General features: G+C 42.3%; 56 protein-coding genes (1 of these 56 cut by a window edge). 28 read left to right on the top strand and 28 right to left on the bottom strand.

Annotation, left to right across the window (positions count from 1 at the left end):
- Positions 1-76, top strand: partial view of a DUF4142 domain-containing protein gene (locus ABIE26_RS03725; protein ID WP_310139884.1) — the end only. 512 nt of this gene lie to the left of the window's left edge; 76 of the gene's 588 nt are visible here — the last part of the coding sequence; its start codon lies off the left edge, out of view; it ends in the stop codon at positions 74-76.
- 18 nt (positions 77-94) lie between these two features.
- Here ABIE26_RS03725 and ABIE26_RS03720 read toward each other — a convergent pair whose 3' ends face one another.
- The 5 genes from ABIE26_RS03720 to ABIE26_RS03700 all read right to left on the bottom strand — a co-directional run bounded on the left by ABIE26_RS03720 (position 95) and on the right by ABIE26_RS03700 (position 4,821).
- Positions 95-349, bottom strand: coding sequence for a DUF7660 family protein (locus tag ABIE26_RS03720; RefSeq protein ID WP_310139886.1), 255 nt, complete (start codon positions 347-349; stop codon positions 95-97).
- 459 nt (positions 350-808) lie between these two features.
- Positions 809-3,199: a phosphoenolpyruvate synthase gene (gene ppsA / locus ABIE26_RS03715; RefSeq protein ID WP_310139889.1), complete on the bottom strand. Its 2,391-nt coding sequence runs from the start codon at positions 3,197-3,199 to the stop codon at positions 809-811.
- A gap of 21 nt (positions 3,200-3,220) precedes the next feature.
- Positions 3,221-3,799: an HdeD family acid-resistance protein gene (locus ABIE26_RS03710; RefSeq protein ID WP_310139892.1), complete on the bottom strand. Its 579-nt coding sequence runs from the start codon at positions 3,797-3,799 to the stop codon at positions 3,221-3,223.
- A 28-nt stretch (positions 3,800-3,827) separates the two neighbouring features.
- Entirely contained in the window at positions 3,828-3,956 is a 129-nt protein-coding gene (locus ABIE26_RS03705; protein ID WP_310139893.1) for a universal stress protein, read from the bottom strand.
- 64 nt (positions 3,957-4,020) lie between these two features.
- Entirely contained in the window at positions 4,021-4,821 is an 801-nt protein-coding gene (locus ABIE26_RS03700) for a YoaK family protein (protein ID WP_310139895.1), read from the bottom strand.
- Between the two features lie 106 nt (positions 4,822-4,927).
- On the opposite strand from ABIE26_RS03700, the gene ABIE26_RS03695 reads away from it, so the two are divergent.
- On the top strand, positions 4,928-5,188 hold the full coding sequence (locus ABIE26_RS03695) for a hypothetical protein (protein ID WP_310139897.1): 261 nt from the start codon (positions 4,928-4,930) through the stop codon (positions 5,186-5,188).
- 41 nt (positions 5,189-5,229) lie between these two features.
- Positions 5,230-5,937, top strand: a complete 708-nt coding sequence (locus tag ABIE26_RS03690; protein ID WP_310139899.1) for a Crp/Fnr family transcriptional regulator — start codon at positions 5,230-5,232, stop codon at positions 5,935-5,937.
- Here the strand turns inward: ABIE26_RS03690 and ABIE26_RS03685 are convergent.
- Both ABIE26_RS03685 and ABIE26_RS03680 read right to left on the bottom strand, forming a co-directional pair.
- Positions 5,930-8,422 carry a cation-translocating P-type ATPase gene (locus ABIE26_RS03685; protein ID WP_310139902.1) on the bottom strand — a complete coding sequence of 831 codons (2,493 nt, stop codon included), beginning with the start codon at positions 8,420-8,422 and terminating at the stop codon, positions 5,930-5,932. The genes ABIE26_RS03690 and ABIE26_RS03685 overlap by 8 nt on opposite strands.
- Positions 8,423-8,478: 56 nt before the next feature.
- Complete coding sequence (locus tag ABIE26_RS03680; protein WP_310139905.1) at positions 8,479-9,483, bottom strand: XAC2610-related protein; 1,005 nt, start codon at positions 9,481-9,483, stop codon at positions 8,479-8,481.
- Positions 9,484-9,606: 123 nt separating this feature from the next.
- Here ABIE26_RS03680 and ABIE26_RS03675 point away from each other — a divergent pair, with 123 nt between their 5' ends.
- The 3 genes from ABIE26_RS03675 to ABIE26_RS03665 all read left to right on the top strand — a co-directional run bounded on the left by ABIE26_RS03675 (position 9,607) and on the right by ABIE26_RS03665 (position 13,876).
- Positions 9,607-11,595 carry a tetratricopeptide repeat-containing sensor histidine kinase gene (locus ABIE26_RS03675; RefSeq protein ID WP_354375042.1) on the top strand — a complete coding sequence of 663 codons (1,989 nt, stop codon included), beginning with the start codon at positions 9,607-9,609 and terminating at the stop codon, positions 11,593-11,595.
- A 180-nt stretch (positions 11,596-11,775) separates the two neighbouring features.
- The gene (locus tag ABIE26_RS03670) at positions 11,776-12,825 is read left to right on the top strand and encodes a response regulator (RefSeq protein WP_310139910.1); all 1,050 of its coding nucleotides are present in this window, start codon (positions 11,776-11,778) and stop codon (positions 12,823-12,825) included.
- A gap of 94 nt (positions 12,826-12,919) precedes the next feature.
- The gene (locus tag ABIE26_RS03665; RefSeq protein WP_310139913.1) at positions 12,920-13,876 is read left to right on the top strand and encodes a 2-hydroxyacid dehydrogenase; all 957 of its coding nucleotides are present in this window, start codon (positions 12,920-12,922) and stop codon (positions 13,874-13,876) included.
- Between the two features lie 4 nt (positions 13,877-13,880).
- Here the strand turns inward: ABIE26_RS03665 and ABIE26_RS03660 are convergent, their stop codons facing one another.
- Genes ABIE26_RS03660 through ABIE26_RS03645 form a run of 4 tightly spaced genes read right to left on the bottom strand, consistent with a single transcriptional unit; the run spans position 13,881 to position 18,014 of the window.
- Positions 13,881-14,720, bottom strand: coding sequence for a universal stress protein (locus ABIE26_RS03660; protein WP_310139915.1), 840 nt, complete (start codon positions 14,718-14,720; stop codon positions 13,881-13,883).
- Between the two features lie 20 nt (positions 14,721-14,740).
- Positions 14,741-15,607 carry a universal stress protein gene (locus ABIE26_RS03655; RefSeq protein ID WP_310139917.1) on the bottom strand — a complete coding sequence of 289 codons (867 nt, stop codon included), beginning with the start codon at positions 15,605-15,607 and terminating at the stop codon, positions 14,741-14,743.
- Positions 15,608-15,634: 27 nt separating this feature from the next.
- On the bottom strand, positions 15,635-16,519 hold the full coding sequence (locus tag ABIE26_RS03650) for a universal stress protein (RefSeq protein ID WP_310139919.1): 885 nt from the start codon (positions 16,517-16,519) through the stop codon (positions 15,635-15,637).
- 10 nt (positions 16,520-16,529) lie between these two features.
- Complete coding sequence (locus ABIE26_RS03645) at positions 16,530-18,014, bottom strand: L,D-transpeptidase family protein (protein WP_310139921.1); 1,485 nt, start codon at positions 18,012-18,014, stop codon at positions 16,530-16,532.
- A gap of 695 nt (positions 18,015-18,709) precedes the next feature.
- Here ABIE26_RS03645 and ABIE26_RS03640 point away from each other — a divergent pair.
- Positions 18,710-18,979 (top strand): hypothetical protein, encoded by a 270-nt coding sequence (locus ABIE26_RS03640; protein ID WP_354375038.1) that lies wholly within the window; start codon positions 18,710-18,712, stop codon positions 18,977-18,979.
- Between the two features lie 43 nt (positions 18,980-19,022).
- Here the strand turns inward: ABIE26_RS03640 and ABIE26_RS03635 are convergent, their stop codons facing one another.
- Positions 19,023-19,742, bottom strand: coding sequence for a TIGR00730 family Rossman fold protein (locus ABIE26_RS03635; protein WP_310139925.1), 720 nt, complete (start codon positions 19,740-19,742; stop codon positions 19,023-19,025).
- A 16-nt stretch (positions 19,743-19,758) separates the two neighbouring features.
- Entirely contained in the window at positions 19,759-21,138 is a 1,380-nt protein-coding gene (locus ABIE26_RS03630; RefSeq protein ID WP_310139927.1) for an MBL fold metallo-hydrolase, read from the bottom strand.
- A 158-nt stretch (positions 21,139-21,296) separates the two neighbouring features.
- Between ABIE26_RS03630 and ABIE26_RS03625 the strand changes: the two genes are divergently transcribed.
- The 5 genes from ABIE26_RS03625 (at position 21,297) to ABIE26_RS03605 (ending at position 25,848) form a co-directional block, all read left to right on the top strand.
- Positions 21,297-21,860: an RNA polymerase sigma factor gene (locus ABIE26_RS03625; protein ID WP_310139929.1), complete on the top strand. Its 564-nt coding sequence runs from the start codon at positions 21,297-21,299 to the stop codon at positions 21,858-21,860.
- A complete protein-coding gene (locus ABIE26_RS03620) occupies positions 21,826-22,794 on the top strand; it encodes a 1-phosphofructokinase family hexose kinase (protein WP_310139931.1) in 969 nt (322 codons plus the stop codon). The genes ABIE26_RS03625 and ABIE26_RS03620 overlap by 35 nt, the downstream gene beginning before the upstream one ends.
- Positions 22,775-23,323: a DUF1003 domain-containing protein gene (locus ABIE26_RS03615; protein WP_310139932.1), complete on the top strand. Its 549-nt coding sequence runs from the start codon at positions 22,775-22,777 to the stop codon at positions 23,321-23,323. Before ABIE26_RS03620 ends, ABIE26_RS03615 begins: the two co-directional genes overlap by 20 nt.
- Positions 23,324-23,407: 84 nt before the next feature.
- On the top strand, positions 23,408-23,818 hold the full coding sequence (locus tag ABIE26_RS03610) for a hypothetical protein (RefSeq protein ID WP_310139934.1): 411 nt from the start codon (positions 23,408-23,410) through the stop codon (positions 23,816-23,818).
- A gap of 218 nt (positions 23,819-24,036) precedes the next feature.
- On the top strand, positions 24,037-25,848 hold the full coding sequence (locus ABIE26_RS03605) for a PAS domain-containing sensor histidine kinase (RefSeq protein ID WP_310139935.1): 1,812 nt from the start codon (positions 24,037-24,039) through the stop codon (positions 25,846-25,848).
- Here the strand turns inward: ABIE26_RS03605 and ABIE26_RS03600 are convergent, their stop codons facing one another.
- The 5 genes from ABIE26_RS03600 to ABIE26_RS03580 form a co-directional block, all read right to left on the bottom strand.
- Positions 25,849-27,498, bottom strand: a complete 1,650-nt coding sequence (locus ABIE26_RS03600) for a sensor histidine kinase (RefSeq protein ID WP_310139937.1) — start codon at positions 27,496-27,498, stop codon at positions 25,849-25,851.
- Positions 27,499-27,621: 123 nt separating this feature from the next.
- Positions 27,622-28,386 (bottom strand): DUF72 domain-containing protein, encoded by a 765-nt coding sequence (locus ABIE26_RS03595; protein ID WP_310139938.1) that lies wholly within the window; start codon positions 28,384-28,386, stop codon positions 27,622-27,624.
- 16 nt (positions 28,387-28,402) lie between these two features.
- Positions 28,403-28,930, bottom strand: coding sequence for an RNA polymerase sigma factor (locus tag ABIE26_RS03590; protein WP_310139941.1), 528 nt, complete (start codon positions 28,928-28,930; stop codon positions 28,403-28,405).
- 207 nt (positions 28,931-29,137) lie between these two features.
- Entirely contained in the window at positions 29,138-29,788 is a 651-nt protein-coding gene (locus tag ABIE26_RS03585) for a response regulator transcription factor (RefSeq protein WP_310139942.1), read from the bottom strand.
- A 51-nt stretch (positions 29,789-29,839) separates the two neighbouring features.
- The gene (locus ABIE26_RS03580) at positions 29,840-30,286 is read right to left on the bottom strand and encodes a ferritin-like domain-containing protein (RefSeq protein WP_310139944.1); all 447 of its coding nucleotides are present in this window, start codon (positions 30,284-30,286) and stop codon (positions 29,840-29,842) included.
- A 97-nt stretch (positions 30,287-30,383) separates the two neighbouring features.
- Between ABIE26_RS03580 and ABIE26_RS03575 the strand changes: the two genes are divergently transcribed.
- On the top strand, positions 30,384-31,622 hold the full coding sequence (locus tag ABIE26_RS03575) for a thioredoxin family protein (RefSeq protein WP_310139946.1): 1,239 nt from the start codon (positions 30,384-30,386) through the stop codon (positions 31,620-31,622).
- Here the strand turns inward: ABIE26_RS03575 and ABIE26_RS03570 are convergent.
- From ABIE26_RS03570 to ABIE26_RS03555, 4 genes are read right to left on the bottom strand one after another with little or no spacing between them, the layout of a single operon-like run.
- Entirely contained in the window at positions 31,619-32,935 is a 1,317-nt protein-coding gene (locus tag ABIE26_RS03570) for a sensor histidine kinase (protein WP_310139947.1), read from the bottom strand. The genes ABIE26_RS03575 and ABIE26_RS03570 overlap by 4 nt on opposite strands.
- A 3-nt stretch (positions 32,936-32,938) precedes the next feature.
- Positions 32,939-33,613 carry a response regulator transcription factor gene (locus ABIE26_RS03565; RefSeq protein ID WP_310139949.1) on the bottom strand — a complete coding sequence of 225 codons (675 nt, stop codon included), beginning with the start codon at positions 33,611-33,613 and terminating at the stop codon, positions 32,939-32,941.
- A gap of 11 nt (positions 33,614-33,624) precedes the next feature.
- Entirely contained in the window at positions 33,625-34,467 is an 843-nt protein-coding gene (locus ABIE26_RS03560; RefSeq protein WP_310139951.1) for a hypothetical protein, read from the bottom strand.
- A gap of 10 nt (positions 34,468-34,477) precedes the next feature.
- Positions 34,478-34,762: a hypothetical protein gene (locus ABIE26_RS03555; protein WP_310139953.1), complete on the bottom strand. Its 285-nt coding sequence runs from the start codon at positions 34,760-34,762 to the stop codon at positions 34,478-34,480.
- Between the two features lie 153 nt (positions 34,763-34,915).
- On the opposite strand from ABIE26_RS03555, the gene ABIE26_RS03550 reads away from it, so the two are divergent.
- The 13 genes from ABIE26_RS03550 to ABIE26_RS03490 all read left to right on the top strand — a co-directional run bounded on the left by ABIE26_RS03550 (position 34,916) and on the right by ABIE26_RS03490 (position 46,367).
- Entirely contained in the window at positions 34,916-35,716 is an 801-nt protein-coding gene (locus ABIE26_RS03550) for a DUF4382 domain-containing protein (protein ID WP_310139955.1), read from the top strand.
- 23 nt (positions 35,717-35,739) lie between these two features.
- Positions 35,740-36,243 (top strand): hypothetical protein, encoded by a 504-nt coding sequence (locus tag ABIE26_RS03545; RefSeq protein ID WP_310139957.1) that lies wholly within the window; start codon positions 35,740-35,742, stop codon positions 36,241-36,243.
- Between the two features lie 70 nt (positions 36,244-36,313).
- A complete protein-coding gene (locus ABIE26_RS03540; protein WP_310139959.1) occupies positions 36,314-36,712 on the top strand; it encodes a hypothetical protein in 399 nt (132 codons plus the stop codon).
- A 53-nt stretch (positions 36,713-36,765) separates the two neighbouring features.
- Positions 36,766-36,966, top strand: coding sequence for a hypothetical protein (locus tag ABIE26_RS03535; protein WP_310139961.1), 201 nt, complete (start codon positions 36,766-36,768; stop codon positions 36,964-36,966).
- A 104-nt stretch (positions 36,967-37,070) separates the two neighbouring features.
- Positions 37,071-37,835 (top strand): ROK family protein, encoded by a 765-nt coding sequence (locus tag ABIE26_RS03530; RefSeq protein WP_310139963.1) that lies wholly within the window; start codon positions 37,071-37,073, stop codon positions 37,833-37,835.
- Between the two features lie 3 nt (positions 37,836-37,838).
- Entirely contained in the window at positions 37,839-39,254 is a 1,416-nt protein-coding gene (gene gndA / locus ABIE26_RS03525) for an NADP-dependent phosphogluconate dehydrogenase (RefSeq protein ID WP_310139964.1), read from the top strand.
- An 11-nt stretch (positions 39,255-39,265) separates the two neighbouring features.
- A complete protein-coding gene (gene zwf / locus ABIE26_RS03520; protein ID WP_310139965.1) occupies positions 39,266-40,777 on the top strand; it encodes a glucose-6-phosphate dehydrogenase in 1,512 nt (503 codons plus the stop codon).
- Positions 40,777-41,502 (top strand): 6-phosphogluconolactonase, encoded by a 726-nt coding sequence (pgl, locus tag ABIE26_RS03515; RefSeq protein ID WP_310139966.1) that lies wholly within the window; start codon positions 40,777-40,779, stop codon positions 41,500-41,502. Before zwf ends, pgl begins: the two co-directional genes overlap by 1 nt.
- A gap of 111 nt (positions 41,503-41,613) precedes the next feature.
- Positions 41,614-42,639 (top strand): sensor histidine kinase, encoded by a 1,026-nt coding sequence (locus ABIE26_RS03510; protein ID WP_310139967.1) that lies wholly within the window; start codon positions 41,614-41,616, stop codon positions 42,637-42,639.
- Positions 42,636-43,343, top strand: coding sequence for a LytR/AlgR family response regulator transcription factor (locus ABIE26_RS03505; RefSeq protein WP_310139969.1), 708 nt, complete (start codon positions 42,636-42,638; stop codon positions 43,341-43,343). The genes ABIE26_RS03510 and ABIE26_RS03505 overlap by 4 nt, the downstream gene beginning before the upstream one ends.
- A gap of 111 nt (positions 43,344-43,454) precedes the next feature.
- Positions 43,455-45,407, top strand: coding sequence for a TonB-dependent receptor plug domain-containing protein (locus ABIE26_RS03500; RefSeq protein WP_310139971.1), 1,953 nt, complete (start codon positions 43,455-43,457; stop codon positions 45,405-45,407).
- A 29-nt stretch (positions 45,408-45,436) separates the two neighbouring features.
- Entirely contained in the window at positions 45,437-46,093 is a 657-nt protein-coding gene (locus tag ABIE26_RS03495) for a hypothetical protein (protein WP_310139972.1), read from the top strand.
- 25 nt (positions 46,094-46,118) lie between these two features.
- Positions 46,119-46,367, top strand: a complete 249-nt coding sequence (locus ABIE26_RS03490) for a hypothetical protein (RefSeq protein ID WP_310139974.1) — start codon at positions 46,119-46,121, stop codon at positions 46,365-46,367.
- A 54-nt stretch (positions 46,368-46,421) separates the two neighbouring features.
- Here the strand turns inward: ABIE26_RS03490 and ABIE26_RS03485 are convergent, their stop codons facing one another.
- The 6 genes from ABIE26_RS03485 to ABIE26_RS03460 all read right to left on the bottom strand — a co-directional run bounded on the left by ABIE26_RS03485 (position 46,422) and on the right by ABIE26_RS03460 (position 55,219).
- Positions 46,422-47,315 (bottom strand): metallophosphoesterase, encoded by an 894-nt coding sequence (locus ABIE26_RS03485; RefSeq protein WP_310139976.1) that lies wholly within the window; start codon positions 47,313-47,315, stop codon positions 46,422-46,424.
- A gap of 20 nt (positions 47,316-47,335) precedes the next feature.
- Entirely contained in the window at positions 47,336-49,138 is a 1,803-nt protein-coding gene (locus ABIE26_RS03480; RefSeq protein WP_310139978.1) for a RagB/SusD family nutrient uptake outer membrane protein, read from the bottom strand.
- Positions 49,139-49,149: 11 nt separating this feature from the next.
- On the bottom strand, positions 49,150-52,554 hold the full coding sequence (locus ABIE26_RS03475; protein WP_310139979.1) for a TonB-dependent receptor: 3,405 nt from the start codon (positions 52,552-52,554) through the stop codon (positions 49,150-49,152).
- A gap of 269 nt (positions 52,555-52,823) precedes the next feature.
- Positions 52,824-53,975 carry a FecR family protein gene (locus ABIE26_RS03470; protein WP_310139981.1) on the bottom strand — a complete coding sequence of 384 codons (1,152 nt, stop codon included), beginning with the start codon at positions 53,973-53,975 and terminating at the stop codon, positions 52,824-52,826.
- Positions 53,976-54,029: 54 nt separating this feature from the next.
- On the bottom strand, positions 54,030-54,614 hold the full coding sequence (locus ABIE26_RS03465; RefSeq protein WP_310139983.1) for an RNA polymerase sigma factor: 585 nt from the start codon (positions 54,612-54,614) through the stop codon (positions 54,030-54,032).
- A gap of 155 nt (positions 54,615-54,769) precedes the next feature.
- Complete coding sequence (locus ABIE26_RS03460; RefSeq protein WP_310139984.1) at positions 54,770-55,219, bottom strand: DinB family protein; 450 nt, start codon at positions 55,217-55,219, stop codon at positions 54,770-54,772.
- A gap of 513 nt (positions 55,220-55,732) precedes the next feature.
- Between ABIE26_RS03460 and ABIE26_RS03455 the strand changes: the two genes are divergently transcribed.
- Positions 55,733-56,308 (top strand): RNA polymerase sigma factor, encoded by a 576-nt coding sequence (locus ABIE26_RS03455; RefSeq protein ID WP_310139985.1) that lies wholly within the window; start codon positions 55,733-55,735, stop codon positions 56,306-56,308.
- Between the two features lie 112 nt (positions 56,309-56,420).
- A complete protein-coding gene (locus ABIE26_RS03450) occupies positions 56,421-57,626 on the top strand; it encodes a FecR family protein (RefSeq protein ID WP_310139986.1) in 1,206 nt (401 codons plus the stop codon).
- Positions 57,627-57,671: the final 45 nt, after the last annotated feature.

The following is a 57,671-nucleotide window of genomic DNA, read 5'->3' as shown; positions in this document are numbered from 1 at the left end:
GGCAAAGTTCCTCTCCAAAAACCTTAAAAACGGTAAGCTCATACCCGACAGGCCGCCTAAAGCAGAAGTTCCATGAAAAATGGACTTCTACACACTACTCATACATTTTTGCCGCAACTAGAATAACCGCAAAAACCTTCCAGGGAACATTTTCGGGAACCGGAACATTTTGGTTCCTAAAATAACCATCCAGATCTTCGGTATAACGCTGAATAGCCTCCAGGTAGGTATCAACCGTTCTATTTTCCCATTCGCCTACGTTGTTTTGAAAATCCTGCATTAAAATTCCAACGAAAGCAGTAAAATCATCCTTTGATTTTATATTCTCTATTATTTTTTCAAAATTCATCTTAAAGCTTTTCTTCCAATAATCATATGACAAGGCACTTTGCTTAAATTTCGAAAAAATTCAGGCATCTAGCAAAAATATTTAGCCTGTTACTACAGCAACAGGCTAAACATAAGAAATTATAAATTACACATTATTCAATAGCAGCATATGATCATCCAATCACTGGCCAGCTATTCTCTAAACTAACTTAGCAATAGAACAATCTGAGTCAGCGTTTGTTCATCCTTCTATAAAATAAGGTAAGAAAGTACAGACTAAGGAGAATTAAGGATTCAGCAGCCAGCTGATTATCAGCTGCTCAATACCTCCTGCTTACCCTGTTCGTAAAAAGTACCTGTTTTATGCAGGAGGTATTGAGCAGGTACGAGGAAAGTGTGCAGGAACTCGAAGAACAACCTTAATTTCACCTTATATTAAAGCAGGAACTGCCATTTTAACGTACCGGACTGGAGGCCATCACTTTAAACTACAGCCTAAGGGCTGACCCAGCCTTAAATTTGTTATTCCTTTTATCAGGGCATCAGGGTTAAACGAGATGCTGTCTATTCCCGTATCTACCAGCAGGCGCGTAAAGGAAGCTGAATCGCTCGGGGCCTGCCCGCACAACCCTACTTTTTTTCCCAATGCATTTGCTTTTTGGATCATTTGTACGATCAATTGTTTGCTGGCGGCGTTCTGTTCGTCAAAAAGATCGGCGATCAGGGCCGAATCCCGGTCTATTCCCAAGGTAAGCTGGGTAAGGTCATTAGACCCAATGGAGAAGCCATCAAATAACTTTGCAAAATCGTCGGCCAGCAATACATTGCTGGGAATCTCGGCCATTACCAGAATTTCAAGTCCATTTTCTCCACGCTTAAGACCAAACTGCTCCATCAGCTGAACTACTTTAGCACCCTCCTCTACAGTACGGCAAAAAGGGATCATGAGTTTGACATTTGTAAAACCCATTTCATCTCTGACTACTTTCATGGCCCTGCATTCCAGTTCAAAACCCGCTTTATAACGTTCATGATAATATCTTGACGCTCCCCTGAAACCAATCATGGGGTTTTCCTCCCGCGGCTCAAAATCCTCTCCGGCGATTAGCCCGGCATATTCATTGGACTTGAAATCACTCATCCTTACAATCACCTCTTTTGGATAAAAAGCTGCCGCAATCATGGCAACGCCCTGCGATAGCTTGTTTACAAAATAAGCTGGCTTATCAGTATACGCTCGCGTTAAAGCCGCTATTTTCATTTTATCGGCCTCTTTGGTAACTGCTTCCGGGTTTACCAGCGCCATCGGATGAACCTGTACCCAGTTACTGATCAGGAATTCCATTCTAAGCAGGCCTACACCGTGGTTTGGATAAAATGATAAGGTAAACGCTTTTTCCGGATCGGCTACAATCAGCTGCGCTTTAGGGGTTTCAGGCAGCTGAAAATCAACAAGATCGGTAACTGTTTTGTTCCATTTAAGTGCCCCCTGCAATACATACCCTGTTTTGCCCTCTGCGCAGTTCAGTGTGATCGTTTCTCCATCTTTAATTCTACCTGTCGCATTGCCTGCTCCAACTATAGCCGCAACATCAAGTTCTCTTGCTATAATAGCTGCATGGCTGGTCCTTCCGCCCGTATTGGTAATTACGCCCGCTACTTTCTTCAAAACCGGATCCCAATCCGGGCTGGTCGTATCCGTAATCAGGATATCACCGGGTTTTAACTTCACTGCTTCGGCAGGAGAAGAAAGCAGTCTGGCGCGGCCGCAAACAATCTTACTCCCTATTGCTTCCCCCCTGCAAATTCCAACCCCTTTCTCATTCAGCTGATAAGTGATGAGCTGAGGCGTCTCAACCCTGCCATGGATAGTTTCCGGCCGGGCCTGAATGATATAAAGCTGATGACCTATACCGTCTTTCGCCCATTCAAAATCCATAGGCCTTTTATAATGCCGTTCAATCATAAGCGCCCATCTGGCCAGTTTTTCGATTTCCCTGTCTTCTAAAACAAAACGGTTGCACAGTTCGGGGGGCGTATCCTGGTTAACCACCTCGTTTACCTCATCATCCAGTTCGGCATAAACCATCATTTTGCTTTTGCTGCCCAGGTTTTTCTGAATAATGGATTTAAACCCCTTCTCGAGGGTAGGTTTGAAGACCAGAAATTCATCAGGCGTTACCGTTCCCTTTACAATGTTTTCTCCAAGCCCCCACACACCGGCAATATGCACCACATTGCGGAAACCAGATTCAGGTTCCAAAGTAAAACCAACGCCTGAACACCCGATATCTGAACGGATCATTTCCTGAACGCCAACAGAAAGAAATACCTTATCGTGCTTAAAACCTTTGTCTTCCCTGTATTTAATTGCCCTATCCGTATAAAGCGATGCGAAACATTTCCTTACTGCATAAAGCAGTGCAAAACTCCCTTTAACATTTAGAAATGACTCGTGCTGACCGGCAAAGCTTGCATCAGGCAGATCTTCTGCCGTGGCGCTGCTACGTACCGCCACCTCCTCCATTCCATCCTCAAACATATTTTCATATGCGGTAGTAATCTCCAGGCTAAGATCGGCAGGTATACGGCCGGACATCATCAGCATTCTGGCGTGTTTACCTATTGCCTCAAGGTTGTGATAGTCCGCCTTATCCAGGTCTTTCATCAGTACACCTATCTGATGTTCCAGGTTATTATAAGCAATAAAATCCTGAAAAGCATTTACTGTAATGGCGAAACCTTTCGGGACCAGAATACCTTTGGGTGTCAGGCTTGTAAACATTTCTCCCAGGGAAGCATTTTTACCTCCCACCAATGGCAGATCAGCCATGTTAATTTCACTGAAATATTTAATATACTTTTCCATAATCGTTAAATGATATCATCCTCACTTCCTGGTTTTATTGATATTTTTAAAATTCTTTAGTTGCAGGGACAGATAAATTCTGAATATGCCGGAAAGAACAAATGCAAAAGCCGTCCATATCACTATGCTTACAGCAGCAAATAGTGGATGTCCGATGATCAAAAGGGATAGGATAACGATGAGTATCCCGGTGATTAACAACCAGGCCCAATCCAATATGCCATAGGCACGCAGTTCCAGGGAACTGCCAATGGCCATACAGCCCCTGAAAAGCATCCAAAGTCCGATGATTATTGGCATGATCACCATAGTGAGCAAGGGAAGGCTCAATAGATAGAGTCCTAAAAAAAGATCTATTATGCCTCCTACCAGAGTCCAGCCCCAGCCGTGCAGGGTTTTATAATTGCCAACTGCAAAGACAATTTCAAAAAAACCCGAGAAGATCATTCCGAAAGCAAACAATAAACTTAGAGAAAGGTAGGAAGCCACCGGGGAAACCAGAATCCAAATGCCCAATCCAATAAAAAGGAACCCGGCTGAAAACATCAGCCACCAGTACTGGGTGGTATATCCGATAAAGTCAATTTCTTTTGTTTTCATAGCATTAAGAATTTATCCCTGGTCCTTTTTAATGACAAGCAGGGGCCTTATGAAAAAAGGTGAGCTGGTAATTATTCTGCGCTGCCAGTTGAATGGCAAAACGCAAGCCTGCTTTTGAGTTCGCAGAAAAGTCTGTGGTTACAAGAATTCTTTTCATCTGTATGGCGTTTTAAAATCTATTCGAAATTAACATCACTGAAGGCAATTAAACATGATGATAATCAGCGGATAGCGTGATCATCATCATGAATAAAGTTTGTGTTCCTTTCTATTTTTGGTTCAATATTCCAAATGTTTAATGGAAATCGCCAACGCCTGATCAGCCGTTTCAAATTGATCCTGAAAACATCATATAGTAAAGCATACAGCAACACTGCAACGGGTAATAAAAATGCGTGAAAGTGAAACATACGGAACAGAGAAGCACCAAGCAATGCTCCAAACAAGAAAAAGAAAATGATCACTAACCGAAGCTTAATCCTGGAGCGCAATGCAGTGTTTAAGCCTTCTCTGCCACGCAGTACCTGACCTAGTTCTATACCCAGATCAGTAAAGGTTCCGGTAAGATGTGTGGTACGCACTACTGAACCAGAAATCATAGATACCAGCGCATTCTGCAATCCCATTACAAATAACAGACTGCCGGCAAAAAACTCCCTGGAAACCAAACTGCCGTTATACCGGAATCCCAGCAAGCCCACCAAAAACAAAACCAGAGCCTCCAATAAAATCGGGATTACATAAGAAAAACGCTGGTCACGTCCAATCATAGACACTACCAAACTTGTAACCAGAGCCCCCATAAGAAACAACAACATCCAAAGTGCTACCACCCGGGCTGTCGTCCAGTCTCCCATCGCCACGCGTTCAGCAAATACGGCTGCGTGTCCCGTCACATTTGTGGTCAAAACTGAAAAACCCAAAAATCCGGCAGCATTTACAAAGCCAGCTGTTACACATAGTAAAGAGGCCAGCTTCACATTATGTCTATAAGTCCGTTTGATGCCCAAATGTCTTAACATGATCAAAAGTAGCTAATGCAACAAGCAAAAAAGATGATATTTATCATCATTCAGACTGATTTGCCCCCAACACAGCCAACACAAATAATCTTTAATTTTGCCGGACATGTCACACCATCAAGAACTTCAAACTATCCTGAACCAAATCAGCGAAGCAAAAACCTATTATCAGGTAGACATTCTGATTAATAGCCTGACAACCCTAAAAACGGCACCTGCAATTCAAACCCTTGCCAAACTAGAAAATGAGCTTGAAAATCTATCGCCTTTAACAGTCACCAGTGGCCAATGGAGTAGCCTGCGCTATGCCCTGATCTGCCTGCGTAAAATCAATGCAAACTTAAAAAGTCAGGTCCGACAGCCATAAAGACCCGCAGTACAATAATGGCTTATTAGTATCTTTACAACATGAGCTTAAATGGAATCTTCCCCATCGAACAATGGAATTTCAATACACCCGACATTTTTAGTTGCCTGACTGAAACAGAATACCACAATCTGATCACCAAACAAGGCGCACAAAAATATGAGAAAGGTCAAACACTTTTCAAAGAAGGCATGGTTCCCACAAATATTTGCTTCATCCACCAGGGGAAAGTAAAAAAATATAAAATCGGCCCTGCAGGAAAAGAACAAATTATTTATGTGGCCCATAAGAACGAACTTATTGGCTACCATGCAGTACTTGCCGGAGAACGCTATCCGGACTCGGCTGCCACACTTGAGGAAAGCATCATCACCTTTATCCCCAGAGAAGACTTTTTGCAAGCACTCAGGCATTCTAATGCATTTGCCACCCGCCTACTTAAAGCACTAAGTCATGAATATGCAGTTCTGGCCAACCATATATCTCTTTCCACCCAGGGAACCGCTGCAGAAAGACTTGCCACGGCCCTTATCCTTCTCCGCGAAAAATCAAAAACAGAGACAGCTGCCGGAGAAGCCCCTGTTATAGACCTTAGCCGGACAGACCTGGCCAATATGGCCGGCATTGCCAAAGAAAACGTTATTCGCCTGCTCAAAGAATTCAAAACAGAACAAATTCTAGAAACCGACGGACGTAAGATATTTGTTAAAAATATCGCAAAATTGGTTAGTCGCGCTGGAATTAGGTAAACTTCCTTTTTTTCCATTTAACCAATTCGTACCAGATTACACCCAGAAACCCGGCACCTGCACTCAGGCCTAACTGACCTATGGCTAATGGATTAAAATCAAAGAAAGCGGACAACCAGCTGTTATAGATCAGCAAACCTGTAATCACAAGGGTTAAGCTAATAATCCCTAAAACCAGGTTGTTCTTGTATTTCAACGTGGTAAAAATGCTGTAATAAAACGAGCGGTTAACCAGCGTTAAAAATACATTTGCTGTAATCAGTACGGTAAAAACCATGGTTCTGGTTATTGCCTCAGTATAATTATAATAAACAGCATATCTATACACCAACAAGGCTGCCACTGCAATAGCTATCCCCTGTACAACACTTGTAAAGAGCTCTCTCCAGTTAAAAAAAGTGCTGCTGAATGGCCTGGGTTTTTGCAGCATGGTATTTTTCTCCATGGGTTCATTTTCATAAATGATTGAACAGGTGGGTCCCATAATCAGTTCAAGGAATATGATGTGCACCGGCGAAAATATATTAGGGTATACCCACCCTAATGCCAAAGGAATAAATACCGTAAGAATGATGGGGATATGAATAGATATGATGTACTGAATGGCTTTTTTAAGGTTGGCATAAATCCTTCTTCCCATGGCCACTGCCGCAACCATTTTTTCCAGATCATCATCGGCAAGCACAAGCGAAGCGGCCTGCTTTGCAATTTCAGTGCCCTTTTTTCCCATTGCTATACCAATATGCGCAGCCTTTAATGCCGGACCATCGTTAACACCATCACCGGTCATAGCAACGATCTCATCGTTAGCCTTTAAGGCATTTATAATTCTGAGCTTTGCCTCGGGAAACATCCTGGTAAAAATAGAAGTGGCGCTTACCCTTTGCCTTAAGCCAGTCTCTGTAAGTTTCATGAGTTCGTCACCGCTGATACTGCTTTCCGCCCCACGAAACCCTATCTGGCGGGCAATGGCACAGGTGGTAGCGGCATTATCGCCGGTGATGATTTTCACATCAATTCCTGCAGCATAAAAACTGTCAAATACAGACCGGATATTTTGCTTCGGCGGATCGTAAAATGCTACCAGTCCTTTAAATTTAAAGCTGAAATCCTGCTGTATAGCCGGAAAATCGTCACCTGCAAAAATAGCTTCCCCTACTCCAAGTATACGATAACCATTGCTGGCCAGCGTATTCATTACCTCTTCCACATGCTTTCTGTCCTCTGTACTTAAATTGGAAGCATTCAGCAAAGCTTCCGGAGCTCCCTTGGCAGCAATAATACGGTTACCGGTTTCATTTTGGAAAATATGGGTCATCATGGGTGGCTTGCCTCCCAAAGGATATTCATGCCACATCTTATATCGCGGCCTTTCATTGATGGTAAAAAATTTGCCGTAGGCGGCATGAAGCGCCACCTCCATCGGATCAAAAGGAATGGGCTCACTGGCCCACATGGCCATTCTGATTAGCTCTTTTTCCTGATTACCAAGCGCTTCCTCCGGATTAACAATACGCCCTTTCGACAGTTCATACAGCGCAACCAGCGTCATTTTATTCTGAGTAATGGTTCCTGTTTTGTCTGTACAAATTACCGTAGCACTGCCCAGTGTTTCTACCGTTTTCATTTGTTTTACCACAATCCCCATTTTCATTAACCGCCATGCCCCCAGGGCCATAAATGTGGTAAAGGCTACCGGTATTTCTTCAGGCAAAATGCTCATGGCAATGGTAAGCGCTTTCATTAAGCTATCCAGTATACCGCCAGAATTATAAAAATTAATGGCCCATACAATCAGGAAAACAATACCTCCGGCAAATACCATTTTTTTTACAAAATTGTTGATCTGCACTTCCAGCGGAGTTTTCTCTTCATCGATATTTTCCAGGCTTTTCCCTATCCTCCCAAGCCTGGTTTCGTTTCCAATGGCAGTAACAGTTACAACGGCAAGACCGCTGGCAACAGTAGTACCAGAATACACCAGGTTGTCGGCCTGGTCCGGAGCTTTATAAACAGCTAAAGATTCGCCCGTTAATATCGATTCGTTTACCGAAAAATCGTTCGACTGGATAATTAGTCCATCTGCTGCAATAAGTGTCCCTTCATCTGCGATTAAGTAATCCCCAACAACGAGTTCCTCACTTTTAATCTGAATGGTTTCTTTGTCCCTGATCACTTTACATTTAGGCTGGGTCAGTGTTTTTAACTGGGCCAGTGCATTTCTGCTCCTTGAATCCTGGTATAAGGAAATGGCAGAGATCAAAACGATGGCGATAGCCAGGAAAGTCCCGTCGCTATAGCTGCCATTGATAAAATATATGGCCGCAGCCACAAACAACAGCAACACCATGGGTTCGGTTAACAATACCTTAATTGTTTTTAAGAAACTGTTTTCCGTTTTATGTTCAAATGAATTGCTGCCGTATTTAGCCCTCGATTCATCAATTTGCTGTTGGTTAAGGCCTGTTATTTCATTTGGTTCCATGGTATATTGAGAAGGCTGAATTTAACAACTAATGTAGTAAACCTATTTTGTAATATTCAGTTCGAATGATGAATAGGTGGCTGCGCTACGTTATCGAAACCCATAGTAGTGTATTTATATAATCCGCCCTTGCGGGTTTCCATTTCCCCTTCCCAGCAATAAGTTTTGCCTTTAGCCCAAATAGTAATACCAATCCCATCTGTCCGTTCAAAAATAGCATACCGGACTTTTTTATTGGAAAATTCTAGGCGTCTGTTTTTATCGGCATAAAACCTAAAACCTGAAGTATTATCTCCGGCGCCATAGGGGTAGGTAAATTCTACAGCACCTGTTTTATCAAACAAGGCATATTCCAGTTGATTATCAATAGTAAAAAGTAAAATACGTTTGCCATTTTCAGGCACAATAAAGGAGAAAATGGTATCTATTCGGTTAGTATTTAGCTTGATGCTTTTTTTTATAACCATTCTTTTTCCGTTCCATTTTTGTATCCTCATCCTACAATAACTTTCAAGGCTCCGACAGTCTTCTGTAACAACTTTAATGGCCCTGGGCATGTTATTGTTGACTTTGAATGTTGAATACTCGTGCCAGCAACAACCACTTTTGGTCGTGTTGCTAATGGTTTTTGTTTTTTTATCAATCTGAAACATACCACAGTAGTTTTGCGTTAAACGGGTAAAATCATTATTGAATACAAATCCTTTCGGGGTTGCTAAATAAACCGCGAACGAGGGGGCGTTATAGCAACTGTGGTACCCATCTTGAACGGCAAAATCTTTAAGACCATCAAAGTTAAAATCTTTATAAATGATGGCGTTCTGCCTGCCCTCTGATTCAACTTCCCACAACAGCCAATCTGTACGAGTTGCATTTACCTTAATTATTCGTTTATTGTTGCTACGTTTGTATATGCCCACCCATCCAGGACTGGTTTCGGTGGTATCGCTAATAACAATTTTGCCATAATATTCCTTGGAAAAATCATCGACCCTAAAAACAGTTTGGGCAAAAACATTTGTCGTACATAGCAACAATATAAAGGCTAACCATAGTTTCATAAAGTGTTTCATAAACTAAAAATAGCGGATAGGATGTCAGTAAATATCCCCGATTACAGCCATTTTATCTATAAATAGCTGGCTATCTTTAACTATGTTTGATGCACGCAACCTATGTTTTTAATGAAAAGATCTGTCATATTTTGCTTATTTATTAGTTTCGGTTACTTATCGGCATTGTCGCAACTGCTTGTAACCGACGCACGTTATCCTGATAGTTTGTTACAACTTTCCAAAAACACAAAATCTGATAGCTTAAAAGCTCGTTCCTTATTCTTATTATCAGATTATTGGTCGGATATAGATACGTTGAAATCTAAAAAATTCCTTACAGAGGGCTTAAAATATGGAGATAAATTTCCTTATGTCAAGGCACTTTACTACTATTATCTGGGCGGATATTACTACAGCATTAATCCCTTAAAAAGCAGAGAAATCTATTTAGAGGCAGATAAGCAGTTATCTAAATTTGACATCAAAGAAGCTTATTTGTTCCGGGCAAGAAGTTGGGGAAACTATGCCAATCTGCAACAGCAAAAAGATGAAGACCTTTTAATGCTTGATATACTATTGAGCAAAACCATCCCTTTGGTTAAAAAAGCTGGGAACAAGGAATACTTGGCAAAATATTATACTGATGCAGGCTTGGTATTTGAAAATAGATGGCAGTATGATAAAGCAGAAGAATATTTTCAAATGGCAATTTCGATATATGATGAGGTAAAAGTATCAAATATGAATAACGTGTTTGATACCTATTTATATTCTACCCAAAACTATGTACACACGGAAAAACTAGCTCTTGCAAAAATAGCACTAGATAAAACCAAAGACCTATTGGTAAAATGCCCTTCAGCAGAAAACTACATCAATTATTATACAATAGAGAGCTTGTATTATAGACATATCAAAGCATATGATAAAAGTATTAAAAGCATTAGAGCAGGTATCAGTGTAGCAAAGCGGTCAAAAAATGTATATTTAAAAGAAGGCCTTTCTTTTCAGGAATATAAAATATTAGTTATACAAAAGAAATATAAACAAGCTTTGGATGTTATTAGAAATATTGTAGAGAACCATACATTAAATTGGTCACAAAATAGTTTAATGCAATATTATGAACTATCGGAAACATACAGCAAATTAGGTAATAGCGAAATGGCTTATGCCTGGCTTAAAAAGTACACTAAATTGCGGGATAGCATAAATACAAAAGATATAGAGCATAAAATAAGTACACTGGAAGTAAAATTTAAGACAGCGGAGAAGGAAAAAAAGATAATTGCCCTTAATGCCGAAAATGAAAAAGCAAACCTATCGGCAAAGAACAGCAAGCTATTCAGCTGGCTATTTGGGATAGCTTGTTTGTTTTTATTGGCTGTTGCTACTTTAGGCTGGCTTTTTTATAGAAGCAGTAAAAAACTAGCTGTACAGAAAGACCTGAACCATCAGCAGCAGATTGAAGACATTGACCGCAGGCAGCAGATAAAAATTGTGCAGGCCATGTTAAATGCCAAAGAAGAGGAACAGAACAGGGTTGCACGCGATCTGCACGATGGATTGGGCGGAACCCTTGCCGGAATAAAAATTAATCTGGTTCATTACGCCACAGGAAAGAGCAATAATAATGACCCACAATTGCAGCAGATTATGAACCAAATGGAAGGTTCGATAAATGAACTGCGCCGGATTGCACATGATATGATGCCCAAAATGCTGCTTAACTTTGGCCTGGAGGAATCTTTAAGGGATTTATGCGAATCGTTAGCTTCTAAAAAACTGAATATCGATTTTAAATACCTGGGCATTAAACATACTTTGTTGCCACAAGAACAGATGAACATATACCGCATTGTACAAGAAGCGCTTGTCAATGCGGTTAAACATGCAGAGGCTAAAAAAATTTTATTGCAGTGCTCCCAAACCGATAATATATTTTATATCACCATTGAAGATGATGGAAAGGGCTTTGACCCGGCTCATTTAGCTAAAGGTATGGGCATTCATAATATGAAAAACAGGGTTTCGTACCTGAATGGTCAAATAGAAATCTTATCGGCCGAAAACAAAGTTGGCACTTCTATTAATATAGAGTTAGTTGTTACTACCTAAAGGCTATTTTTACTTCAAACTTTTCGGTCAGGGAACTACATTTTTTCCATACATTCTTAATTTTTAAAAAAATTACACGTTAATTTTCAGTTATATTGTTTAACTTCATAAACATAACTGGAATCAGTATGCATCATCTCATATGAATAATGTTAGTTGTCAAAATACCGGGAGATTCGTATGAAAACAATTCTCATCATTGAAGATAATATTGACATCCGGGAAAGCTGCATAGAAATACTTGAGCTTTCCGGTTATACGGTTCTTCAGGCCGACAATGGAAAGTCGGGTTTCGACCTGGCATTGAAACACAAACCTGATCTAATTCTATGCGACATTATGATGCCTGAAATGGATGGCTATGGTGTTTTGTATTTATTGAATAAGAACGACGAGACAGCCGACATTCCTTTTATATTTCTTACTGCAAAGACCGACCGTATTGATTTCAGGAAAGGAATGGAAATGGGTGCTGATGATTACCTTACCAAGCCTTTTGATGATATGGATTTACTTCATGCAGTGGAAACAAGAATTAACAAACACCTGCGGCAAAAAACCTATCATGGTTCGGCTTTTGAAACGCTCGAAAAGCTTACTTCAGCTACAGGCAAAGGTATGGACGAGCTAAAAGCGCTTATCAACGGCCGGAAAGTTAAGCAGCTTAAAAAAAAGCAGATCCTTTATTACGAAGGCGATAGCCTTAGTGGCTTATATATGATCCTAAATGGGAACATCAAAACCATGAAAATTGCAGAAGACGGAAGACAGTTCATAACCGGCCTCTATGGCCCCGATGATTATATCGGCCTGGATACACTTTTACTCGAAGAAGCGTTTGCGGAAACAGCGGAAGCTGTTGAAGATACATCCTTATACCTGCTGCCAAAAGATCAGGTCTTAAACCTGCTGAACAAATACCCTGAAATCAGTACACAGTTTATTAAAATACTTTCCAATAATATCCACGAAAAAGAGGAACAGCTGTTGGAACTGGCTTACCACTCTGTACGCAAACGCCTGGCAAGGGTATTGTTACGTTTGAATAAAAAAGTAAAACAAGCCGATCAGATCATTGTCTCAAGAGAAGAACTTGCTGCACTTGCAGGCATAGCAGTTGAGACTGTGAGCAGAACGTTAACCGATTTCAAATTTGAAGGCCTTCTGGAGAAGAATGGCAATCAAATCCAACTGCTCAATACCGAAAAGCTGGTAAAGATGAAAAATTAATTGTGCGCGCAATCAGGCAGGAGGATGACAACGGTCATTCTGCGATACCTGGCTGCTCCCTATTTTTACCAGGTATAATTAACGGAACACAATTATGAAAGCAATTTTTTACAGCACCAAGGAAATTGAAAAACCCCTGCTGGTTAAAGCCAATAAAAAAAAACACGAAATTACTTTCGTTGCTGATGCATTAAATGCAGACACAGCCTGCAAAGCGGCCGGAAACGATGCCGTTGTTGTATTCACAAATGATGAGGTAATGGCACCGGTTATCCATAAACTGGCAGCATTGGGCATTAAATATATTGTTACAAGATCTGTAGGTACAGATCATATTGATAAAGCAGCAGCGGAACAGCATGGGATTAAAGTATCAAATATACCTGCCTATTCCCCGCAAGCCATAGCAGAACATGCCGTTGCCCTAGCCATGGCATTGAGCCGGCACCTGGTTCTGGCCAACCACCAGTGCCACCAATACAACTTTAGCCTTAACGGTTTAACAGGGTTTAATTTTTACGGAAAAACCGTTGGTCTGATAGGCCTGGGGCATATAGGTGCGGCAACTGCAACAATTTTTAATGGATTGGGCTGCAAGGTATTGGGCTACGATGTTAAGCCTCAAAACCTGGATAATGTAAAAATGGTTAGCCTGGAAACTTTATATAAGGTCTCTGACATTATCTCTCTTCATACACCACTTACAGCTGAAACAAAGCATATCATCAACGCAGCAGCCATACGAAAAATGAAAAATGGGGTAATGATCATTAACACCTCACGCGGCGGTTTAATTAAAACCAGCGATGCGCTTGCAGGCCTGAAACGAAAAAAAATCGGTTACCTGGGATTAGATGTTTATGAATTTGAAAAAGGGTTGTTTTTTGAAGATCACGAAGTAGACCAGGTAAGGGATCCTTTACTTTCTGAACTCATGGGCCATCAAAATGTGCTCATCAGCCCTCACCAGGCATTTCTGACCCAGGAGGCCTTACAGGAAATTGCGGCCCAAACCATTAAGGTCTTAAATCGCTGGGCGCGCAAAAGTTAACAGACTAATGGTGTGCGATAAATAAGGGCATATCCAGTCCGATCATTAAGGTATCGGCAATACTGTGCTTCAACCACCTGGAAAACTCAGTTCTTTGATAAGCACCTAAAACAACCATTTGACCTTCGCCGGCATTTAGCAGGTGTGACAGTACCATTTCCTCAGTATTTCCGCGCAACAAGGTAAAACTTGAATGCGGGAATCGCCGGTTCACAAAATCTGTCATTAAAATAGATCCGGGAAGCTGAAAATCTGCAACATTTCTTTCATTAACCGTAATGATCTCCACAGGCAGATTTTTCCATCCCTCAAAAATATAGCTGAACATCTTTATGGCATACAACGAAGAAGGTTCGCCGTCGTAAAGGAACACCAGCTTTTTAATTTCCAAAAAATTATCAGGAACCACCAATACCGGACATTGAACATCCGTTAGCAAATCCCTGATAAATTCTGTAGGTTTTCTGGTATCAGACCGGGTAAACTTTTCACGTTCATTAATTACGATAAGATCTGCAAACATGCTTTCGTACTGCAGTTCAATGAGCGGAACACTATGATCGCGGTGGATGGAAAAACTAATATTTGCCTGCTGGCAGGCAGTCTCAAATTCGTAAACTGAATTACTCCTTTGCAACTCATCTTCCCTATCCAGTTTTTTAATGGTCTCATCCGGGTTTAAAGATGTTTTCAACACCTTGCTGAGACTGTAATTCCGGTAAAAAAAGGAGTCAAGAAATACACCGGTCAAATGATCACCATTTTCTTTAGCGATTCTAATGCCGTGCTGAAGTGTGCTTTTACATAGTTTGTAACCGTCGAAAACTGCGAGGATCTTTTTCATAACTATTTATTTTTTTAGATTTAATGAGCAAAAGGAAATACCAGCAATGGAATTTTTGTATGCCGGGATAGTTTGTGCGTATGACTGCCGATAAACAATTTGTATAGCAGATTGTGCGCATGATGGGCCATAGCAATGATATCCACGTCCTTTTGTTCAGCAAGCCAATCAAGTCCGTTATCCACATCGATGTTCCACACGTATTCATATTTGATAGCCGGATAATCTACCCTTGAACATATGCTTTGAAAAAACTCCTCCATTTCTTTATGAAGCTTGCCTTCCAGTTTAACAGCTCTACTGGTAATGTGAACAATGACGATCTGTGCGTTTAATGAGGCGGCAAAATGAGTCAGTTCTGTCACTGCTTCCAGTTCATCCTCATCCAAATCGGTGACAAATACAATTTTCCTGATCTTTTTAAAAGCCGCTTCGTAAGGAACCAGCAAAAGCGGAAAATCCGCCTTATCAATCATCTCCCGGGTATTGCTGCCCAACACCAATTGGGTGACACTGCCTGCCCCGGCCATCCCCATTACTACCAGGTCTATTTTTCTTTTCTTAACCAATGCGGAAACAACTTCGCAAACACTGCCTTTGGCACTTTCGTAAGTCAACTCCGGGCAATACTCACCGGCTTCAGTAGTGCAGGCTCCGGCGGACAACTCCCTGACCATATTATCCAGGTTTCCGGAAACCTCCTGCGCTATCTGCGATGAATCTACCAGAGGCCAGGCTACCTGGGCAGCCATTGGTGCTTCGGCAGGAACTCTGTAGGCATTACATAAAATCACGTCTGCTTTTAAAACTTTTGCAAGCTGTAATGCATAATGCGCGGCATTTTCTGCTGGCACGGAAAAATCTGTTGGCATTAAGATCTTTTTCATAATTGTAACTTTTAATAACCCGAAAATTTATAACACATGGGATGAACAATCTGCCGGGAACACCATCAGTGGAATTTCTATATGTTTCCGAAGCCGTTGAGTATGGCTGCCTTTAAACAACCTGTAAAGTATACTATGCTGCCGGTGAACCATGGCCAGAACCTGTACGTCTGCATGATCTGCAAGCCAGTCCAGGCCTTCGTCTACCCCTTTATCTAAAATATGCCGGTAATAAATTTTAGGATAGTTTACTTTATTGGTGATGTCATTTAAAAACCCGTCAATTTCCTTCTGTTCCGCCTCAGTTATTTTTTCATCTTTGCTGGTGATGTGCGCAAGCAATAACTGTGCATTTAAAGTTCTTGCAAAACCCGCGAGGACATGAATTACCGCGATATCAGCTTTGCTCAGGTCTGTGGCAAAGGCAATCTTGTGTATGCGCCTAAAAGTGGCTGCTTTAGGTACAAGCAAAACAGGAAGTCTGGCATTTTCGACCATCGCCCGGCTATTGCTTCCCATTAAAAACTGCGTAACGCCTCCTGCTCCTGACATGCCCATAACCACCATACCAACATCTTTATGCCGGGTTAGATCATTCACCACAAAAGACACGGATCCAATGCCGGTTGCAAACTCAACTGCCGGGCGATAGCCATCCGATGGGGTTGCAAACTCCTCTGCAGCCTCCATTTTCATGGCCAGCCGCTGTAAGCTGGCTTCTGCTTCCTGTTCAAGTGTTTCAAATGCGATTAAAGGTGTAGCAACATGTGCCGCAACCGGGATTTCAACGGGTACCATTATCGCATTACAAAGCTTAATGTTGGTTTTAATTTCTCTGGCCAGATGCATGGCGTAGGCACCAGCATTTTTCGCAGCCAAAGAGAAATCAGTAGGTACTAGGATATTTTTCATAACATTTCATTTAATAGTTTAGCTGTTTTATTTTGACTTCTTTGATGCCATCTGGTACACCAGATCCGTAAAAAGCCATTTCCAGTGCCTCATCTTTCTGATAGATGTCATCATATTCCACAATTCCCAGTTCGCCTATTTCGCAGGTTAAGTAAGTGACCTTAATGGGAACCGCTTTTTTAAGGGTAAAATTTTTAGGCAAATAAGCAGTCATTGCCTGGTGTAAGGATGCTGCCTTTTGCTTAGCCCCGTCGAGCGTCAGGAGTAATGTAGCTAACTTTTCGGCCTGCTGCACCCGGATACAACCGTGACTTAAGGCACGATTTTCTCTATTAAAATATTGCTGTTCAGGGGTATCATGCAGGTAAATATCGTATGGGTTCTGAAACCTGAAAACAACAAGTCCCAGCGCATTATCGCAGCCTGCAGATTGACGCAGAAAGTAGTTTCCTGGATTTTTTCTTACAGCCAGCAGGTTCTCTCTGACTGCTGCAATGTAATTTCCATGGTGGTCGTAAATTGCAAAATGATTGTTATCCAGATAAGCCGGATTTTTTAACGCCTTGGGCAGTATTTCTTTAGTAAAAATATTTTTAGGCACCTTCCAGTCTGGAGCAGTGGAAAAATGGGTTATGGAACTCTGCAGTTCATGAGTTTGGTTTCCAGGTTTACCTACAACCACTTTGAACTGGAAAATCGTATCTGGCGTTTGAAGCTTTAAAGTATAGGAAGGTATGTTTATCTGTATAAAAGTATCTTCATTTATTGCTGCCCAGCGCAGCCTTTCCATGTTGATGGCCAGTTTTCGGGCCACTCCTTTAGGGACCTCATAACAATCCCCAACATATTGTCCTGTCATTAATCTCATTTGTTCCTGCATGAGCACATATGATTTTGTTTTGGGCTGTACGTCCAGAACTGCACTCATAAAATCTTTTTGCGGTATGGCCTTTCTTAAAATTTCTTCGGCATAAAAGCCATTGACCATGCCTTGGTCTATTGTTTCAGCAGTAATTGCAGGGTTTAGTTTCCCAAAGTGCAAATGATTCATAAAGCTGATCAATGCATCGCTCAACATCATGTCAAATCTGACTTTTTGTGAGGTGCTTACTGCAGATGGGCTTTCGAGTATGTCATGCATAGTGCTATATAAGACTTCTTTTGGATGGTAATCTGCATGATTAAGGCCAAACTGCAGAACACAATCAAGCATCAACAACGCTTCCCAGGTTTTCCGCACATCTTTTTCCGGACTGGCCCACATTGCCTGAAATCCTGTCTGGCTATAGAACCTTTCAACAGATTTCGGATAATGAAATTCTGACATTTCTGTTTTACTGGCAAGCACTCGTTTTATCTCTGCATTTAGCGTGGTATCTTTAAATAGTGTTGCGGCCTGGGCATAAGCGGTTAGGTGCAGCAGTAAAACAATAAGCGCCAATGCAGTATATATTTTCTTTTTGGCGTTAAAATGAAAGGTGGTGTGCATTTTCATAACTTCTTATTTTTCATCTAAAGCTCTTAAATTTCAATGGGTTAAATAATGACAGGCATCACCATAGGGCATGATTTTCGGCACTATATAAATTTATTCTCATACTGAACAGTATACTTCCAAATGATAAACAGGAAATTATACTTAACACGACCCAGCCTATGAGTGGAACCATGAGTAATAGGTTAATCAATAAAAAAATGATTAGCGAAAAACCAGTAAGAGGCCAGAAACTCAGGTTAAAATTTCCTAATTTATTAATCCAGTTTGCGACTGAAACGGCAGATATAAAAACAGACAATAGAACCAAAATGATATAAACGAGTAAAACCATTAGCCCCAATGGAATACCAAATAAGGTTATTATTGAAAGCAACGCAACTACAGGTACTCCTGCAAAAAAAATTATTCCAAACAGAAAAGACCTCAGGCTATGATGTAAAACATTATCTGTTGTTTTCTTTAGTACATTGCCCAATATGTTCTGGGTGAGCATAAGAAAAATAAATATGCCCAGATAATACCACAAAAAGGCTAAAACGGAAATGAAATCTGGTTGTATCATGGTTTTTATCTTTTTAGTTACTGTAGGTCAATTTCTGTATAGATTTATTGCTTTCAAATGATCGAAGTCAGCTTTATGAATGACAACTGTCACTCTGCCGCCAGCCAGTTTCTCCGAAATTTGGTTCGTTATGGATTACCACGAGATCATTAAACTGATTGCAGAGGATGAGAACCTGTTTACCCATCAATGCAAGCTTGTTCCAAAAGAAAACCTCTGCCTTCCCGGTCCGGATTACATTGACCGCGTTTTCCTGAATTCTTCAAGGAACATTCAAACCCTGCGCAACATGGAAGTATTGTACAGGCACGGCCGGCTTGCGGGCAGCGGTTACCTTTCTATACTACCTGTTGATCAAGGACTTACGCAGGTACCAATTCCATTCAGGATGTGTATCTGAACAAGCAAATTACAATTGCGTAACTCCTTTAAACGTTCGTCGTTCAATTATCTTCAAAGAGCCATTTGAAGGGCTTTATCTTTTGCTCAGGTTTAAGGGCGTAACGCTTGATACTTTTTTCTTTAATCAGCGTAACAGCCTCCTCAATGCTGTCTGTTACCAGGAACAATTGTGTATCCATATCAGTAACAGTACGGTACTTTTGCATTTGCATAATGTGATCCAGCAGTTCTTTATGATAATCTTTCCCAAAAATGATGATGGGAAAATCACTGATCTTGCGGGTTTGGATCAAAGTTAAGGCTTCAAAAAACTCATCCATCGTACCATAGCCTCCAGGCATCACTACAAAAGCAAAGGAATATTTAACCAGCAAAACTTTACGGATAAAGAAATGACGGATATAAACCCATTTATCCAGGTAGGGATTAGGCTGCTGTTCTCTGGAAAGCTGGATATTACAGCCTACTGACCGTCCACCTACATCCCTGGCACCCCGGTTGGCAGCCTCCATCAGACCAGGCCCGCCCCCTGTCATTATGGTAAAGCCGAGTTTGGCAAATTCCGCTGCTGCCTTACGCGTGAAATCATAATAAGGATGATCATCCTTAAAACGGGCAGAACCAAAAATGGTAATACAGGGGCCAAGAAAATGCAGCTTTCTAAAGCCATAAATAAATTCACGCATTGTTTTCAGCGTAAAAAGCAGTTCTTTCCATCTTGACTGCGGCCCCTGCAAAAATATAATTTCCGACTTACTCATTTTAAAAAATACAACATCAGGCATGAAACAGTAAAACATCTTCTGCCTGCTTCATAATTTTCACCGGCAAATGGAGTTCGGTCTGAATCTTTACCCTGAGCGCTTCCTGGGCGCAGGGCTCTCCGTGCACCAGCATGATCTGCTTAGGCTGCTTTTCAAACTTTCCTATCCAGCGCAAAAGCTCCGCCTGATCTGCATGTGCCGACAGGCCTTGTATCTCTTTCACATTGGCCCTAACTTCGAAGTACCTGCCATGAATTTTTAACTCATGGCTATGATTAAGCAATGCCCTACCCCGGGTTCCTTCAGCCTGGAAACCGATAATAAGAATGGTGTTTCTACCATCTCCAATATAGTGTTTCAGGTATTCCAGTACACGGCCACCAGAGAGCATGCCGCTTGCCGCAATAATGATTTTACTTCTTTTATTATCAATCGTAGAAATGGTGTCGGCGAATTCACGGTTAATGGTGATATGATTGCTCACTTGCAAATATTCCGCCTTTGAAACTGTAGTAAATTCATCAGCATAACGGATCAGAATACTGGTTGCCGTTGCCGCCATTGGACTGTCCAGCACAACCGGCAAATCCGAAGGTATCCTTTTTTGTATTTGCAAAGTATTGATCATATAAATCAGTTCCTGCGCCCGCCCTACCGCAAAACTGGGTATAAGAATATTACCATGTTGATCGATTGTTTTGTTGATGACATCGGCCAGTTCGTCATAGGGGTCTGTATCGTCATGAAGCCTGTCACCATAAGTGGATTCCATTACGATATAATCGGCAGCGGTAAAAAAATCCGGCGGCGGTAAAAGCGGACTATTATCTCTTCCAATGTCGCCCGAAAAAACAATTACTTTTTCAAAACAGGTCAGTTCTATAGAACATGCCCCTAAAATATGTCCGCAGGTTTTAAACCGAAAATGAATGTGATCACTTAAACTGACATAAACATCACAGTTGATGACCTTAAAATGTTTAAAGGAAAACCGGGCATCCTCAACGGTATAGAGCGGCTTTGCCGGATGGTGCCTGGTATAATGATGTTTATTTGCCCGTTCAGCATCCTCTTCCTGTAGTTTTGCACTATCCAGAAGTATCAGCTGTGTAAGTTCATATGTTGGTTCACTCATATAAATATTTCCTTTGAATCCATTTTTAACCAACAAGGGAATATAGCCGCAGTGGTCCAGATGCGCATGGGTCAGAATGATCACATCAATTTCTGAGGCAGCTATATGCAATGGTTGCCAGTTCTGTTCGCGAAGGGACTTTATTCCCTGGAACAAACCGCAATCAATAAGGATATTGAGTTCGGGAGTTTTCAGTAAATGTTTGGAACCTGTCACTGTCCCGGCAGCCCCCAGCGATTGTAAAATTACGTCGTTCATCTTTGTATGATTATTTTACATAAAGTTGAAGGAACAAAGGGAAATAAGATATGACTTCCGGCACATTAATGAGTGATTAACAGCACACAATGCTGTGCGCAACCTCACGGCAGGTTACTATTCAGATAAATAGCTTTACTTATCTAAAACTCATAGCCATGAAACAAAATATTCCCTCTGAGCATGCGCAGACAGCATTTCACAATCTGCTGCTGACAGAAATTTCAGCACTGGTTAATTTTGCCAGAAGATTCTCCATAAATGTTGAAGATGTAAACGATCTGGTACAGGATACCCTCATCAAAGCATTGAGATTTTCTGAAAAATTCAAAAAAGGCACCAGTCTTAAGGCCTGGCTGTTTGTAATCATGAGAAATACCTATATCAATAACTACCGGAAATTGAAATTTATGCGTGATAAGGTAGGACTACTTGATGATGTGGATATGGGAAAAGTACTTTCACAATTTACCGCGTATAATGCGGGTGAATCCAGGTTCACCGGTAAGGATATTGAAACTGCGCTGGAAAAGCTGCCTTCCGACCTGTATATCCCATTTAAAATGTTTATAAGCGGATATAAATATCATGAAATTGCGGAGCAAACCGGCGTTCCATTAGGCACTGTAAAAACGCGTATCCATAATGGACGGATGACCCTTAAAAAAGCACTTAAAATATACCAAAATGATAACCAGCCACATTATAACAATAACTTTTAGTCCGGCAATTGACAAGAGCGCCTCGGTGCCGTTGTTAATCCCGGAAAAAAAACTGACTTGCACAGCACCTGTTTATGAACCAGGTGGTGGAGGAATAAATGTGGCCAGGGCAATTAAAAGACTGGGTGGAAATGCTATTGCGATCTATCCTGCCGGTGGATACACGGGAAAATTGCTGACAACATTGCTTACTGATGAAAAAGTGGATGTGCTCCCTATAGAAACAAAGGAGCATACCCGTGAAAACATCACGATAAAAGAAACTGTAACCAATAACCAGTACCGGTTTGGCATGCCGGGGGTGAGCGCTAGCAGCAGTGTATATAAAAAATGTCTTAAGCTAATAGAACAACAGCAAGCTCCCGCTTACATAGTGGTTAGCGGGAGTTTGCCTCCGGGCGTGCCACCAGACATCTTTAAAAAAATAGCAGAAATTAGCCAGGCTAAAAATGCCAGACTTATAGTCGACACTTCGGGTGAGGCGCTTAAACAGGCTTTGAAAGCAGGCGTTTACCTGATTAAGCCAAATTTAAAGGAACTGGCCAACCTGTCTGGGCTGCAGGTTTTGGCAGTTGATGATGCTGAAAGAGCGGCTAAAGAAGTGCTGAACAAATACAAATGCGAAGTCATTGTTACTTCTTTGGGTGCTGAGGGGGCTTTCCTCGTTACGCCATCAATGTCCCTGAAGATTAAAGTTCCCACAGTGAAAACAGAAAGTACCGTAGGGGCTGGTGACAGCATGCTGGCAGGAATTGTTTACAGCCTTTTTGACTCCAGAAGTCTTACCGATGCAGCGCGATATGGAGTCGCCTGCGGCACCGCTGCAACGATGAACCCCGGCACAGAACTATGCCATCTGAAAGATGTAGAAAAATTATATCAGATTATTTCACAAAATGAACAACGCCATGGGCATGAAAAAAAAACTGAATGATGATGTATCATCTGCTGAAAACGAATTCCTCAACAAACTTCATAAAATTGTTGAGGAAACAATAAAAGAAGAAGATCTGGTGCTCAACAATCTGCTCCACCCGGCTAAAGAACAGCTCACAAACGGGCAAAAAATCTCTGACAGGGTAGCCCGTTTTGGCGGAAGCTGGAAGTTTATTATTTTCTTTGTCATTCTACTGGCCCTCTGGATTGTTTACAATGTTACAGCGATAAGCAGCAGGGCTTTTGATCCTTATCCGTTTATATTGATGAATCTGATCCTCTCCTGTATAGCGGCATTGCAGGCTCCCATAATTATGATGAGTCAAAACCGAAAAGAAGAAAAAGACCGCATGAGAAGTGAAAATGATTATCTGATTAACCTCAAAGCCGAAATGGGTATTCGCAGCCTGCACCAGAAAATGGACCTGCTGCTTGGAGAGCAGATCAAAAAACTGTATGATCTGCAGGCTGTAGAAATCGAATTATTGAGAGACCTTAAGAACAAATCAAAATCGATCCAGGATTAAAGCATGGCTTTATCCGATAAAAAGTATAAGCAGCAATTTTGAAACTATTATTTATAGCTGGCTGTTTAACATAAAAACGATACTATGGAAAGCCACCCTTTTTGGTTCTTTATTCTGGCAATAGTAGTTGCCTGCATATCCTGGACAGTTACCAAAGAAGAAATATTTAAAGAGCCCCGGGAATACTGTGTTGCAAAATCAAAATCCTGCAGTACCTTATTGAAACGGAAATTTTTTTATGTGTTTACCTGCGAATATTGCTTCAGCCACTATGTAACACTCATTTTACTGCTAATAACCGATTACAAATTACTTTACGAAAACTGGATTGGCTACATCATAGCTGGCTTTACCATTGTATGGATGGCTAACCTGTATATGAGTTTATACAATATCATCCGGATAGATCTGAAAAAAGGAAAAATCACAGCGGAAGAAGAAGCCGAAAAACTTAAAATTCAAAAAGCGAATGCTGATCACATCAGGATCCCATAAAAAATCCTGAGCAAGCCGCCTGCGGTCCTTAAAAACAAATTTTCATTCAGGATTGTTAAGCACCGCAAGTGAGGTGTATCCATTCCATTACCTACATGAAATTTTATGAATCAGAGACCAGCAAACATATCCATCAAAAAAGATTACCTTTCACCAGCAAAAAATTTAGGCTATCGCACTGAAGATTTGATTTGGAAAGTGCATAACCAAACACCCAAATGAAGCAAAAATTACTACAATCTGCCATGGACAGTTCTGCTGCCATGATACAGGTATTTGAAGCTGTACGCGACAGCAAAGGCACTATTATCGATTTTAAATGGATTTTAAACAACCCAGCTTCAGAAAAAGTGTATGGCGATGTCCTGGGCAAGAGCCTGCTCAGTTTAAATCCGGGTGTAATTGAAGAAGGGATATTCGATACCTTTAAGCAGGTAACTGAAACCGGCATTCCCGATGCATCAGAAAGACATTACGTTCATGAACAGTTTAAGGGCTGGTTTTACCAGTCGGTCGTGAAACTGAACGATGGAGTAGCAACTTCAACCATCGACATTACCCATATCAAAACCACCGAATTGAATGCCAGATCCGGACTTGAGTTTTTCCAATCGGTGGTCGACAGCTCACTCGACGTCATCCAGGTGTTTGAAGCCGTAAGAAATGAAAAGGGAAATATCATCGACTTTGTATGGATTCTGAACAATACCCAGGGCGTTAAGCAAAATGGGGATGTAATTGGCAAACGCCTGACCACATTAAGCCCTGGAGTAATTGTGAGCGGGATTTTTGATAAAATGGTTCATGTTACTGAAACTGGCATCTCCTATAAACACGAACATCATTATCCATATGAACATTTTGGGGACGCCTGGTTTTACCAGGCACTCGTGAAGTATGAAGATGGTATTATCATGACCACGCGCGACATCACTGCAGAAAAAAGAGCGGAGCAGGAGCTGCTGAACATAAAAGATGACCTGGCCAAACAGGCTGCCGATAAGTATGTTTGGTTATTCAACTCGATTGAGCAGGGTTTTTGCACAATCGAAATGATTTTTAATGAAGCAGATGAACCGGTAGATTACCGTTTTTTGGAGATGAACAAAGCATTTGAAGCACAAACAGGCCTCACAAATACAGTCGGAAAAACAGTAAGGGACATCTTACCTGAGCACGAAAATCATTGGTACGAAATCTACGGAGAAGTTGCAAAAACCGGACTGTCTAGGCATTTTGAAGAATATGCAGCCGCCCTGGGCCGCTGGTACGACGTTTATGCTTTCCGAATTGATGCGCCCGAAGACCATCATGTTGCGGTTCTTTTTAATGACGTTACCGAACGAAAAAAAGCGGCCGAGAACCTGCTTAAAGCACAGGAAGTAGAAAAAAAGCAGCAACATCGCAGGGAGCTGCTCAAAGCTACGCTAAACGCCCAGGAAAAAGAGCGCCGTCGGATTGCAGAAAACCTGCACAATGGACTTGGGCAGATTCTATTCGGGGCCTTGCTTAATTTTAACCAGATCAACCTGAAAAAAGGTGAATCCTGGACAGCCCGCCATGATGAAATCAGACAGACGACAACCTCACTCCTGCAACAGGCCATCAGGGAGTCCCGAGATATTTCCCATGAATTAATACCCAATGTACTGCAGGACTTTGGCTTTAAGGCAGCCATTGAAGATATATGCAAACAGTTTAAGGGCGTACTGGATATTCGTTGTTTATTCCATAACCTGCCTGAGGTTATGGAACAGTACATTGAAATTGTCATCTACCGGAGCGTTCAGGAACTTCTTGTCAACATCATCAAACATGCCGGCGCAAATAAAGTAACCGTCGGCATCAATTACGATGCAAAGCAGTATACCGTTGAGGTAAGCGATAACGGCCAGGGCTTTGACGCAAAGAAGGTTTCCTATGGCATTGGCTTGCACACCATCAGGCAACACGTGGAGCTGCTAAGGGGTGTGCTCAACATTTCTCCGGCAAATCCCGGAACAAGGGTACAGCTTACCATACCTTCCTGATTATGAGGTTATGTTCACAGGTATGGTAAAGTAAAAAGTGCTTCCTTTTCCAACTTCACTTTCTCCCCATATTTCTCCGGAATGACGGGTGATAATTTCATTGGCCAGATACAGGCCTATTCCAAGTCCCGAAATGTTGGGTGCTGACTCGTCTACACGATAAAATCTTGTAAAGATGCTCTTTAGCTTGTCTTTTGGTATGCCCGGACCGAAATCTTTTACAGACACCACCACTTTTTCGGCTTCGTACCTGAGTGTTACTTCAACACGGTTGGCTAAAGGCGAGTATTTTATGGCATTCGACAAGAGGTTAATTACCACCTGTTCGATCCGCTGGGCATCGCCATCCACCAGGCATTGTGCTACATCACTTTTAAAAGTTATGGTATGTGCGGATACACTTTGCTGGATGAGTTCAATGGCTTCTTCAACAATCTGCTTCAGGTCAAAGGTATCGATTCTTAATTTTAGCTTGCCAGCCTCAATTTTCGAAATATCAAGTAAATCGTTAACCAGTGTGGTAAGTCTGGAAACCTGGTGCAGTGCTTTATCCAGAAACAGCTGATGCTCGGTACCTGCAATCCTCCTGCCGAGTATCTGAAGATAACCGTTGATGCTGGCCAGCGGTGTTTTAAGTTCGTGGCTGGCCAGTCCGATAAATTCGTCCTTTTTGTCGTTCAGGGCCATCACTTCCTCCAATAATTTTGCATTGTCCAGACTTATGGCAGCCTGTGCAGCTATCGAAGTGACCAATATTTCATGCTCTTCGGTAAATTTTCCTGATTCGGGATGCCCAAAGAACAATCCGCCTATCACTTTGCCCGATCTGGATATCACAGGCACAGCCAGGTAACTCACCACCGGCAAATGACCTTTTGGCATGCCAAAATGAGGAGCATTATGGCCATAGCGAGGGTCTTTTGTAATGTCATCTACCCTTACTACGCGCTCACCGGAAAAAGTGGGGTGAAAAACAGCCGTATTCCTGGGCATTCCAAACTTATCGAATGCTTCACGGGGTGCACCCGACAAGGTATAAAGCATGTAAGATTCACCTTCTTCATCTATCTTGTTGTAAAAGAAAGCACCGAACCTTGCCCCTGTAAGGTTAGTGGTGGCATCGGTAACCTTTTGCAAAATCTTATTCAGATCCAACTCTTCTGAAATGGAGCTCATCACCATATTCATGATCTCCAGCCGCTCGGTATATTGCCTGGCAGCATGCTGCGATATGACCTGCGCGCTAATGTCACGTGCGATTTTAGATGCCCCGATAATTTTGCCGTTCTCGTCAATAACCGGCGATACTGTTATCGACAGCTGCACCAGCTTTCCATCTTTACCCATGCGTACCGTTTCAAAATGGTCTATTTTCCGGCCATTTTTAATCTGGGAAATGATGTAATCTTCCTCCTGAAAACGATCAGGGGGAATGATGATAGAAATGTGCCGCCCTATCGCCTCCTTTTCCTGGTAGCCAAATACCCTTTCGGCAGTAGGGTTCCAGCTTGTAATTATACCTTCCAGCGTTTTACTTATAATGATATCATCGGATGAATTAACAATGGCTGCCAGTCGTGCCTGCTTCTCATCAAGTTCAGCAAGTCTGAGTTCGTTTAATTTTTGATCGCCCCGCAACTCCTCATTCATATTCTGAAATAAATCTTGTTCATTTTTATTTAAGTTCCCAATTATACACCAAAAGGATGTAAGTCTTTGAATATTTAAAGCTAATATTTTTATTGGGATTAAAGCCGAAAGATTGAACTTCCTTTAGCTTAGCACCATATCTTTCAGGGTAAATAAGTTTGCTATTGCATTACCCATGGTATTGTTAAAATAACAGAATACAGTTTTATCTTCTTGCAACCAGCTCCGGATATACCCTGCATATTCGTAAAGCACCTCATCTTCATAGCTTCCTCCGTACCTTCCATCGGGGCCATGAAAGCGCAGGTAAATAAAAGGAAGCGCTGTTTCCAGCATTGGCGTAACTGCAGGTGGCTTATCCTGAATTACCATACCCATGCCATACGTATTGAGCAACCTGTACACTTCGTCCCGGTAAAGAGATATATGTCTGAATTCCAATGCAATATTCCATTTGCTTTCCGGATCAGCAGCTCTCAGTACATCCATCAGCAAGGCCAGCTGCCGCAATTCACTTATGCTTACGCTGGGTGGAAACTGCACCAGCAAACACCCTTTTTTATGGCCTGCCTGATCAATAACCTCCATAAAATGTTTTACGGCTTCCGGATCAAATGCAAGATGCTTGTTGTGGGTGATGCCCCTGTAAAGCTTAAAAGTAAACCTGAAATCATGGGGCACCTCATGTGCCCATTTCGCTACTGTAGCGGCTTTTGGCACTTTATAAAAAGAGCTGTTCACTTCAAGACTGTTCATTAAAGAACCATAAAAACACAGGCGGCTTTTGTCCCGGAACGCTTCCGGATAAAAAAGCTTATTCCGGACAGGTAGCAGCAGGCCACTTGTTCCGGAATAATAATTTGGAAAAATGTTTTTTTTTAAAGCCATATCAGGAGGAACAGCTTTAATTTTTCAGGAACTCCGCATGATACATCTTCAGGTTTTTCTTTAGCACCATTCTGGCACAATGAATTCTGGTTTTTACAGTACCTATAGGAATATTCAATTCTGCAGCAATCTCGTGGTATTTATAACCTTCAAAATACTTGATAAATGGATAGTAGTATTCATAAGGTAATTTAGCTAAGGCTCCCTGAATGTCATCCAGCGCGCACTTGCTTTCTCCTTTGTTACTTGCGGCATTATTTTTATAATTATCGGCAGCAAGCCCGGCACTTTCGGCTTTATAAAATTTAAGCTTGTTGGCCCTGCGGTAATTATTGATAAAAGTATTTTTTAAGATCATGTACAGCCAGCTTTTTAAATTGGTTCCCTGCTCAAATTTTGTAGCATAACGAATTGCCTTGAGGAAGGTCTCCTGAACCAGATCATCGGCGTCGTCTTCGTTTTTGGTAAATGAAATTGCAAAGTGGCGTAAGGTGTCTCTGAATGTAAATAACTGCCTGTTAAATTCCAGTGATTCTGTTTTCATATTAAGGGGTTTTAAGATTAGGGTTACCTTAAAATCCCAAACACTATGCCGTTAGCTGGCCTTTTTTAACAGACCCTTCGTTCTAAAGGAACCAGTAAATATTTTGGGTATTTCCACAGTTCACATCGGGTATAAACATCCTTAAACTACCGTATTTATACCTGTATTAAAAATATTTACCTGTAGGCTAATCCATGCAGTGCTGCCTCATTGCACAAAGCCGTTTAAAACGGCATATCGTATGAGTGCGGCGGTATTTCTGGAAGCGGTTTTTTCGAGTAAACTCTGGCGGTGCCCTTCCACAGTTCTTTTACTGATAAACAGCTTATCAGAAATTTCATTATTGGTTAAGCCTTCCGCAATCAAATGCAGCACTTCAATTTCACGGGCCGAGAAGTCTGTTTTGTCGTTTGAGATGGTTAAAATATTTGGCCCGCATTGTATAGACTTTTCGAACATTTTCATGGCAAGTTCCGAACAAAGGTATTTACCCCCATTATGAACGTGTTTAAGTGCAAAAATAAGTTCATCGGCACTTACGCTTTTTAACAGGTACCCAGCCGCGCCGTTGATAAAGGCCTCGGATATATATTTTTCATTGTCGTGCATGGAGAGTATCACAACTTTTGTATCCAGACAGCGCGCTTTAATTTCTTTAAGCAAACCTAAGCCATCCAACTCCGGCATATTGACATCGGCAAGTACCACATCAGTTTTATCTGCTTTGGAAAGATATTCCAGCACCTCCCTGCCATTTACAGCCTCGGCCGCAATGTGAATGCCCTTATCTATTTCGAGTATCATCCTGATCCCGTTTCTTACAATGTTATGGTCTTCTGCCAGTATTACCTGTATCATATGTGCTCTACTTATTAATAAATCAGGGGCTAAAAGCCCCTGATTCATCTATTATACCAACTGATCTCTCAGCGCTTTGATTTCGTCGTGCGAAGCCTTTAGCTCTGTTTGCTGATCGGTAATCAAAGATCGTAAATTTGCTGATAAACCATCTGCTTCAAGCGCCATCTTATACGCCTTCTGTGCGGCATCTTCGCCAAATTCGCAATTGCTTAAAACCGTTTCGCGGTCGTGCCCAGTAAACATGGCTTTAATGTCCATCCATGCCCTGTAAATTTTTCCGGATGTTGTTGTACCCGTATCCGCATCACCACCAAGTACCTGCAATTCCTGAACCAGTGCCGCTTTGTGCCTGTGGCTTTGTCTTACCATTTCAACGAACAGGGTTTTCAGATCTGTATCTTCTACATGTAATTCTTCAATGGCTTTCTGGTAGCCGGCGATCCTGTCGTTTGTAATCTGTACAAGATCGTTTAAGATTTCTTTATTATTTTCCATTTTTAAAAGGTTTTGATGTCTTATAAGAACAGTCGCCATTGATTATGGTTTTCCTTTTTTTAAGACTAACTTTATCAGGCACATCCAAGCTGATAAAATGAAAAGATTTGTTCCAATTTGTTTTTTTTTGCTGTATGGAGCATCAGTTTTTGGCCAAACCAGTGATAAAAAGGGCATACAGTTCTTTGAAGGCAGCTGGCAGCAACTACTGACCCAGGCCGCTAAAACCAATAAAATGATTTTTATAGATGTTTATACCGATTGGTGCGGCCCCTGCAAATACATGGATAAATTTGTATTTACCGAACAGGCAGTTGGCAACAAGTACAACGTCACATTTATAAATTATAAAATAGATGCAGAAAAAGGTGAGGGTAAAAACCTTGCCGCGAAATATAATGTAAGGGCTTACCCTACCTATCTTTTTCTGAACAGCAACGGCGATCTTGTGCACAAGGTAGTGGGCGAAAGAGAAAAAAAAACCTTTATTAACATCGCCGATGAGGCCCTGAAGGCCGGTGGCGATAAATTTAATCTTGCTCATCTGGAAAAGACTTATCATGAGGGTAACCGTGACCCGCTTTTTCTGCGCAATTATCTGGACCGGCTTTCGGCAATGAATATGGACAATACAGCGGTGCTGGATGCTTATTTTAAAACCATCCCCAAGGGGCAGTTAGGCGAAGATGCGACCCTGCTGTATCTGGCCAATCAGCTGAGCGGAAAGCAGTCTGCATCGCTGGATCACCTGATCCGCTATTACGATAAACTGAGCATAGCCTCAAAAGAAAAAACCACGAACCGTTTGTTTGAAAAAGTGGTCAGAAATGCAGCGGGACTTGCATTAACAGAGAAAAGACTGACAGCCTATCCAGATCTGATGGCATTTGGCAAACAGCTTTATGGCCTTACCGAAAACCAGAAAGCCGTCATGAACCGGTACGATCTGATGTATTACGGCTTAACCCGTAACTATCAGGGTGTAAAAAATGCAGGCTACAAAATGGCTGCCCAACCTTTTGCTATTTCTGCTGATAGCCTTCGGGCCGAAGATAAACGCCGCTTCGACAAAGTAATGCAGCCATTTATCAGCGGTGAGAAAGACAGCACAAAAACCCCGGGGTTTGAAGAAGAAAAAAAATACCTGGTAAACCAGTATACCATGGAAATTGCCGAACAACTTTACACTGCTGCAAAAGCATTTGCTGATTTACCCGCTACCGAGCACCAGGCATTGGCAGATGCCCTAAAATGGGCGAAAAGGTGCAGGGAGCTGAAACCAGATGCCAAAGTATTCATTGACCTGGTCAAAACACTGGAAGCCCTCGCCCCTTAATTTTTCGGAAACAAAATTGTAAATATTGTGCCTTCACCTACTTCTGATTGAACATTAAGCTGTACCTGGTGGTACAATGCGATACTTTTCACAATGGCCAGGCCCAGCCCGTAACCTACATCTCCTTCCAGATTGGTCTTCATAAAGCGGTCAAAAACAAAGGGCAGATCTGCTTTGGCAATCCCGATTCCCGTATCCTTAATGGTAAGCTCATAGGCGCCATTGGCTAAATAGCTGTCATTTATAAAAATCTCTCCATGAAGGCGGTTAAATTTTATGGCATTGTGCAGCAGGTTAAAAAACAGCAGGAACAACAGGTCCTTATTCACATCTTTCAGTACCGCCGCAGGGGAAACATCCAAAAAGATCTTTATTTCCTTTTCCTCCAGCCTATGGCCGATCTCATCGACGATTTCGTTAAACAACTGTAAAGGTTTAACCTCTTCCTTTCTGATGTACTGCTCGTTTTCAATCCTGGAAATCAGAAGCAATGATTTCGTTATGTTTTTTAACCTGTCTACCGTTTTCATCATTTCTACAACAGCTATAGTTGAGGGCTCGTCCAGTGTTTCCTCCCTTAGCAGGTTTTCCATCTTATTCTGTAAGATACTGATTGGTGTCATCAGCTCATGCGAGGCATTGGAGGTAAATTCCCTTTCCTTATAAAAGGCCTCATTGATTTGGTTCATTAACAGGATCAGCGATTCATCCAGGTATTTAAAATCAGTTGTACTGGTTTTGATCTGCTGCTGTTCTGCTTTAAAAGGAAACTTTCTGTTGATCAGCCGGGTATTTATAATTTTTGCCAGCGGGCGGATCAGTAAACGGATAAAAGTAAGGTCAATCAATATCGTGAGCACAATAAGGGTGATCAGCACGTATAAAGCAAATTCCTGTAAAGGTTTGTTGTACTGGTTGATACTTGCCGTTGTCTTACCAATTTCGAGCAGGTAGTTCTTGTTCTTTTCCTTAAAGGTATAGCTTAAAACCCTATAGTTGAGGGTATCGCTTTCAATCAAACGCTGGGAATCTTTGATGGTATCCATCTTTATTCCGGCACCAACCGGCAGCAGGGCTATGAATTCTTCTTTGAGCATGGTATAACTACCATAGGTCTCATCGCCCTGAAAATAATAATCCAGGCCGTTCTTTCCTATTATGCTGAGCACCTTCTTTCGCTGCTGCTTTAAAGTATAATTGGTATATTCTGAAGCGATCTGTCTGACCAGAAATGGAAGTGTCAGAACAAACAGCAATACAATCACCAGTTTTGATCCGGTAATGAAAATGGTAAGTTTAGCCGATAGTTTCATTGTTTATTTTTTAATCCGGTACCCCACACCACGTACGGTTTCGAGCCAGTCTGTATCGGCCCATGCGTTTAGTTTTTTACGGATATTTTTGATATGTGCATCAATATAATTGGAATCGTAATCGTCGTTCACGAAGGTGCCCCAGATGTGTTCGCTCAATTGCACGCGCGTAAGCACCCTGTTTTTATGCAGCAGAAGGTAACTCAGGAGGTCAAACTCTTTACGGGAAAGTTCTATCTTTTCTGCTCCGAACAGCACCATTCTTTTAGGGATATCGATGTGAAAGCTGCCAATGGCGATGAGTTCCTCTGTAATGCTGAATTTCCTGCGGGCAATGGCCTGCATTCGCGATTGCAGTTCCAAAAGATAGAATGGTTTGGCCAGGTAGTCATCGGCCCCCAGGTCCAGTCCGCTCACCCTGTCCTTCAGGTTTGTTCTGGCCGTGATGATGATGTAAGCGGCATCCGGGTTGCTCGTTTTTGCCCTTTTTAAAACTTCAAGACCATCACCATCAGGCAGGCTCAGGTCTATCAATATGAAATCGTAGGTGTTCAGTTCCAGCTGTTCCAGCGCAGCCCTGAAGGAATGTACAATATCACAAAGGTAGAACCCTTTTTTCAGAAAGGCCTCCATTTCGTAGGCCAGTGTTTTTTCATCCTCAACAATTAATACCTTCATTTGCGGTAAGATTAAAACTGATAGTAAAAACCAAGACCAAAAAACGATTGCCGGGATTTCAGTTCAGCATCTGCTTTTGCCCCCAGCACAGACCACTGGTAGCTAAACTCGGCCATATAGTTTGCCCGGCTCAGGTAAAGTGGCAGTTTAAAATTATAAGATAACATATTAAAACTGTCGGACGCAGTAACAACAGTAGTGGTTGAATTGGAATTTCCTGGCTGCACCGGGGCTTTGCCCTTCCCCTTTGCTTTATCCCGGTTACTCTTTTCTATGGTATAGCTTTCATAAAAATGCCGGGTGCCCGCTACCAGTTCTACAGCAGGTTCTATAGAAACTGCATTTTTTTTATTAAATAAACTGCCGAGGTTAATCTCTTTGGAATGGGTCAGGCTGATAAAGACATCCTGCTGTTGTCCGAAAGCATAGTCGGCACTAAGCGAGCTTTTAAGCCAGGGCCAGGTATAATTTGCAGAAACATTCACATTGTTTTCATTTGCAGCCTGTAACAGCGGGGAATTGGATGGAAAGAAAGAACGGGTATACGCCAGTCCGGCTTTAAACCTGTCGTTAAAATTATAATCAAAACCAGCTCCCAGGTCTGTTTCAGACAGGCCGCTTCCGTAATTCAAAAGCTTGTATGAACCTGCAGAGAGATACAGGCCAACAGGGAACCTGAGGGTGGCGTTGACCAGTACGTAAGGTAGTTTTTCGGTAGTCGCCTGCCCATAATAACTCACATCCGTGCTATAAAGAGCAGCCAGGGTCAGGCTTGTTTTTTGCGTGCTGTCCTGCTGCGCACGTACCTTTAAACAGGTTATACAAATCAGCACAAATAAGGATGTGACTCTCATGGGTTATCTGTTATGGCCTTTTAATATTGGGACGTATAACCTTGATCGGCTTTGCCTTAACATTAGGTTTAACCACCGGCGGCCTCGATTGTTTACGGGCTTTTGGCACTTCCCTTATATCTGGCTTAACCGGTTCCTGCTGATCCGGTTTTCCTTTGGGATCCGGTTTTTCGCCGCGCTTTTCTTTTTTTTCATCCTGCCATGTGTGTGCAGTGCCGCTGGCCCCTGCCGTCTGGTACAGTGTCAGTATAAAGATAGCGATTAATAGAGTTCTGAAAATGAATAACCTACCCATTATGTAAATATAAGTCCTGGCAAATGTCACAGTCCAACATGAATTTAAGATGAAATTTCAGGGTCAATTAAATCCGGAATTTCATGTTCAATTCATCTTCGCTATCCAACTTTGAGTAACAAAAATGTTAATATTTATTTAAAATCTAAAACTATGAAACTAAGAATTGCATATGCAGGCTTCGCGCTTCTTTTTACGACGTTCATTTTTCTTAATGGATGCAAAGATGACAACAATGACACTGCAAAAGGTACAACCAAAGTGGAGGTCAGGATGACCGATGCTCCGGGGAACTTCGATAAGATTAATCTGAGTGTGAAGGAAATTGTGCTGGTTTCGGGTGGCAAACCTTATACTTTTGCTTCCTCGGCAAGTATTTTTAACATATTGGACTTCCGGATTGGCAGCAGCAGGCCTGATATACTGGTTGCCTCAGGGGAAATGCCAAGCGGCGAGATCTCCGAGATCAGGCTGGTTTTAAACGAAACAGGAAATACCATTGTTGTAGGTGGTGTACAGCAATCCCTTACTACACCAAGCGGACAATCATCCGGCTGGAAAGTTAAACTTAAAGCAAACCCTTCCCTGGAACCAGGTGTAACCTATTCTTTATTGCTGGATTTTGATGCAGCAAAATCTATTGTTAGTACTGGTAACGGCAAGTACTTGCTTAAACCTGTGGTAAGAGGCCTGACGGCAGCTACATCCGGGCTGATCTCCGGAACTGTACTTCCATTACTAAGCCACCCTGAAGTATTGGTAATTGCCGGGACAGACACTGTGGGCACGGTTGCTGATCCATTGAGCGGAAAATTTACTGTGGGCGGTCTGGCTGCCGGAAACTACAGCGTAAAATTTGTACCTGTTACAGGCTATAAAGACAGCACCGTTACAAATGTTGCTGTGGCATTGGGTCAAAACAATAACATGGGCACCATTGTTCTAAAACAATAACCATCAGACTTAAACTCTGTATCATGAAAAAATTAGTTTTTTTAATCCTGCTCAGCGTATCCGGCTTTATTTCGCTGCCCTCTACTGCACAGATCAGCTTAAATGTGAATATCGGATCGCAACCACTTTGGGGTCCAACAGGTTATGATCATGTAGATTATTACTACCTGCCGGATATTGAGAGTTATTATGACGTTCCCGGAAGGCAGTTTGTGTACCTGAACAATGGGGCATGGGTTTTCAATTCGAACCTTCCTGTGCGATACCGGAATTACGATCTGTACAATGGCTACAAGGTGGTCATCAATTCACCTAAGCCCTACCTTCACTTTAAAGACCATAAGGTTAAATATGCAAAGTACAAATCCAATCGCGGACAGGCAGTGATCCTGAGAAGCGATGATCCCAGGTACTATGTAGTTAAAGGGCATCCAAAAAATAAATTTAAAGGAAACTCCAAAGCGGGTTACGGGAAGCCAGGCAAAGGTAATGGCAATGGTAAAGGAAACGGCAAAGGGAAACACTAGCCTGAATTTAAACAGCGCTGTAATTTTATTACAGCGCTGTTTTTGATATTATAACTACCTTTGCTATATAATGAAAACAAAAAACCTCATCAATTACAAGGGCTGTAGCTCAAAATGGCTGTTCGCAGTTGTTTTGCTGCTTAGCTTTTTTAATTTTTCGGGGTTTACCGTATCAGCTGCATATACAGGCCCGGATAAGCAGCAAACTTCTTTTTTAGGAGAAAGCAGGCTCAGCCAGTCAAAAAGCATCAGTTACAAAAGAGCTGTAAACCAGATCAGGCGGCAACAACATCTTTTTATCCGGATAAATGACTTGTTGCATTTGGCCGAATGGCACACCCTCCAGCTCAATGTAAAGACAATAACCTGCAGGTCTCCCCTGTCGGCCATTCAAAAAATCAATCTCTTCTACCAGCTAAAATCTGTAGCTAAAAATGATGATGATATGTCACGCTGCAAGCTAGCGTAAAACATTCAATGCCAGCACACTGGCAACAATCATTCATTTTTAAAAACAGATACATGAAACAGTTTAAAAAGCTGATGAGGTTATCTGCTGTATTTCTGTTTATGGTACTGGCATTGGCCGGAATCGGCATTTCCGGTACGCCGCCAACGCTTTCCCGGGACAGAAAACTATTTGCAGATACTGAATCGGTTATGGAAGTAAAAGAAGAAGATGAGCAAAACGAAATGCTGATTAATATTACAAAAAAAAGATAACATCGGTCTACGATTAAGCAGATTATATAGGTGAAAATTGATCTTAATTTTGTTATTTTGAAAGATATTTAAGAACAGGCCATTTTTTATTCAAAAAACAAAACATGCCAGTTACAAAAAAAGAAGAGGACTCTAATCATATTTTATCCATAGATATTGGCGGTACCAGCATTAAGGCTGGCATTTTAAGTCCAGAGGGCGATCTGCTTTCAGAATTCAAAAAGCTTCCTACACCAGAAAAATCGACACCCGAAGCGGTACTGAAATGCATTCAGGAACTGGTGGCTACCTTAAACCAGGATTTCTCAAAGATATCCATTGGCTTTCCGGGTTACGTAAAATGCGGCAGGGTACAAACTGCGGTAAACCTGGCCAAAAACAAATGGACAAATGTGAACCTGGCCCAGCAGGTGAGCGACCTTTTTGGCAAACCGGTAAGGCTCATTAACGATGCCGACCAGCAGGCTTTAGGGGTTGTGGCCGGTAAAGGGTTTGAAATTGTATTTACCGTAGGCACAGGCTTTGGCACCGCCCTGGTGTTTGATGGCGATCTGCTGCCCCACCTGGAACTGGCACACCTGCCCATTACCAAAACCAAAGATTACGACGATTACATTGGCGACAGGGCCTTTGAAAAGATTGGTGTGGAGAAGTGGAACGAGCGCCTGGCACACATCATCGAAATTTATAAAACAGTATTCAATTACGACACGCTCTATATAGGTGGCGGCAACGCCAAACACATTACGCTGGACCTCGACCACAACATCAAACTGGTAAGCAACAAGGACGGCATTAAGGGCGGCGCAAAACTATGGGACCTGGAAGAAAAATACCATGTGTATACCAACCATCCCAATAAAAAATAGACAATGGACAACAAATATACTTTAGGAATGATAGGCCTTGGCACCATGGGCCGCAATTTACTGCTTAACATGGCCGACAACGGATTTGCTGTAACCGGTTACGATAAAGATGCCAGGATGCTGCAAAAGCTGGAAGAAGATGGAAAAGCCCATAACTTAAAAGGCTTCGCTTCGCTGGAAGATTTTATACAAAGTCTGGAATTGCCCAGAAGGGTGATGCTGCTGGTACCGGCAGGTCAGATTGTAGACAACGTTATCCAGGAGCTGGTTCCCCTGTTAGCTAAGGGCGATATGATCATCGATAGCGGAAACTCACATTTTACCGATACCAGCCGCAGGGCTGCAGAACTGGAGGAACAGGGTATCCATTTTTTTGGAATGGGGATTTCGGGCGGCGAAGAAGGCGCACGTTTCGGACCGAGCATGATGCCTGGAGGCGACAAGACTGCTTACAATGCAGTAAAACCTATTCTGGAAGCTGTTTCTGCTAAAGTGAACGGTGATCCATGCGTGGCTTATATCGGTCCGGGGGCTTCAGGCCATTTCGTTAAAATGGTGCACAATGGTATTGAATATGCCATGATGCAGATCCTTGCCGAAACCTATTACCTGCTGAAACACGGCATGGGCTACGACAATGAAAAGATTTACAATACCTTCAAAAAATGGAATGAAGGCCGTTTAAAGTCCTTCCTGCTGGAAGTGACCCGTGATGTTTTTAAAGTTAAGGACGAAAAAACAGGCGGTTATTTAATTGACATGATTAAAGATGAGGCCAAATCCAAAGGTACCGGAAAATGGACCTCACAGGTGTCTATGGACCTGCAGCTGCCTATCCCAACCATTAACGAATCGGTAAGCTCGCGTGACCTTTCCAAATATAAAAAGCTGCGTGTTGCCCTGGCCGATGCCTTGCCACACGCCGCAGAAAAAATTGATAATCCTGCAGAATTTGAGGTATTGCTGGAACAAGCCCTTTATTTCTCTATGATTACCTGCTATGCCCAGGGGCTGCACCTGCTTACCCAGGCCTCTAAGGAATTCAAGTATGAACTGAACCTGCAGGAGATCTCGCAGATCTGGCGTGGTGGCTGTATCATTCGTGCCGTATTACTGGAAGACATTTATCAGGCTTATAAAAAACAACCTGCACTGGAGCACCTTTATGCAGATGGCAGCATACAGCAGCAACTGAAAGAAATTGTACCCGGAACACGTAAAGTGGTGGGCAATGCCATACAGAATGGTTTCGCTATCCCTGCCCTTGCTTCGGCCTTAACTTATTTCGATTCCTTAAGAACAGCTAACTCTCCACTTAATTTAACCCAGGCACAAAGGGACTTCTTTGGCGCCCATACTTTTGAACGTACAGATGAAGAAGGCATTTTCCATGCCGACTGGAATTCAGATAATTTGTAAAAACCCATATAATGAAGACAAGTATCAGCCTTAATCCAACCATAATTGTAATATTTGGTGGTACCGGTGATTTAAATCTGCGCAAACTTGCGCCCGCTCTTTACAACCTTTATGCCGAGGGCTATATGCCTGAAAAGTTTGCCATCATTGGCACAGCTAGAAGACCTTTAACCGACGTTAAGTTCAGGGAAACGTTGATGGAAGGCGTAAACAGCTTTTCACGTACTGGTAAGGTGCACAAGGAGAAATGGGACAACTTTTCTCAGAACGTTCATTATAACCCGATTGATGTTAAAGATTCGGCCTCTTTTGATACACTTAAAGACACCTTAGATAAGTTTAAGGATGAGTTTGGCCCCGACACACAAATTGTATACTACCTGGCCGTATCACCAGATCTTTTCCCTTCTATTGCCAAACGTCTGGCCAAATTTAAGCTGGCAGAAAACGAAGACAACTGCCGTATCGTGGTAGAAAAACCGTTTGGTAAAGACCTGGAAACCGCTCGTGAGCTCAATGAGATCCTGAGAGAGCGTTTTAAAGAAAAACAGATTTACCGCATAGACCATTACCTGGGTAAGGAAACCGTGCAGAACATCATGGCTTTCCGCTTTGCCAACTCCTTCCTGGAGCCGCTATGGAACAGGAATTATATAGACCACGTGCAGATCTCGGTAACCGAGCAGCTGGGTGTGGGCGACAGGGGTGGCTATTACGATGGTTCGGGTGCCCTGAGGGATATGATCCAGAACCACCTGCTGCAATTGCTTTGCATCATTGGTATGGAAACCCCTATCAATTTCGATGCAGATGAGATCAGGGATAAAAAAGTAGATGTGTTAAAAGCGATGCGCCCGTTCTCGGCCGAAGACATCCGCTTCAACACCGTACGCGGACAATATACCAAGGGCTGGATCAGAGGCGATGAAGTACCTGGCTACCGTTCAGAAAAGGATGTAGACAAACAATCAAATACAGAAACCTTTGCTGCCATTAAGTTCTTTGTAGACAACTGGCGCTGGAAAGGAATACCTTTTTATGTACGTACAGGAAAACGCCTGTCACAAACCTCTTCTCTCATTACCATACAGTTTAAAGATGTGCCACACCAGGTATTCCCTGCATCGGTAGCCGAACACTGGCAGCAAAACAGGCTCATCATCAGCATACAACCGGAAATGAGCATCAGGTTACAGGTTCAGGGCAAAAGGCCCGGACTGGACATGACCTTAAACCCGGTAGACATGGTGTTTGACTATAAAGGCACTTATACCACGGAATCGCCAGAGGCCTACGAAACCCTGTTGCTGGATGTAATGACCGGCGATCAGACCCAGTTTATGCGTGCCGACCAGGTAGAAATTGCATGGGAACTGCTGATGCCGGTAATCAATGCATGGGAAAGCAAAAAGTCGCTCAGCTTCCCTAACTATGCAGCCGACTCATGGGGCCCTGAAGATGCTGAAGCGCTGATTGCCAGAGATGGCTTCCATTGGTTTACGCTACCTTTAAATAAAGACTAATGAATTTACTGATCTATAAAACACAGCCCGAATTGCTGGAAGATCTTGCCGAATATATCATCAAAATAGCCAATAAAGCTATTGATGAGCAGGATTGCTTTAATTTTGTACTTACAGGCGGGAACTCACCAAAAGCATTATATGAAATGCTGGCTACTACCTATAAGGATAAGATAGACTGGACCAAAGTATATTTCTTTTTTGGTGATGAGCGCAATGTGATGCCCAGCCATGAAAGTTACAATGGTCTGATGGCCAAAAAGGCCATACTCGATCCGCTGAATATTGCAGAAGACCATATCTTTTATGTAGACACTACCCTTGCGCCCGAAAAAGCAGCAATTGAATACACCAAGGCCATTACCAAACATTTTGATGGTGCCGACCTGGTGTTCGACCTCATCCTGCTGGGCATGGGCGACGATGCCCATACCGCATCGCTGTTCCCGGGAACAACGATATTGAACAATAAAAACGTTGAGATAGATTCAGTTTTTGTAGAAAAGCTGTCTACCTGGAGGATCAGCTTTACAGCCCCGCTCATCAACAAAGCTAAAAATGTAGCTTTCCTTGTTTTTGGTGAAAGTAAGGCCCAGGCGGTAAAGCAGGTGATTGAAAGTCCGAAAAAGAATACCAAACTATATCCTGCACAATTGATTAACCCAATTGATGGCGGGGTAACCTGGTTTTTAGATGATGCAGCAGCAAAACTGCTGGACAATTAGGCCTTTTCGTCTACACAATTGCCGGTCTTATCTATTCAATGACATTGAGTTGCCGCCAAATAATTAAATTTATCAGCAGCGGCAACTCAATTTCCAGTTCGGTCCAGGTCAATGAAAACAGCAGTCAAATTCCGGTACATCAGCATCGCCCTTCATGCACTCATCTGGGCCATGGTCCTGCTCCTGCCCTACCTCGTATCTTCAGCAGCACACGAATATAAAATAGGCCCCATTCCCGGTTATTTTTTCAGCCTTGCCGGACTGATACATCTCTTCATCTTTTATTTTAACGCATTTTTTCTTGTTCCCAGATTGCTTAACCGGCGGTTCTGGTGGTTGTATATCGTATGTTCTGCAGCGCTGATCCTGGGCTCCTTTCAGTTAAAATACCATATGCTGGCCTGGTGGTTTCCCGAAGTACTGAAAGACCTTACCGCCTATAAGTTTGTGTTTGCCCCATCCGTTGCGGTGTTTATCATCAGTATTGTTTACCGTAAAGTGATTGATAAGCTAAGGCAGGACCGCGAGCAGCAAAAAATAAAAACCGAACAGCTTTCTACCGAACTCAAATTCCTCCGTTCGCAGATCAGTCCGCATTTCCTGTTCAATGTGCTCAGCAACCTCGTGTCGCTGGCCAGGAAAAAATCTGACCAGATGGAACCCTCGCTCATCATGCTTTCAGAACTGATGCGTTACATGCTGTATGAAACACAAGGCAAAAAAGTAAGGCTGGATAAGGAAATCGCCTATTTAAACAATTATATAGCCTTGCAGCGCATGCGTTTTGGCACCGACGTAGAGATCAGGTATCACACAGCAGTAAATACCATTAGTGAAGCGCAGCTCATTGAACCTATGCTCATCATTCCATTTGTAGAAAATGCTTTTAAACATGGCATTGGTTATCAGACAAACCCTGTCATCAGCATCAATTTATCTGTTACTAATAATGAGCTGTTTTTTGAAGCCATTAACCAGTTTGATGAACAGTCAAACAGCAGTAAAGACGGACATTCGGGCATCGGCCTGGCAAATGTGAAATCGCGGCTGGATTTGCTGTACAAGAACAAGTACAATTTAAAAATCCAACAGACAGGTAACCAATTCCATATTACCTTAACTTTACAATTGATATGATACGCTGCATTGCTGTAGACGATGAACAACTGTTAAGGGACTTGCTGGAAGACAGCATTGACCAGGTGCCTTTTTTGCAATTGACGGCCACCTGTAAAAATGCGATGGAAGCCTGCAATGTGATGCAAGAAGAACAGATAGACCTCATTTTTCTGGATATCCAGATGCCGGGCTTAAACGGGCTTCAATTTCTGGCTTCTTTAAAAAACCCGCCCATGGTGATACTGGTTACCGCTTACGAACAATATGCATTGGAGGGTTTTAACCTGCAGGTGGTAGATTACTTGTTAAAACCTTTCAGCTTTGAACGTTTCCTGAAAGCGTGTAACAGGGCCAACGAACTGTTTCATTTACAAAACCCGGTTGCCAAAGCCCCTGAACTGCAGGATTTTTTTGTCAACGTAGAATATACCCAGGTAAAGATCATTGCGGCCGACATTGAATATATTGAAGGCTTGAAGGACTACATCAAGATTTACCTTTCTACTGCCGAAAAGCCCATCCTTACCCGCATGACCATGAAGGCTATGGAGGAAAAATTCCCTGCTGGCACCTTTATACGCTGTCACAAATCCTTTCTTGTTGCTGCAAAAAAGATCAGTACCATTAAACGCGATTTTGTCTGCATAGGCAAAAAAGAAATCCCGGTAAGTGAGTCTTATAAAGACAGTTTATCCGTTCTGTTAAACGCCCGGAAAAACTAGTTCCCGGAATTCCGGCATTCGTCTGCACAATTCCCCATGTGGTCTATTCGCCAAAATACCTGTTGGTTTTAGCTATAGGTTTGCCTGTAAATACATCAAAATATAAAGGCAATGAATACCTTACGATTGACAGCAGCTGCACTTTTTATGTCAACAACCTTCATGGCTGTTTACGGACAGGATAGCCGGACTTTAAAAGAGGTGACCATCAGTGCGGGGTCTTTTGAAGCCAGCGACAAAGCAAAGGGGGCCTCTCTTACCGCAATGGATGCTTTTACCGTTGCAGGAAACAATGCTGATATTGCCCTGGCTTTACGCTCGCTGCCCGGTGCACAGCAGATCGGCGAGCGTGATGGCCTGTTTATACGCGGCGGCACCGGCGAGGAAACCAGGCAGTTTATTGATGGCACCTTACTCAAAAGCCCCAATTACCCTGCTGTACCTGGCATGCAGCAGTATGCGCGCGTTAATCCCATTTTGTTTAGAGGTATATTGTTCAATACAGGGGGCTATTCTGCACTTTACGGCCAGGCTATGAGCAGTGTCCTGATCCTGGAAAGCAGTGGATTACCAGAAAAATCCTCGGCTAACTTTTCTTTGTTCCCTGCAAATGTCGGGGCTGGTATCCAGCAGCTGGCACGCAATAAAAAAAGCAGTTATGGTGTTACCTTACGCTACAGCAATGCGGCTTTATATAATTCCATTGTTAAACAAAGGCCCGATTATTTCAGCGGGCCGAAATACCTGGAGGGTGATGCCAACTTCAGAATACAAACAGGAAAATCGGGCATGCTTAAGTTCTATACCAATTGGAACTCCAGTGATGTGGGGATGCGTACTCCGGACATCAACAACACCAACCTGCAGTCCAGCTACCAGGTAAAAGGAAAAAGCATATACAACAACCTGAGTTACCACGATCAGCTGAATGAAAACTGGCTTGTGGATGCCGGTATGGCATACAGCTACAACGATACCCGTACCCTAAGCAGCAGTTCTGCCAGGGACCATGAGCGGCAAATCAGATCTGATTTTGCACAGGCAAGAGTGGTTTTTACCAGGATCTTTTCCGGCAACCAGGCCCTGCGCATAGGAGCAGAACATTTTTACAACCGGGACAATGGTTTTTCCAATGACAGCACCTTGCTGCTAACCGATAATTTGTCGGCAGCTTTTGCAGAAGCCGAACTTTACCTGACACCCGGCCTGGCTGCCAGGCTGGGTGTCAGGGCAGAATATTCCTTACTTTTAAACAAACCGGCAATTGCCCCACGTGCCAGCCTGGCCTATCGTTTCAATGATGGTGGACAACTGAATCTTGCCTATGGCATCTTTTATCAGCAACCCTCAAATGAAATCCTGTATCAAAGCACTGATTTGAAATTTTCAAATGCAGCACATTATGTGCTTAACTACACCAAAAAAGCAAACAACAGGTTTTTCCGTATGGAATTATACCGCAAACAATATCACCATCTGGTAAAAACAGCACCGTTCCTGAACAACAGCGGATCGGGCTATGCCCAAGGCCTCGAACTGTTTTTCAGGGATAAAAAAACGATCAGGAACCTCGATTACTGGATCAGCTATACCTTTCTGGATTCCAAACGCGATTTCCTGAACTATCCTTATGCCCTGAAACCGGATTATACTACCCCTCATACCGCTACAGTTGCCCTAAAAAAGAATTTTCAGGACATCAATACATTTTTAAACCTTTCCTATGCTGTTGCAACAGGCAGGCCTTATTACAACATCAGGTACAATGGCCTCCAGCAGTTTGAAATAGCCGATCGGGGAACAGCCAGGCCTTACAGCGTAATGAACCTGCAGCTGGCCCACCTCTTTTCCCTGTTCAGCAGTTGGAAGCAGAAACCAATTTCAGGGGTCAGTATTGGTGTAAATAATCTGCTGGGTACCAGGCAGGTATTTGGCTACAACTATAGCTTTGACGGCCGGAATAAAACGGCCATAACCTTACCGGCCGACAGGTATTTCTATGCGGGCATCTTCATGAGCTTTGGCATAGACCGAACGGCCGATTTCATCGATAAAAATCTATAATCAATTTTCAATAATTAAAAACCACAAGTATGAAAAAGTTAGCATGCCTTATTCTGGCAATGGTACCATTTTATTTCAAGGGCATAGCCCAGGAACAGGGTACAAATGCGTTGCAAAATGCAGTAACCAAATTAGACCAGGCCCGAAAGACCGGCGATTATGAAGCACTTGAAAAAGAGTTTCTCAGTATTGGCGGACAGCAGAAAAAGAACTGGCTGCCCTACTATTACGCCGCTTTCTGCAATGCAAAAATCGGCTTCATCAGGAAAGATGACGGCGAAAGTATTGAGCCTTACAGCAACCGTGGCGAACAGCAGGCACTGCTAGCGAAATCCTTGCTGGACACCTTGAAGCAAAAGAAAGAGTGTGCAGAGGTATATACCGTGCTGAGTATGGTTTACCGGACAAAGGTATTTATCAGCCCCATGAGCTACGGACGTAAGTATGGCCCGCTTTCGCAGCAATACCGGGCAAAAGCGCAGGCACTTGACGCCGCAAACCCCAGGGCCCTTTATGTACAGGCCTGGGAACTGTACAACACCCCAAAACTTTGGGGAGGCGACAAAGCGCAGGCAAAACAACTGGCTACAGAGAGCCTTAAAAGATTAAAAGCAGTAAATGTAACTGGCACAGCGCCACATTGGGGTATACCAGAAAACACTACACTGCTTGCCAACTACAAATAATCATTTACAATTAAATTTTAAGATCATGGGTTTTGGATTCATTATGGCCATACGGATACTGTTTGGGGTTTGTATGGTATTTATTATCGGTTACATATTCGGGGGCTTTGCAAAGAACCCGGCTTTAGCAAGTTTAACAAAAGTTGCGGCCATACTGGCCATTGTACTTTTTATTGCAGCAAATGTCTTTTTTATGCGTCTTGTTTTCCGGCACACAGCAGGTGGAGAACACGGGACAGGCCAACCTAAATGGCAGCAATGCCGATATAAATAACGAATAAGGCCGGGCAAAATGCCCGGCCTTATTGTCATATAGGGATTTGAATATTTAACTTAAATCCAATGGGATATACTCGTTCTCTACCCGACCATCTTCGTAGAGCTTCAGCAAAGCATAACCTGGCGAGCTCTCCTGGTAAAAATACGGGCGGGCCGATTTCTCATCACCCTTTCCCCACCAGAATCCGCTCATCGAGCCATTGCAATGGTACCTAACCCCATTGTAAACGGCCTCATCCAGCAAATGCTGATGCCCGCTCAGGCATACCTTCACCTTATCGCGGTGTTTGTAAAACAGCTTTTTAAGCTCCTTATGATCGCCATGCTGCCCTCCCTCCCAGGTATTGGTTACCGTAAGAACGGGGTAATGTGACATGAGCAATACAGGGGTATTGGGTTTCAGGCCATCCAGTTCCTTTTCCAGCCAGTTCATCTGTTCGGCATCCAGCTTAATTCCGGGGCCATTGCCATCCAGAATAATGAAATGCCAGTTCTTTTTACGGAAGCTGTAGTATGGAGCAGGGATTTTAAGGCGTTTAACCACATAAGGTTTTCCGTACATCTCATCCTGCTTGTCTGGTGCTTTCCACCACAAATCGTGGTTGCCTATGCAGCTGAAAACTTCAAGATCGGTTTTTGCGATAAACTTGTCCCATACCGCCCATTGCTCCAAAACCTGCTCGCGCTTTACATTGTCGTAGGAGGCATCATGAATGGAATCCCCTCCATTCAGGATAAAATCAACTTTATGTTTCAGTACACGGTCCAGGCATTTTGCCGCACGTTCGGGAATACCGTCATTACCGCGGATGTGCACATCGGTGATGTGGGCAATGGTTAAAGCAGGGGCTTTCCCTGCCGGGGCCGCCACAATGGCCCCGGTGGGAAGAATACCCGCTGCTCCGAACAATGCAGAGCTTTTAAGAAAATTCCTTCTTTTCATTTGTGTTTTATGATTTATGGTTACCAGCCAAATATCTGTTTAAGGTTCGGGTTCAGCAAAGTTTGCTGACGTGGAATCGGACGATAATAGTACTGGGGCTCAATAAAAGTCCTTGGTTGCACCCTATCCCTGGTGAAGACAACATAACCAGAATTACCTCCTGATAGGTAAAAAGTATTGTCTTTTCCTGCGGCATCTTTCAGATAATATTTGGCAAGCCCGCTTTTAACAGCACCTGGTAAACCTGCAATCGGAGCTTCATCAGAAGGCGAAGCAAGCACAGCAATATCTTCTACACCATCGCCAGTTACATCATATGCGCCCAACGCAGGGATATACATGCCTTGCTGGTTATTCTGAAGCAGTTTACCTACTTTCCAGCGCATCAGATCGTCAAACCTTAAACCCTCTCCTGCTAGTTCAACCCTTCTTTCTCTTCTGATTTCCAGCAATACATTCACATTGCTTCCGGTAACGTTTGGATATTGGGCTGCCAGCACAGGATCCAATCCAGCCCCGATGTTCATGTTTGGCATCCCAACACGGGCTCTTAGTTTATTTACAGTATTATTCAGATCATTCTGTGTAATTGTTCCTAATTCCGCCTTTGCTTCAGCATTGATGAGTAAAATCTCTGCCAGACGGAAAACCGGAAGATCATTATACTGCTTGGCATAACCAGCGTTTAAAGCTGAAGTTGCAGGATAAAATTTAATCTGACCATAACCTCCCATTGTAGGATTCAACCTGTAAGGCGCTGTATTTCCCGGCTGAACCCATCCAGGATAATTTATGGTAGCTTTCATTCTTGGGTCACGGTTATCAAATAACTGTGTAAATGGCTTCGTAAAATTAGTAAAAGGGGTTCCATCTGTATTCAGGTAAGTATCCATAAGGCTCTTACTTAAAGCAAAGTTGAAATTCAATACCAGTGCTGAAGAATTCCCAACATCAAGGCTGGCGTCATAATCTTTCCATAAAATAATCTCCTTATTTCCAGCCAATACGCTTGAATTGAACAGCAAAGAATAATCTGCAACAGAACTACCTGTAATGCTAAAACCACCCTCATTTATAATTTTTGTACTTGCGTCAGCAGCGATGTTTAGAAACCTTGTATAGTCGTTGCTCAGGTTCAATTCACTATGGTACTTTCTGAAAGTTCCCTCATATAAAGCAAAGCGGGACAATAAAGACAGCGCTGCCCATTTTGTAACCCTGGTATTTGTACCTGTTGCTTTGATGTGATCAACTGCAAACTGAAGGTCTTCCAGTACTTTGTCGGCTACAAAAGCCCTGGTGTCACGTCCTTTATACAAGTCCTGATCTTCCGAAGAAAGTGCAGAACTGTACCATGGCACATCGCTGTATTTCTTTATTTTATCAAAATAAAAAAAGGCGCGAAAAAACCTGGCAATACCTACATAATGATCTATATCCAATTGGTTTCCGGTAACTTTGCTCACATTATCGAGCATATAATTAACTGCCCGCAACTTTTTCCAGTCGTCCTTGGTCCAATTTTTTGCCCCGTTGGTATCCCAGGTATCGTAATTATCAGGTGTAATTGCGCCTCTTACCAGCTGGTCCGTTTCCACGCTCACATTATGGGTGGCAACATTATCAGTATTCATGTCATCAACCGGTGAAGGTAATTCAACATATAATCCGTTAGTGTAAGTGACTAAATCATTCACATTACTAAAAAATACATTATCAGTTATGTCTGACTGGGGATCTCTCTGTAAAAAATCCTTTTTGCAGCCTGCAAGGAAGGCCCCAGCCATAATCAGTGCTATATAAATTGATCTGTTAAATTTCATGATTCTAGGAATTAAAGTGTTACATTAAGGCCAAAAGAATAGGTTTTCTGGAAGGGATAAACGTTTCCGCTTAAAGCTTCAGGGTCCAGGTTAAATTTCACACCAGACTTGTCAAAAATATTTTCACCGCTGAAATAGAACCTTAGCCTGTTTACCTGTAATTTTTTAGTGATTGACTGTGGCAAACTATAACCAATGGTCAGGTTCTTTAGCCTCAGGTAGGCAAAATTCTGCAAATATCTGGTCTGAGGGTAGCCCAGCTCAGAAACGTCCTCAGCGATGTAAGATTTCAATCTCGGGAAATAGGCGTTTGGTGTTTCCGGGCTCCATCTATCCATCGCCTGTACAGTTGGGTTTGTCCAGGGCTGGGCAAAAACACTCCAGAAATAAACGTTATTGTTTCTTGGATAAAAATCGCGTTTCCCTACCCCCATAAAGAACGAACGTACATCGAATCCTTTCCAGGACAAGTTAATGTCCGCCCCAAAAGTGTAGCGTGGATTGGAGTTACCGATCCTAATCAGATCTCCATGATCATCAAGTGTATTCTTTCCGTTATTTACAAAGCCATCCCCATTCTGATCCTTCCATTTCAAATCTCCCACACCAAAAGTTCCTCCTGCATCATCAGATACAAAAAACTGCTGATTGGCATGACTGGTGAGCTCTGCCTGACTCTGAAAGAAGCCTTCGGTTTCCAGTCCCCAGATCTCTCCCATTTCCTGTCCGACATAATATTGTCTTAAATCTTTGGTAGGATTGTCAAATTTAGTAATGAAAGAACGACTATCGGCTAAATTGAGCGTTATTCCGTAAGAGAACGGGCTTTGTGCAATATTTACGGCATCATTCCAACCTACTTTCAATTCCCAACCTCTTGTTTTTAAGTCGGCGGCATTAATGCTTGGTTCAGCTGAGCCAAAAACACCGGGTAGCATTTTACCTGGCATTAGCATATCTTTGGTATAACGGGTATATTTATCAAAATTTACATTCAGCCTGTTGTTAAACCAGGCCAAATCAACACCAAGATTTACGGTTGATACCCTCTCCCAGGTCAGGCTTGGCGAGACAGGTTTCGGTAAATATGCGGCTGTTGGTTTGCTACCATCCAATATCTGCCCTATATTACCGGAAGTCAGGTACAAAATATAATCGTAGGCACCTACATTCTGATTACCGAGGGCCCCATAAGATGCTCTTAACTTGAAGAGGTCAAATTTAGCGCTTTCTTTAAAAGACTTAAGGAAACTTTCGTTTGAAACAACCCAAGCTGCAGAAGCAGAAGGGAAAAAGCCCCACCGATCATTCTTAGGAAATTTAGAAGTTCCGTCGTACCTTCCATTGAACTCAAGAATATACTTATCGTTATAAATATAATTAAAGCGGTAAAAAAGTCCTCTAACAGCCCAATCTTCAATGTTTTCACTTGTAGTTATGGTTCCTGTTGCCAGATTCAGTGATGGCAATGTAGAGCTGATCAATCCCGCTTTACGTACTGTGGCTCTCTGATCATATCTATATTCCTGGTTGTAACCCGCAAGCGCCTGCAGGTAATGTTTGTTAAAGGTTTGGTGAAAATCCGCATAAAGGTTTACAATGTCATTTCTTGTTTGGGAATTGCGCGCCTGGACATATGAAGTGCCTGGGCCTGCATACTGAGTAGCTGTATTTGGGCCGCTGCTGTAAGCTACCTGAAAATCACCTTCGTTACGAATTCCCATATTCCTTCTAAAAGTTACATCGCCCTTTACATCCAATATCCCCTTAATTACACTCGCTGTAGCATTAAAAGTAGTCAGGAAATTATTGAACCTCTGGTTTGTCCGGCCTCCTTTTTGAACACGACCAATTGTATTTGCACCGGCCGAGGTATAGGTACCATCCGGATTGTAAACAGCATCCAGGGAATTCTGTCTGTTAATTTCCCAGAAATAACTGAAATTGTCCATTGAAGAAGTAGGTGCATCATAAAGCGAAGTAGAAAAAGTGGTACTGTTGCCAAAATCCAGCCATTTGAATACTTTCACATCTATTTTTCCCCTCAGGTTGTACCTGTCGTAAGCTTCATTGGCATTCTTGATCACCCCATCATTTCTCATATACTCTGCAGAAAGCAGGTAACCTACATCTTCTGTCTTTTTTGCCAGGTTAAAATTGGCATTATAGCTTGGTGAGGTTTTATTGAATGCTTCTTTGAACCAGTCTGTAGAGGCCACGTAAATCCATTGATTGGCATTTGATGGATTTAAGTAGGTAGTAGGCAAAGATGGATTTTCAGATCGTTGTTTTGCGTAATTCCGGATGGCCTCATCATTAAACAACTGAGGGTAATAAGGAAATGCGGCCTCATGTTTTGTAGTATAGGAAACATAAGGATCGGTAATGGTTTGCGGGAGCTTGCCTAAGGTTTTATACCCATAAAAGGTATTGGCGCTTACACTCAGTTTATTGCTTTTTGGGGCTTTGGTCGTAATCAGGATCACACCAAAAGAAGCCCTTGCGCCATAGATGGCTGCAGAAGCGGCATCTTTCAAAACCGATACACTTTCTATATCGTTCGGGTTCAGCAGGCTCAGTTCATCTTCTGTATAAGGCACATTGTCTACCAGGATATACGGACTTCCCATACGGTTGGTACCAGACAAGGAAGTTACTCCCCTTATGTTCAAACCCGTAGCATCGTTGGCCCTTCCGCTCCCATTAGAAATATTTAAGTTAGGCACCAAGCCTTGCAGGCTTGCGCCAATGCTCGTTATAGGCCTATTTTCTATTTCTTTGGATGTAACACCGTCAACAGCACCACTCAGATTGATCCTTTTTTGCTTGCTGTACCCTACCACTACAAAATCATCGAGGGCTTTTACATCGTCTTTCAGGAAAATTCGAAGCTCTTTGTTGCTGCCAACTGTTATTTCCTGTGTTTTTGAACCAACGTAGGAAATCACCAGTACATCGCCTGCTTTGGCATTGATGGTAAATTCACCGCTGGCAGTGGTCATAGCCGAAACTGTGCTCCCTTTAATTTTGATGCTCGCCCCCGGCACAGGTCTGCCGCTCTCGTCGATCACGATACCTTTAATGATCTCGAACATATTGCGGAAAAAAGTCTGGGAGAGCGCTTCCTTACGCTTAATGATAATCGTCTTGTTAAAGATCTTATACGTTAAGGGTTGGTCCTTAAGGCAAATGTCCATGATTTCATCTATTGGGGCATCCTTTACATCAATGGAAACTTTGCCGGTTTTTGAAAGTTCCAGCTGATCATACAAGAATCCATATTCACTTTGCTTCTCTATTGATCTTAAGATCGCATTTATAGAAGCATCTTTCTTTTTTAAAGTTATTTTCTGGCTATATACACTTGCACTAACCTGGAGCAGGCCGGTAAGGAGTAGTATTGTTGTTAGCTTCATAACCAATATTAATTGCGTTGGTTTGCGCTGCAGTATAAATACAGCGCTAAAGAATGTAAAAAAATTCATAGCTTTGAATTTGGGGTTTAAACATTATAGCTTGTTACATTTTGTTTACCTGATTAAGATTTTATCAATCAGGTCCTGATCCCAAAATTTCAACGGGAAGTGCTGCGAACACTTCTCGTTTTTTTTGAAGATTTTTGTGGCGTGGCGGGTTTGCTATTTCTTCATATTTGCTGGTTTAATGGTGAGCTGGTTTGGTTTATCTATTTAGGAGTAACTATGATTCTATTGTTTTGTATGGTACAGTTTATGCCACTGTAAGAAAGCATCTCTACCAATTCTTGCGCACTCACCCCCCGCGGTATTTTTCCATTGTATTGCTTTACCGGTAGGGCTCCTTTATACTGAACATCAACATTATACCACCTGGCTATCTGCCGCATTACTGCTGCCGGATCAGCATTATCGAACTGGAAGTATCCGTTTTTCCAGGCCACTGCCGCATCGGCGTCTTCCACTTCATGCATGCTTAAACGGTTCGCGTTTTTCTGCAGACTGGCCTGCTGACCGGGTTTTAAGAACACCTGCTGATCAGCACTTTTCACGCTGACGGCCCCTTCCAATAAGGTTGTGGCTTCTGCTTCCTCGTCATTGTAGGCGTTAACGTTGAAGTGGGTTCCAAGAACCGTAATTTCTGATTTACCAGTATTTACCACAAATGGCTTGGCCTTGTTTTTAGCCACCTCAAAATAAGCCTCCCCGGTTATTTTAACTTTACGTTCCCTACCCGAAAATGCCGCCGGGAAGGTTATGGAGGAGCCCGAATTGAGCCATACTTCTGTTCTATCTACCAATATCAAGTGGTATTGCCCCCCATGCGGGGTAGTTACCGTATTCATAGCAGATGCATTTGCCCCTGCCTGCTCGGTAAGGTGATAAACCAGTTCTCCGCTTTTGGTTTTAACGATGCTGATCCCCTGCTGACTGGAGATTTGTCCGTCGGCGGTCTCGTTAAGCACAACCCTGGTACCGTTGGCCAGCTGCAGTACGGCATTGTTGCCCCCTGGCTTTATGTTTTGATGGGTAAGGAGTTGTTTTCCCTCATCACCCGCTGGTTTTTTAAGGAAAAAATAAGCAATTCCCAACAATACCCCTGCAAAAATTGCCGCTTTAGCCAAATATGTTCTGTAAATCCTGAACCTGTTTTTGGCAGGCTCAGCAATAGCAGCAGGTGCAATCTGCTGTTCAAGAAAATTGAACATATCTACTTTTGTACTGGCTAAATCAGCAATGTCCATATCGGGCACTTCGCCGTTTATCCTTTCATACCAATCTTCCACTGCTTTCCTTTCTTCAGCAGTAGCCGTTTGATTGTTGTATTTCTTTAGTAAATCATTTAGTTTCCCGGTATCCAAAATATTGCTTTTACTTAGATATCCGATATGGGAAAGAAAAGTACTATAGCCCGGTTACTTTTTTTTCAAAAAAAGTTCATTGGGCTCCAGAACGGGGTTATAATCTTTAACCCTTACGCGCAAACGTTGGTACGCAGTCTGCAACTGGTTCTTTATGGTCTGTTCAGAAAGGGAAAGGTTAACCGCAATTTGTTTTACAGAAAGCTCTTCTTCTTTTTTAAGCAGGTAAATTTCCCGCATTCTGGGTGGCATGCTGGCCACTTCTTTTTCTATCAGGGCTTTCAGTTCTTTTTCAATAAGTGTGTTCTGTGCGTGCAGATCGGAAGGGGTTTCAAGTGCACTTACGCTTATGGCATACCTGGCCCTCACCTCATCCTTTTCATAAAGTTTAAGTATCTTATTTCTCAGAACGGCATACAGGTAGGCCAGCACACTTCCTTCCGAATCGAGCAGGTCTATCTTGTTCCACAGTGATAAAAAAGAATCCTGAACCAGGTCTTTGGCCATATCTGCACACTGCACCCTTTTATATGCCTGCTTATAAAGCGCATGCCAATAGGCTTCAAACACGAGTTTAAAGGCCCGGTGTTTGTCGGATTTAACCAGCAGAAAAAAGTTGAAGTCCAGTTCAGTGCACATATAAGCCTACATCCTTTAAACTATTGCCAAAATAAAACAACTAACATTAATTTATTGTAAACAAACAGAGATATAATCTAAGCTATTTATTTTTATGCAACAAATCAAAATATTTTATTTTCCGGCTTTAACCCAGATGCCAGCGGTTGTGCGGGCTAAATATCCAATAATCTGCGGTGGTAATTGATCTGGCCAAGGTGGTATACAAGGTGCGTGCTCAAATGCATCAGGATAAAAGCTACCGAACTCCCTCCTTCTACAACTTTTGACTGCGGGTAATCACTTTCCAGATCTTGCTCAGATAAACTGTCTATTGCATTGTTCACTACTTCAATTGTTGCTTCCACTTTACGGATCAGCTCGGCGCGAGGCACATCTTTTAGCGAAAACTCCAGCGGCCTGTCCCTTACATAGCCGGTTTTCCCCAGTTCGGCACCTATAAAGGTATTCAGGTTGCCCACAAGGTGTAAGCAGAGGTTACCCGCAGGATTTGCAATATTTTTATCAATGCGCCAGATGTTTTTCTCATCCTGGTATTGTTCAATTTCTGATTTCAGTTTATTGAGGTCTCTTGTAAAGAGCGATTTCAGGGATTCTTTTAGCATGGGTACAGGTGTTTTAAAGTTTACGTAAAGTTAAACAACCCAGCTCAAAACCCTGTTTTCTCTACCATCAAAATTCTGTCATACCATCTATATTTTAATACAAAAATATATTTTATTAATCATTAAGAAATATTTAATTGTTTAAGTTATTAATAGCATATTTGGTTATGAAAAATAAATAGGTACAGCAAACCTTTTATTAGATACAAGTGTTTCAGCAAATGGTACATTTATTTTATCCGGAACGATTTTACAGTTACGGTAGTTCCGGGCGTTTTGATATAAAACAAACTTTACTTTTTCAATATTCACAAATAGGAAAAATCGTGATTAAAGTAACTAATTTGTTTCAGTATTTCTTCAATCAACTGAAAATGAAATACATAATAATGAATCAGTCTTCAGCTAGCCTGAATGAACAGAATGAATGGGCTTTTAAGCCTGTTAGGGGTGTTCTTTTTTATATTTTCAACTCAGGGATAACTAAAATTAACACACTTAGACGTATTTAGAATGGCAGATTATAAGGAACTTTCTGATGCAGAATTGGTCGGGCTTTTGAGGGTTTCAGACGATACTGCATTTATAGAAATCTTTAATCGTTATTCTACCTTATTATTTTCCTTTACCTATCGCCGTCTTAACGATAAAGAATTATCGAAGGATCTGGTGCATGATGCTTTTGCAGGTATTTGGGAAAAACGGTTTACTGTTAATATTCCGGGAGAGCTGGCGGCTTTTCTTTTTGTCGTAGTAAAAAACCGAATTCTTGACCATTACAAACATCAAAAGGTACTGCATAAGTATGCAGACCATTTCCAGGAATACCTGAACCAGACCCAAAACAACACCGACCACCTGGCCCGGCACAATGAGCTTTCTACCTTAATTGAAAAAGAAATTGCCGCCCTGCCCGAAAAAATGCGCGAGGTATTTGAGTTGAGCAGAAAAACAGATATGAACAGAAAACAGATCTCGGAATACCTGAACATGCCCGAAAATACGGTGAAAACAAATTTACACAGAGCGCTTAAAATTCTGCGTAGCAAACTTCACCTCTTTTTATTATTTCTTTTATGGATGCTGTAAAAAAGCCTGTTCAGATTGCTGAAAGGCATACTCAAATAAAAATTAATAATTTTTTAATATTATTTGAACCCGGAATTAGCTTACAGTCGTATAAATACCAAAACAACATATAATGGCAAATTTTAACGCTAATGACTTGCTAAAAAAATATGAAGCTGGTGAATGTACTCCGGAAGAGCTCGCTCTTGTAGAAGGTTACCTCATCAACACAAAGATTACTGAACAGGATTTACTTGCTGTAGAGTCCGATCTCTATGAACTCCAGATCAGGGGTGCAAAAATTCCTGAGCAGCCCAAAAGACTTAACCCGGTTTTACGTATGACAGGCTGGGCGGCCGCCATTTTAATTGTAGGTGGCCTTGCTATATTGCTGTTCAGATCAGGTAAACCACAAATAGAAGAATATGCCAATGATATAGAGCCGGGATCTAACCAGGCTACCCTTACTCTGGCCAATGGCAAAAAGATAAACCTTGGAGATGTTAAAAACGGAGAGCTTGCAGTTGACCGGGGTGTGAAGATCATTAAAGCAGCAGATGGGCAATTGACCTATGTATTTAACCCTGACATCAAAGCGGCACCAACCCGGGATTCTATACCGGCTTTGGTTTCTGTAAATGAGGTGTCTTCAAATCCGTATAAGGGATTAAATTCTGTAACCACTCCTAGAGGTGGTCAATACCATATTGCATTGCCAGATGGCACCAATGTATGGATCAATGCTGGTTCCACACTTCGTTTCCCATCTACCTTTGAGGGACTGGCAGAACGCAGGGTTTTGCTGCTTGGGGAAGCCTATTTTGAGGTTGCTCAGGTAAAATCTGTTTTTGGGATGAAGAAACGGGCCAGAAAAATGCCTTTTATAGTGAAAACCGCAAACCAGGAAGTAAAGGTATTGGGGACCCATTTTAACATCAATTGTTATACAGACGAAAAAGATATAAAAACCACGTTACTGGAAGGTTCAGTGGGCATTACCTCTCCGCTTCTGCAGGCCGAGGAAACCATTCTGGAACCTGGGGATCAAGGCATTAACAACGGCTCTGTTATTAAGGTTAGAAAAGTAGATACAGACGAGGCAGTTTCCTGGATAAAGGGCGAATTTGTGTTCAGAAATGAGGATTTAGAGAGCATTATGCGAAAAGTAGCCCGATGGTATAACGTAGAGGTAATCTACGAAAATCAGCAGGCTCGTAAGGAATTATTTGGAGGGGTGCTGTCACGGTATGATAAGATCTCCAAAGTGTTAAACGCTTTGGAACAAACAAGCAATGTAAAATTTAGGGTCACGGGGAAGAAAGTCTTTGTTGCCATGTAACATAAAATCTGAATTTAATTAGCGCACTCAATAAGTTATTCCGGG

This window comes from Pedobacter africanus, from assembly GCF_040548825.1.
In the GTDB taxonomy this organism is placed as follows: Bacteria; Bacteroidota; Bacteroidia; order Sphingobacteriales; family Sphingobacteriaceae; genus Pedobacter; species Pedobacter africanus_A.
This window is presented reverse-complemented; position numbering and strand designations above follow the sequence as displayed.

What these genes read in the sequence shown, in the direction of transcription:
- ABIE26_RS03705 (WP_310139893.1), bottom strand. Translation starts at nt 3,956, where the DNA reads ATGAAAAGAATTCTTGTAACCACAGACTTTTCTGCGAACTCAAAAGCA.
- ABIE26_RS03720 (WP_310139886.1), bottom strand. Translation starts at nt 349, where the DNA reads ATGAATTTTGAAAAAATAATAGAGAATATAAAATCAAAGGATGATTTT.
- ABIE26_RS03695 (WP_310139897.1), top strand. Translation starts at nt 4,928, where the DNA reads ATGTCACACCATCAAGAACTTCAAACTATCCTGAACCAAATCAGCGAA.
- ABIE26_RS03630 (WP_310139927.1), bottom strand. Translation starts at nt 21,138, where the DNA reads ATGAACGACGTAATTTTACAATCGCTGGGGGCTGCCGGGACAGTGACA.
- ABIE26_RS03495 (WP_310139972.1), top strand. Translation starts at nt 45,437, where the DNA reads ATGAAAAAGTTAGCATGCCTTATTCTGGCAATGGTACCATTTTATTTC.
- ABIE26_RS03615 (WP_310139932.1), top strand. Translation starts at nt 22,775, where the DNA reads ATGAAAAAAAAACTGAATGATGATGTATCATCTGCTGAAAACGAATTC.
- ABIE26_RS03665 (WP_310139913.1), top strand. Translation starts at nt 12,920, where the DNA reads ATGAAAGCAATTTTTTACAGCACCAAGGAAATTGAAAAACCCCTGCTG.
- ABIE26_RS03685 (WP_310139902.1), bottom strand. Translation starts at nt 8,422, where the DNA reads ATGGAACCAAATGAAATAACAGGCCTTAACCAACAGCAAATTGATGAA.
- ABIE26_RS03690 (WP_310139899.1), top strand. Translation starts at nt 5,230, where the DNA reads ATGAGCTTAAATGGAATCTTCCCCATCGAACAATGGAATTTCAATACA.
- ABIE26_RS03535 (WP_310139961.1), top strand. Translation starts at nt 36,766, where the DNA reads ATGAAACAGTTTAAAAAGCTGATGAGGTTATCTGCTGTATTTCTGTTT.
- ABIE26_RS03650 (WP_310139919.1), bottom strand. Translation starts at nt 16,519, where the DNA reads ATGAAAAATATCCTAGTACCTACTGATTTCTCTTTGGCTGCGAAAAAT.
- ABIE26_RS03550 (WP_310139955.1), top strand. Translation starts at nt 34,916, where the DNA reads ATGAAACTAAGAATTGCATATGCAGGCTTCGCGCTTCTTTTTACGACG.
- ABIE26_RS03640 (WP_354375038.1), top strand. Translation starts at nt 18,710, where the DNA reads ATGGATTACCACGAGATCATTAAACTGATTGCAGAGGATGAGAACCTG.
- ABIE26_RS03570 (WP_310139947.1), bottom strand. Translation starts at nt 32,935, where the DNA reads ATGAAACTATCGGCTAAACTTACCATTTTCATTACCGGATCAAAACTG.
- ABIE26_RS03700 (WP_310139895.1), bottom strand. Translation starts at nt 4,821, where the DNA reads ATGTTAAGACATTTGGGCATCAAACGGACTTATAGACATAATGTGAAG.
- pgl (WP_310139966.1), top strand. Translation starts at nt 40,777, where the DNA reads ATGAATTTACTGATCTATAAAACACAGCCCGAATTGCTGGAAGATCTT.
- ABIE26_RS03540 (WP_310139959.1), top strand. Translation starts at nt 36,314, where the DNA reads ATGAAAACAAAAAACCTCATCAATTACAAGGGCTGTAGCTCAAAATGG.
- ABIE26_RS03655 (WP_310139917.1), bottom strand. Translation starts at nt 15,607, where the DNA reads ATGAAAAAGATCTTAATGCCAACAGATTTTTCCGTGCCAGCAGAAAAT.
- ABIE26_RS03610 (WP_310139934.1), top strand. Translation starts at nt 23,408, where the DNA reads ATGGAAAGCCACCCTTTTTGGTTCTTTATTCTGGCAATAGTAGTTGCC.
- ABIE26_RS03565 (WP_310139949.1), bottom strand. Translation starts at nt 33,613, where the DNA reads ATGAAGGTATTAATTGTTGAGGATGAAAAAACACTGGCCTACGAAATG.
- ABIE26_RS03580 (WP_310139944.1), bottom strand. Translation starts at nt 30,286, where the DNA reads ATGGAAAATAATAAAGAAATCTTAAACGATCTTGTACAGATTACAAAC.
- ABIE26_RS03600 (WP_310139937.1), bottom strand. Translation starts at nt 27,498, where the DNA reads ATGAATGAGGAGTTGCGGGGCGATCAAAAATTAAACGAACTCAGACTT.
- ppsA (WP_310139889.1), bottom strand. Translation starts at nt 3,199, where the DNA reads ATGGAAAAGTATATTAAATATTTCAGTGAAATTAACATGGCTGATCTG.
- ABIE26_RS03475 (WP_310139979.1), bottom strand. Translation starts at nt 52,554, where the DNA reads ATGAAGCTAACAACAATACTACTCCTTACCGGCCTGCTCCAGGTTAGT.
- ABIE26_RS03560 (WP_310139951.1), bottom strand. Translation starts at nt 34,467, where the DNA reads ATGAGAGTCACATCCTTATTTGTGCTGATTTGTATAACCTGTTTAAAG.
- ABIE26_RS03710 (WP_310139892.1), bottom strand. Translation starts at nt 3,799, where the DNA reads ATGAAAACAAAAGAAATTGACTTTATCGGATATACCACCCAGTACTGG.
- ABIE26_RS03575 (WP_310139946.1), top strand. Translation starts at nt 30,384, where the DNA reads ATGAAAAGATTTGTTCCAATTTGTTTTTTTTTGCTGTATGGAGCATCA.
- ABIE26_RS03585 (WP_310139942.1), bottom strand. Translation starts at nt 29,788, where the DNA reads ATGATACAGGTAATACTGGCAGAAGACCATAACATTGTAAGAAACGGG.
- ABIE26_RS03490 (WP_310139974.1), top strand. Translation starts at nt 46,119, where the DNA reads ATGGGTTTTGGATTCATTATGGCCATACGGATACTGTTTGGGGTTTGT.
- ABIE26_RS03635 (WP_310139925.1), bottom strand. Translation starts at nt 19,742, where the DNA reads ATGAGTAAGTCGGAAATTATATTTTTGCAGGGGCCGCAGTCAAGATGG.
- gndA (WP_310139964.1), top strand. Translation starts at nt 37,839, where the DNA reads ATGGACAACAAATATACTTTAGGAATGATAGGCCTTGGCACCATGGGC.
- ABIE26_RS03500 (WP_310139971.1), top strand. Translation starts at nt 43,455, where the DNA reads ATGAATACCTTACGATTGACAGCAGCTGCACTTTTTATGTCAACAACC.
- ABIE26_RS03675 (WP_354375042.1), top strand. Translation starts at nt 9,607, where the DNA reads ATGAAAAGATCTGTCATATTTTGCTTATTTATTAGTTTCGGTTACTTA.
- ABIE26_RS03625 (WP_310139929.1), top strand. Translation starts at nt 21,297, where the DNA reads ATGAAACAAAATATTCCCTCTGAGCATGCGCAGACAGCATTTCACAAT.
- ABIE26_RS03670 (WP_310139910.1), top strand. Translation starts at nt 11,776, where the DNA reads ATGAAAACAATTCTCATCATTGAAGATAATATTGACATCCGGGAAAGC.
- ABIE26_RS03645 (WP_310139921.1), bottom strand. Translation starts at nt 18,014, where the DNA reads ATGAAAATGCACACCACCTTTCATTTTAACGCCAAAAAGAAAATATAT.
- ABIE26_RS03620 (WP_310139931.1), top strand. Translation starts at nt 21,826, where the DNA reads ATGATAACCAGCCACATTATAACAATAACTTTTAGTCCGGCAATTGAC.
- ABIE26_RS03510 (WP_310139967.1), top strand. Translation starts at nt 41,614, where the DNA reads ATGAAAACAGCAGTCAAATTCCGGTACATCAGCATCGCCCTTCATGCA.
- ABIE26_RS03465 (WP_310139983.1), bottom strand. Translation starts at nt 54,614, where the DNA reads ATGTGCACTGAACTGGACTTCAACTTTTTTCTGCTGGTTAAATCCGAC.
- ABIE26_RS03460 (WP_310139984.1), bottom strand. Translation starts at nt 55,219, where the DNA reads ATGCTAAAAGAATCCCTGAAATCGCTCTTTACAAGAGACCTCAATAAA.
- ABIE26_RS03545 (WP_310139957.1), top strand. Translation starts at nt 35,740, where the DNA reads ATGAAAAAATTAGTTTTTTTAATCCTGCTCAGCGTATCCGGCTTTATT.
- ABIE26_RS03555 (WP_310139953.1), bottom strand. Translation starts at nt 34,762, where the DNA reads ATGGGTAGGTTATTCATTTTCAGAACTCTATTAATCGCTATCTTTATA.
- ABIE26_RS03680 (WP_310139905.1), bottom strand. Translation starts at nt 9,483, where the DNA reads ATGAAACTATGGTTAGCCTTTATATTGTTGCTATGTACGACAAATGTT.
- ABIE26_RS03605 (WP_310139935.1), top strand. Translation starts at nt 24,037, where the DNA reads ATGAAGCAAAAATTACTACAATCTGCCATGGACAGTTCTGCTGCCATG.
- ABIE26_RS03660 (WP_310139915.1), bottom strand. Translation starts at nt 14,720, where the DNA reads ATGAAAAAGATCCTCGCAGTTTTCGACGGTTACAAACTATGTAAAAGC.
- ABIE26_RS03595 (WP_310139938.1), bottom strand. Translation starts at nt 28,386, where the DNA reads ATGGCTTTAAAAAAAAACATTTTTCCAAATTATTATTCCGGAACAAGT.
- ABIE26_RS03485 (WP_310139976.1), bottom strand. Translation starts at nt 47,315, where the DNA reads ATGAAAAGAAGGAATTTTCTTAAAAGCTCTGCATTGTTCGGAGCAGCG.
- ABIE26_RS03455 (WP_310139985.1), top strand. Translation starts at nt 55,733, where the DNA reads ATGGCAGATTATAAGGAACTTTCTGATGCAGAATTGGTCGGGCTTTTG.
- ABIE26_RS03505 (WP_310139969.1), top strand. Translation starts at nt 42,636, where the DNA reads ATGATACGCTGCATTGCTGTAGACGATGAACAACTGTTAAGGGACTTG.
- ABIE26_RS03450 (WP_310139986.1), top strand. Translation starts at nt 56,421, where the DNA reads ATGGCAAATTTTAACGCTAATGACTTGCTAAAAAAATATGAAGCTGGT.
- zwf (WP_310139965.1), top strand. Translation starts at nt 39,266, where the DNA reads ATGAAGACAAGTATCAGCCTTAATCCAACCATAATTGTAATATTTGGT.
- ABIE26_RS03480 (WP_310139978.1), bottom strand. Translation starts at nt 49,138, where the DNA reads ATGAAATTTAACAGATCAATTTATATAGCACTGATTATGGCTGGGGCC.
- ABIE26_RS03590 (WP_310139941.1), bottom strand. Translation starts at nt 28,930, where the DNA reads ATGAAAACAGAATCACTGGAATTTAACAGGCAGTTATTTACATTCAGA.
- ABIE26_RS03530 (WP_310139963.1), top strand. Translation starts at nt 37,071, where the DNA reads ATGCCAGTTACAAAAAAAGAAGAGGACTCTAATCATATTTTATCCATA.